Annotated in this window: 52 protein-coding genes and 1 tRNA gene; 15 read left to right on the top strand and 38 right to left on the bottom strand. The window is 62.4% G+C overall.

Going from position 1 to position 56,476, the window contains the following annotated elements; translation table 11 throughout:
* The 4 genes from NEZ08_RS23165 to NEZ08_RS23180 all read right to left on the bottom strand — a co-directional run.
* A partial coding sequence (locus NEZ08_RS23165; RefSeq protein ID WP_298112306.1) for an MFS transporter occupies positions 1 to 522 on the bottom strand: 522 nt, incomplete at its 3' end.
* Entirely contained in the window at positions 519 to 1,736 is a 1,218-nt protein-coding gene (locus tag NEZ08_RS23170; protein ID WP_298112308.1) for a flavin-dependent oxidoreductase, read from the bottom strand. The genes NEZ08_RS23170 and NEZ08_RS23165, both read right to left, overlap by 4 nt.
* A 385-nt stretch (positions 1,737 to 2,121) precedes the next feature.
* On the bottom strand, positions 2,122 to 3,639 hold the full coding sequence (locus NEZ08_RS23175) for a hypothetical protein (protein ID WP_298112479.1): 1,518 nt from the start codon (positions 3,637 to 3,639) through the stop codon (positions 2,122 to 2,124).
* A gap of 165 nt (positions 3,640 to 3,804) precedes the next feature.
* The gene (locus NEZ08_RS23180) at positions 3,805 to 4,833 is read right to left on the bottom strand and encodes a hypothetical protein (RefSeq protein WP_298112309.1); all 1,029 of its coding nucleotides are present in this window, start codon (positions 4,831 to 4,833) and stop codon (positions 3,805 to 3,807) included.
* A 206-nt stretch (positions 4,834 to 5,039) separates the two neighbouring features.
* Here NEZ08_RS23180 and NEZ08_RS23185 point away from each other — a divergent pair, with 206 nt between their 5' ends.
* The 3 genes from NEZ08_RS23185 (at position 5,040) to NEZ08_RS23195 (ending at position 6,969) form a co-directional block, all read left to right on the top strand.
* A complete protein-coding gene (locus tag NEZ08_RS23185) occupies positions 5,040 to 5,411 on the top strand; it encodes a Crp/Fnr family transcriptional regulator (protein ID WP_298112311.1) in 372 nt (123 codons plus the stop codon).
* Positions 5,408 to 6,223, top strand: a complete 816-nt coding sequence (locus NEZ08_RS23190; protein WP_298112312.1) for an MBL fold metallo-hydrolase — start codon at positions 5,408 to 5,410, stop codon at positions 6,221 to 6,223. Before NEZ08_RS23185 ends, NEZ08_RS23190 begins: the two co-directional genes overlap by 4 nt.
* A gap of 95 nt (positions 6,224 to 6,318) precedes the next feature.
* The gene (locus NEZ08_RS23195) at positions 6,319 to 6,969 is read left to right on the top strand and encodes a glutathione S-transferase family protein (RefSeq protein ID WP_298112314.1); all 651 of its coding nucleotides are present in this window, start codon (positions 6,319 to 6,321) and stop codon (positions 6,967 to 6,969) included.
* A 93-nt stretch (positions 6,970 to 7,062) separates the two neighbouring features.
* On the opposite strand, the gene NEZ08_RS23200 is transcribed toward NEZ08_RS23195, so the two are convergent.
* From NEZ08_RS23200 to NEZ08_RS23225, 6 genes are all read right to left on the bottom strand, one after another.
* Positions 7,063 to 7,560 carry a TPM domain-containing protein gene (locus NEZ08_RS23200; RefSeq protein ID WP_298112315.1) on the bottom strand — a complete coding sequence of 166 codons (498 nt, stop codon included), beginning with the start codon at positions 7,558 to 7,560 and terminating at the stop codon, positions 7,063 to 7,065.
* A 2-nt stretch (positions 7,561 to 7,562) separates the two neighbouring features.
* Positions 7,563 to 8,465, bottom strand: a complete 903-nt coding sequence (locus NEZ08_RS23205) for a YgcG family protein (RefSeq protein ID WP_298112316.1) — start codon at positions 8,463 to 8,465, stop codon at positions 7,563 to 7,565.
* A gap of 26 nt (positions 8,466 to 8,491) precedes the next feature.
* Complete coding sequence (locus NEZ08_RS23210; RefSeq protein WP_298112318.1) at positions 8,492 to 9,094, bottom strand: LemA family protein; 603 nt, start codon at positions 9,092 to 9,094, stop codon at positions 8,492 to 8,494.
* Positions 9,095 to 9,287: 193 nt separating this feature from the next.
* Positions 9,288 to 11,618: a xanthine dehydrogenase family protein molybdopterin-binding subunit gene (locus NEZ08_RS23215; RefSeq protein WP_298112320.1), complete on the bottom strand. Its 2,331-nt coding sequence runs from the start codon at positions 11,616 to 11,618 to the stop codon at positions 9,288 to 9,290.
* Between the two features lie 197 nt (positions 11,619 to 11,815).
* Positions 11,816 to 12,691 carry a dihydrodipicolinate synthase family protein gene (locus NEZ08_RS23220; RefSeq protein WP_298112323.1) on the bottom strand — a complete coding sequence of 292 codons (876 nt, stop codon included), beginning with the start codon at positions 12,689 to 12,691 and terminating at the stop codon, positions 11,816 to 11,818.
* 182 nt (positions 12,692 to 12,873) lie between these two features.
* Positions 12,874 to 13,113 carry a hypothetical protein gene (locus tag NEZ08_RS23225; RefSeq protein ID WP_298112325.1) on the bottom strand — a complete coding sequence of 80 codons (240 nt, stop codon included), beginning with the start codon at positions 13,111 to 13,113 and terminating at the stop codon, positions 12,874 to 12,876.
* A 300-nt stretch (positions 13,114 to 13,413) separates the two neighbouring features.
* Here NEZ08_RS23225 and NEZ08_RS23230 point away from each other — a divergent pair, with 300 nt between their 5' ends.
* Both NEZ08_RS23230 and NEZ08_RS23235 read left to right on the top strand, forming a co-directional pair.
* On the top strand, positions 13,414 to 13,878 hold the full coding sequence (locus NEZ08_RS23230) for a cupin domain-containing protein (RefSeq protein WP_298112328.1): 465 nt from the start codon (positions 13,414 to 13,416) through the stop codon (positions 13,876 to 13,878).
* A 21-nt stretch (positions 13,879 to 13,899) separates the two neighbouring features.
* Positions 13,900 to 14,703 (top strand): fumarylacetoacetate hydrolase family protein, encoded by an 804-nt coding sequence (locus tag NEZ08_RS23235; protein ID WP_298112331.1) that lies wholly within the window; start codon positions 13,900 to 13,902, stop codon positions 14,701 to 14,703.
* A 30-nt stretch (positions 14,704 to 14,733) separates the two neighbouring features.
* Here the strand turns inward: NEZ08_RS23235 and mctP are convergent, their stop codons facing one another.
* The 14 genes from mctP to NEZ08_RS23305 all read right to left on the bottom strand — a co-directional run bounded on the left by mctP (position 14,734) and on the right by NEZ08_RS23305 (position 27,978).
* Positions 14,734 to 16,224: a monocarboxylate uptake permease MctP gene (mctP, locus tag NEZ08_RS23240; protein ID WP_298112334.1), complete on the bottom strand. Its 1,491-nt coding sequence runs from the start codon at positions 16,222 to 16,224 to the stop codon at positions 14,734 to 14,736.
* 32 nt (positions 16,225 to 16,256) lie between these two features.
* On the bottom strand, positions 16,257 to 16,436 hold the full coding sequence (locus NEZ08_RS23245; RefSeq protein ID WP_298112337.1) for a DUF3311 domain-containing protein: 180 nt from the start codon (positions 16,434 to 16,436) through the stop codon (positions 16,257 to 16,259).
* 209 nt (positions 16,437 to 16,645) lie between these two features.
* Positions 16,646 to 17,173, bottom strand: coding sequence for a heme-binding protein (locus NEZ08_RS23250; RefSeq protein WP_298112339.1), 528 nt, complete (start codon positions 17,171 to 17,173; stop codon positions 16,646 to 16,648).
* A gap of 61 nt (positions 17,174 to 17,234) precedes the next feature.
* Positions 17,235 to 17,849 carry a hypothetical protein gene (locus tag NEZ08_RS23255; protein WP_298112341.1) on the bottom strand — a complete coding sequence of 205 codons (615 nt, stop codon included), beginning with the start codon at positions 17,847 to 17,849 and terminating at the stop codon, positions 17,235 to 17,237.
* Positions 17,850 to 18,103: 254 nt separating this feature from the next.
* Positions 18,104 to 19,093, bottom strand: coding sequence for a tripartite tricarboxylate transporter substrate binding protein (locus tag NEZ08_RS23260; RefSeq protein ID WP_298112343.1), 990 nt, complete (start codon positions 19,091 to 19,093; stop codon positions 18,104 to 18,106).
* A 111-nt stretch (positions 19,094 to 19,204) separates the two neighbouring features.
* Positions 19,205 to 20,062 carry a D-amino-acid transaminase gene (locus NEZ08_RS23265; RefSeq protein WP_298112345.1) on the bottom strand — a complete coding sequence of 286 codons (858 nt, stop codon included), beginning with the start codon at positions 20,060 to 20,062 and terminating at the stop codon, positions 19,205 to 19,207.
* A 181-nt stretch (positions 20,063 to 20,243) separates the two neighbouring features.
* Positions 20,244 to 20,975 carry an amino acid ABC transporter ATP-binding protein gene (locus NEZ08_RS23270; RefSeq protein WP_298112347.1) on the bottom strand — a complete coding sequence of 244 codons (732 nt, stop codon included), beginning with the start codon at positions 20,973 to 20,975 and terminating at the stop codon, positions 20,244 to 20,246.
* Between the two features lie 64 nt (positions 20,976 to 21,039).
* On the bottom strand, positions 21,040 to 21,732 hold the full coding sequence (locus NEZ08_RS23275; RefSeq protein WP_298112349.1) for an ABC transporter permease subunit: 693 nt from the start codon (positions 21,730 to 21,732) through the stop codon (positions 21,040 to 21,042).
* A 4-nt stretch (positions 21,733 to 21,736) separates the two neighbouring features.
* Complete coding sequence (locus NEZ08_RS23280) at positions 21,737 to 22,468, bottom strand: amino acid ABC transporter permease (protein ID WP_298112353.1); 732 nt, start codon at positions 22,466 to 22,468, stop codon at positions 21,737 to 21,739.
* Positions 22,469 to 22,855: 387 nt separating this feature from the next.
* A complete protein-coding gene (locus tag NEZ08_RS23285) occupies positions 22,856 to 23,713 on the bottom strand; it encodes an amino acid ABC transporter substrate-binding protein (protein ID WP_298112482.1) in 858 nt (285 codons plus the stop codon).
* A 53-nt stretch (positions 23,714 to 23,766) separates the two neighbouring features.
* Complete coding sequence (locus NEZ08_RS23290) at positions 23,767 to 24,645, bottom strand: alpha/beta hydrolase (protein WP_298112356.1); 879 nt, start codon at positions 24,643 to 24,645, stop codon at positions 23,767 to 23,769.
* Positions 24,642 to 25,058: a hypothetical protein gene (locus tag NEZ08_RS23295; protein WP_298112358.1), complete on the bottom strand. Its 417-nt coding sequence runs from the start codon at positions 25,056 to 25,058 to the stop codon at positions 24,642 to 24,644. Before NEZ08_RS23295 ends, NEZ08_RS23290 begins: the two co-directional genes overlap by 4 nt.
* Positions 25,059 to 25,294: 236 nt before the next feature.
* Positions 25,295 to 26,347, bottom strand: coding sequence for an MFS transporter (locus NEZ08_RS23300; RefSeq protein WP_367278455.1), 1,053 nt, complete (start codon positions 26,345 to 26,347; stop codon positions 25,295 to 25,297).
* A gap of 248 nt (positions 26,348 to 26,595) precedes the next feature.
* Positions 26,596 to 27,978, bottom strand: a complete 1,383-nt coding sequence (locus tag NEZ08_RS23305) for a M20 family metallopeptidase (RefSeq protein ID WP_298112363.1) — start codon at positions 27,976 to 27,978, stop codon at positions 26,596 to 26,598.
* Positions 27,979 to 28,136: 158 nt separating this feature from the next.
* On the opposite strand from NEZ08_RS23305, the gene NEZ08_RS23310 reads away from it, so the two are divergent.
* Positions 28,137 to 28,763, top strand: a complete 627-nt coding sequence (locus tag NEZ08_RS23310; RefSeq protein ID WP_298112365.1) for a carboxymuconolactone decarboxylase family protein — start codon at positions 28,137 to 28,139, stop codon at positions 28,761 to 28,763.
* Between the two features lie 66 nt (positions 28,764 to 28,829).
* A complete protein-coding gene (locus NEZ08_RS23315) occupies positions 28,830 to 30,206 on the top strand; it encodes an LLM class flavin-dependent oxidoreductase (protein ID WP_298112366.1) in 1,377 nt (458 codons plus the stop codon).
* A 69-nt stretch (positions 30,207 to 30,275) separates the two neighbouring features.
* Here NEZ08_RS23315 and NEZ08_RS23320 read toward each other — a convergent pair whose 3' ends face one another.
* The 3 genes from NEZ08_RS23320 to NEZ08_RS23330 all read right to left on the bottom strand — a co-directional run bounded on the left by NEZ08_RS23320 (position 30,276) and on the right by NEZ08_RS23330 (position 33,944).
* The gene (locus tag NEZ08_RS23320) at positions 30,276 to 31,937 is read right to left on the bottom strand and encodes a thiamine pyrophosphate-binding protein (protein WP_298112368.1); all 1,662 of its coding nucleotides are present in this window, start codon (positions 31,935 to 31,937) and stop codon (positions 30,276 to 30,278) included.
* Positions 31,938 to 32,042: 105 nt separating this feature from the next.
* Complete coding sequence (locus tag NEZ08_RS23325) at positions 32,043 to 32,525, bottom strand: GFA family protein (protein ID WP_298112372.1); 483 nt, start codon at positions 32,523 to 32,525, stop codon at positions 32,043 to 32,045.
* Between the two features lie 288 nt (positions 32,526 to 32,813).
* Complete coding sequence (locus NEZ08_RS23330) at positions 32,814 to 33,944, bottom strand: alkene reductase (protein WP_298112374.1); 1,131 nt, start codon at positions 33,942 to 33,944, stop codon at positions 32,814 to 32,816.
* 95 nt (positions 33,945 to 34,039) lie between these two features.
* Between NEZ08_RS23330 and NEZ08_RS23335 the strand changes: the two genes are divergently transcribed.
* Positions 34,040 to 34,891: an SDR family NAD(P)-dependent oxidoreductase gene (locus NEZ08_RS23335; protein WP_298112377.1), complete on the top strand. Its 852-nt coding sequence runs from the start codon at positions 34,040 to 34,042 to the stop codon at positions 34,889 to 34,891.
* A gap of 62 nt (positions 34,892 to 34,953) precedes the next feature.
* On the opposite strand, the gene NEZ08_RS23340 is transcribed toward NEZ08_RS23335, so the two are convergent.
* The 6 genes from NEZ08_RS23340 to cpdR form a co-directional block, all read right to left on the bottom strand.
* Positions 34,954 to 35,160: a hypothetical protein gene (locus NEZ08_RS23340; RefSeq protein ID WP_298112379.1), complete on the bottom strand. Its 207-nt coding sequence runs from the start codon at positions 35,158 to 35,160 to the stop codon at positions 34,954 to 34,956.
* A 240-nt stretch (positions 35,161 to 35,400) separates the two neighbouring features.
* Positions 35,401 to 35,814 (bottom strand): Rieske (2Fe-2S) protein, encoded by a 414-nt coding sequence (locus NEZ08_RS23345; protein WP_298112382.1) that lies wholly within the window; start codon positions 35,812 to 35,814, stop codon positions 35,401 to 35,403.
* Positions 35,815 to 35,836: 22 nt separating this feature from the next.
* A complete protein-coding gene (locus tag NEZ08_RS23350) occupies positions 35,837 to 36,949 on the bottom strand; it encodes an amidohydrolase family protein (protein WP_298112384.1) in 1,113 nt (370 codons plus the stop codon).
* Between the two features lie 39 nt (positions 36,950 to 36,988).
* Complete coding sequence (locus tag NEZ08_RS23355) at positions 36,989 to 38,050, bottom strand: amidohydrolase family protein (RefSeq protein WP_298112484.1); 1,062 nt, start codon at positions 38,048 to 38,050, stop codon at positions 36,989 to 36,991.
* A 165-nt stretch (positions 38,051 to 38,215) separates the two neighbouring features.
* Positions 38,216 to 38,290, bottom strand: a tRNA-Val gene (locus NEZ08_RS23360).
* Between the two features lie 92 nt (positions 38,291 to 38,382).
* Entirely contained in the window at positions 38,383 to 38,742 is a 360-nt protein-coding gene (gene cpdR / locus NEZ08_RS23365) for a cell cycle two-component system response regulator CpdR (protein WP_298112387.1), read from the bottom strand.
* Positions 38,743 to 39,203: 461 nt separating this feature from the next.
* On the opposite strand from cpdR, the gene NEZ08_RS23370 reads away from it, so the two are divergent.
* The 3 genes from NEZ08_RS23370 (at position 39,204) to NEZ08_RS23380 (ending at position 42,352) form a co-directional block, all read left to right on the top strand.
* On the top strand, positions 39,204 to 40,091 hold the full coding sequence (locus NEZ08_RS23370; protein WP_298112390.1) for an N-formylglutamate amidohydrolase: 888 nt from the start codon (positions 39,204 to 39,206) through the stop codon (positions 40,089 to 40,091).
* A gap of 502 nt (positions 40,092 to 40,593) precedes the next feature.
* Complete coding sequence (gene hisN / locus NEZ08_RS23375; protein ID WP_298112393.1) at positions 40,594 to 41,373, top strand: histidinol-phosphatase; 780 nt, start codon at positions 40,594 to 40,596, stop codon at positions 41,371 to 41,373.
* A gap of 10 nt (positions 41,374 to 41,383) precedes the next feature.
* Positions 41,384 to 42,352 carry a tripartite tricarboxylate transporter substrate binding protein gene (locus tag NEZ08_RS23380; RefSeq protein ID WP_298112396.1) on the top strand — a complete coding sequence of 323 codons (969 nt, stop codon included), beginning with the start codon at positions 41,384 to 41,386 and terminating at the stop codon, positions 42,350 to 42,352.
* A 6-nt stretch (positions 42,353 to 42,358) separates the two neighbouring features.
* On the opposite strand, the gene NEZ08_RS23385 is transcribed toward NEZ08_RS23380, so the two are convergent.
* The gene (locus NEZ08_RS23385) at positions 42,359 to 43,249 is read right to left on the bottom strand and encodes a LysR substrate-binding domain-containing protein (protein ID WP_298112399.1); all 891 of its coding nucleotides are present in this window, start codon (positions 43,247 to 43,249) and stop codon (positions 42,359 to 42,361) included.
* A 326-nt stretch (positions 43,250 to 43,575) separates the two neighbouring features.
* Here NEZ08_RS23385 and NEZ08_RS23390 point away from each other — a divergent pair, with 326 nt between their 5' ends.
* Positions 43,576 to 44,331, top strand: coding sequence for a sulfite exporter TauE/SafE family protein (locus tag NEZ08_RS23390; protein WP_298112402.1), 756 nt, complete (start codon positions 43,576 to 43,578; stop codon positions 44,329 to 44,331).
* 15 nt (positions 44,332 to 44,346) lie between these two features.
* Here the strand turns inward: NEZ08_RS23390 and NEZ08_RS23395 are convergent, their stop codons facing one another.
* A complete protein-coding gene (locus NEZ08_RS23395) occupies positions 44,347 to 45,027 on the bottom strand; it encodes a LysE family translocator (protein ID WP_298112405.1) in 681 nt (226 codons plus the stop codon).
* 112 nt (positions 45,028 to 45,139) lie between these two features.
* Positions 45,140 to 46,087: an alpha/beta fold hydrolase gene (locus tag NEZ08_RS23400; protein WP_298112408.1), complete on the bottom strand. Its 948-nt coding sequence runs from the start codon at positions 46,085 to 46,087 to the stop codon at positions 45,140 to 45,142.
* Positions 46,088 to 46,316: 229 nt separating this feature from the next.
* Here NEZ08_RS23400 and NEZ08_RS23405 point away from each other — a divergent pair, with 229 nt between their 5' ends.
* The gene (locus NEZ08_RS23405) at positions 46,317 to 46,790 is read left to right on the top strand and encodes an Hsp20 family protein (protein ID WP_298112410.1); all 474 of its coding nucleotides are present in this window, start codon (positions 46,317 to 46,319) and stop codon (positions 46,788 to 46,790) included.
* A 189-nt stretch (positions 46,791 to 46,979) separates the two neighbouring features.
* Here NEZ08_RS23405 and NEZ08_RS23410 read toward each other — a convergent pair whose 3' ends face one another.
* Positions 46,980 to 47,726 carry a hypothetical protein gene (locus NEZ08_RS23410; protein ID WP_298112413.1) on the bottom strand — a complete coding sequence of 249 codons (747 nt, stop codon included), beginning with the start codon at positions 47,724 to 47,726 and terminating at the stop codon, positions 46,980 to 46,982.
* Between the two features lie 465 nt (positions 47,727 to 48,191).
* Between NEZ08_RS23410 and gltB the strand changes: the two genes are divergently transcribed.
* On the top strand, positions 48,192 to 52,928 hold the full coding sequence (gene gltB / locus NEZ08_RS23415) for a glutamate synthase large subunit (RefSeq protein WP_298112414.1): 4,737 nt from the start codon (positions 48,192 to 48,194) through the stop codon (positions 52,926 to 52,928).
* 86 nt (positions 52,929 to 53,014) lie between these two features.
* Positions 53,015 to 54,463, top strand: coding sequence for a glutamate synthase subunit beta (locus tag NEZ08_RS23420; RefSeq protein WP_298112415.1), 1,449 nt, complete (start codon positions 53,015 to 53,017; stop codon positions 54,461 to 54,463).
* Positions 54,464 to 54,603: 140 nt separating this feature from the next.
* On the opposite strand, the gene NEZ08_RS23425 is transcribed toward NEZ08_RS23420, so the two are convergent.
* Positions 54,604 to 56,349 (bottom strand): outer membrane beta-barrel protein, encoded by a 1,746-nt coding sequence (locus NEZ08_RS23425; RefSeq protein ID WP_298112417.1) that lies wholly within the window; start codon positions 56,347 to 56,349, stop codon positions 54,604 to 54,606.
* Positions 56,350 to 56,476: the final 127 nt, after the last annotated feature.

A 56,476-nucleotide genomic window follows, 5' to 3' on the forward strand; every position in this document is an offset into this window, starting at 1 on the left:
CGCAGCAAGAAACCCGCCGAGCGCAGCCCCGATCGAAAAACCGACGAACATCACCATCACCATGGTGGCGCGGCGGCGATGCGGGGCGAATTCGGCAGTGAGCGCAACCGTATTCGGCATCGCGCCGCCGAGGCCGAGGCCCGTCAGAACCCGAATCGCCAGCAGCGTGTTGACGTCATTGACGAGAGAAGTGATCAGCGTGCCGATGCCAAAAGCAAGCGTCGACAGGATGATGATCTTCCTGCGTCCGAAGCGATCCGCCAACGGGCCGAGCAGCAGTGCGCCGATCATCAATCCGAACAGGCCCGCGCTCAGCACCGGGCCAAGCGCCGCCTTGCCGATATGCCACTCTTTCGCCAGCGCGGGCGCGACATAGCCGATCGCCGTGGTGTCGAAGCCGTCGAGAAGCAGGACGGTCGCACAGGTCAAAAGAAGCCTGACCTGAAACGCACCAACCGGCTGCGCATCGATGAAGGCTGCGACATCGACGGCGGACGAATTGTCTGGCGGCGCTCCCGTCACGCGCGCAACGCCTCCCTGGAAAAGCCCGCGATCTGCTTGTAGCTGTCGGACAGCGCGACCAGCTCGTCGTGGCTGATGACGTCGCCGATCGCCTTGAAAGGCTTGTCGTTGGTGCGCTGATAGACCTCGCGCAGGATCGCATCGGGCGGGTTGGTGCGGTTGGTGAGAACGATGCGGGCGGTCTTCTCCAGCCGCTCCTTTTCATAGACCGCAAAGGCTGCGGCGGGATCTTCATTGGCGAGCAGCGCCGAGGTCATGGCCCGCGTGTCGAGGATCGCCTGCCCTGCCCCGTTGGAGCCGCGCGGCACCATCGGATGGGCCGCATCACCCAGCAGCGTGACGCGGCCAAAGCTCCAGCGCGGCAGCGGGTCCTGATCGACCATCGGAAATTCCAGCACGCTGTCGGCGGCGCGGATGAAAGCGGGCACGTCGAGCCAGTCGAAATGCCAATCGGCAAAGGCGCCGATGAAATCGTCGAGCGAGCCGGCGCGGTTCCAGTCACGCCGCCGATATTTCGGAGTTTCGATCTCGGCGACCCAGTTGATGAGTTGCAGGCCGTCGGAGCCGGCTTCGCGGATCGGGTAGATCACCATCTTTCCGTGCGACAGCCAGCCGGCACGGGTCAGGCTCGCGCCGGACAGAATCGGCTTCCAGCGGGTCACGCCGCGCCACATATTGACGCCGGAGTAGCGCGGCTCACCTTCATCAGGAAAAAACTGCTTGCGGATCGCCGAATTGATGCCGTCGCAGGCGATCGCGGCGCGGCCGCGCACGCTCTCACCGGACGCGAAATGCAGGGTGACGCCGGCCGCATCCTGCTCGACGCCGACGCAATGACGATTAGTGAGAACGCGGTTCATTCCCGCACGACGCGTGAAAGCGTTCAGCAGAACCATTTGCAGGTCGCCGCGATGGATGGAGAATTGCGGATGGTCATAGCCGGCCTCGCGGCCGAGCGGCTCCTGGTAGATCAACTGACCGAAGCGGTTGAAGAAGGAAGCGTCCCTGGTTTTGATGGCCACCCGCGCCAGGTCGACCTCAAGGTCGAGGGCGGCAAGTTCTTTCGTGGCGTGGGGCAGAAGATTGATGCCGACGCCGACAGCGCGGATCTCGGCCGCGGATTCGAAGATGCGACAGGGAATGTTGGCTGCATGCAACGAAAGGCCCAGTGTCAAGCCGCCGATGCCGCCACCGACGATCAGGATCTCGTCCATGTTTCCTCCCCGCATCGCTGGTGCGGCTACGGCGATGAAACACGATTAGTAAGCCTACTGTCAATCTACGTGTGTCGGCTGAGTGCGAGGGCAGGAAGGTTCCGGTAAGCGAGGCTGAGTTATCGCGGTCGACCATTGAGCAGCCGATGATTCACAGGCGAACAGACTGAGGCGTTTGGCCGAACACCCTAAAGAGCTGATAGCTCAATGTTCGCAACATGCAACGTCAACTCCGCGATCCAAGTATTCTGGCGATCCTGACCACCCGGAGACAAACTCTCTGAAATGGGTCGACGTGGAAAACCTCTTTCACGGCCTGCAACCAGGCAGCTGGAGTCGGCCAATTCACTTCAAAATCGGACATTACACCGGAAAGCATCCATCATCAGGGCTTCGCCACAAAGCACATGCCGATGCGAGAGGTCTTGCTCATCACCTGACAGACCAGTCCCTGGGCACAGCTCCAGGACACAAAACTGCGATCGTTGTCGGCGGCCTGAAGGCCATAGCAATGCGCGCCCCAGCCGTCGTCATATTCGGTTCCGGCCAGTTCGCGGCTGCCGCGCAATTGCGGTCGTTCGGAAAAGCCGCGGGAATAATCGGCCGGCTTGCCCTCCTGGATCGCGGCCAGAATATCGCGCCGGCGAACCTGGTCTCCGAAGAAATGCGGCGAGGCCGGTACGATGGTCGTGTTGGAGGGGTGTTCAGCCATCCAGTCGACGCCGGGAAAATGAAAGCCGCCGATACCGCGGGTCTGGTGGCATCCGGCGCAGGTAATGTCGTTGAGACGGCGCTCGAAGCCCGCGACCGAACGAATGTTTTGCAGGACAATTCCGCGCGCCGCGGCCCTTTGCAGCGCCGTCACCACGTCGTGTGCCGAGAAGACGGCATGGTCGCCCTCGCCCTGCGCCATCCCAAATGCCGGTTGCAACGCAGAGGCGGAAAAGCCGATGGGCGTCGGCGCAATGGCTCGCTTGGCAAGAAACTCTTTCGGGATCAGCACCGTGCCGCGGTCGAAATCGCTCAAATGCACCGGCTCGAGAAGCCAGGCCCTGAACTCGCGCTTGAGATTTTCATCCGACAACAGGCGTTCGCGGTCGATCTGGTCTTCCAGCGTCGCTTCCTCAAAGCTCCCGGTCTGCGGATTGTAGTCGAACACTTTCAAGAGGTAGTCGGTGCGGAACTCATGGGCCGGCGATCGTGAAACATGAGCGATCTGAATGTTGGTTTCGATGCGCTCGACATTGTTCGGCCCGATCAGCGCCAGCGGCCCGTCTTGCGATGTCAATTCTTTCGCGAGGGCCGATCCCGCGAGCGTCCAGTCGCTCGTGGCCAGCCAGCGGCGGGCGATTGTCGCGCAGGAGAGCGAGGCGGCGTTTCCGCGCCCTCGCGCCTTCAGGACCAGATTGAGCGTCATGGGCAGCCGCGCCGAGGCGCCGTGATCGCCGACCGGCGGCGCATTGATTTGCGCGAGGCGATAGATCAGGCGGATCTCGCCGCAGCTTTCCGGATCGACGTAAGCGCGGTCCATCCGGTTGATGACGCCGGAGAGCACAAATCGCGTCGAATTGGAATAGAGCTGGTCGCGGTCGAACAGCTGGACATCGAACTGCGACCCGACGCCGATGGTCTGGCGCGGCAGCTCAGCCTTGTGCCGCTCAACATAGCGATCGAATTCGGCGTCGAACGATTTCCGGATCGGCGTAATGGCAGGAAGCGCAAACAGCGCGTCGTCCGTGAGCGAACCGCCCGTCTGCACCCCCAGCATGCGCGCCAAGCCAAAGGGGCCACGGTCGAGTTCGCGCAACGCGGCGGGATCGGTGACAGCCGTGCCGCGTTCCAGCAACGGCCCGCCATGCGCCGGGCTTTGCGGCGACAGGCACAAGAATACGAAGGCGATCAGGGGCGAACGCAACGAAGGCATGTCCTGCAAACACCGCGCGGAGCCTCCCATTCCAGGGAAGAATGCGCAAGCCTGGGTCAGGAACTAGCCTAATCGGCGGCGGATCGCCTCTCTTTCGAGCATGATCTTTTCGAAAAGCCGCTACACATTTTTCCGGATCATGCTTTAGCGCGCGACGATCAGGCCGCGGCTGGTCACGACCACCCAGCGTCCGTCCTGGCGGCGGACGGCATCGATCCGACCAAGGCCCGGCACCATGTCGCCGGCATAAACTTCGTAGAGGCCGCGGCGGCGGCCGTCGATCAGGGCGCCGCCATAAGCGACGTCGCGCAGCACCCAATCATCGAGTGTCGGCAAGCGGCCGATTTCGCCCTTCAGGTCATTCTTTGGCGAAGCCGCGGAAGCAGTGGGAATCGAACCGGTTATGTCCTTTCCAGCGGCGGGTCCGGCAGGGATCGCGGTCGCAACCGCGGGTGCTGGAATCGGCAACGCGTGCAGCTTGTCGATGGCCTCACTGAGCTTGGCGAGCTTGGCCGCCGGCTCCACCTGGGCGCGCTCGAGCCTGTCGAGACGCTCGCTGGTCTTGTTGAACTGATTGAGGCCAAGCTTGGACGTGTGATCGAGGCCAAGCTTCAGCGCCTGGATGTCGCTGTCGATTCGCGACAGCGACGCCGTCAGCGCAGGCGTCTGGCTGCTGGCGGCGGCGACATTGCTCGTGCCATGCATCAGGGAGGCGGTCGCGAGCGCGCCGCCGATTGCGCCGGCCATCGCCGCAAGCACCAGCACCGCCGCGATGGCCGCGATCCGCCGCTTGCCGAAGACGTTCTGCTGCGTTTCCAGTTCAGGCTCAGGATGGAGGCCATGGTTGGTCCAGGAGCGGTCGCTCCGCGACATCACAATCACCTTGCCCGGGAGGTGCGAAACTTTGTCCTTCGCGGCCTCTACCTGCGGTGGCTGGGCAATAGCCTCGGCCTTCACGGCCTCCACTTCGGGCGCCTTGGGCTCCAGCGGAACCGACGACGAAGGTTCGGAGATCGAAGGCTCGGACGTGAGGGGCTCCGACACCGGCACATCCCCGCTGGCGCCGGTCTCAGCCGCGGAAGGCGTCAAGCCCGATGTTTCAGCGGAATGGGAGATTCCCCCGTTGAGGGAACCCTGTTCATCGCTTGTTGGCCCGCCTGCCTGTTCGCTCATGGTCAAATCTCCCTAAACGATTGACCATTTGGTAACTTTCATTGCTTTCCAAATCCTTACCTGGCGCGGCGCTTACCGAAAATTTAGGAATTGCCGCAGGCGGGTAAGCCGCGGCGTCCTGCCCCAGACGCTCGACCCCACCAGCGGCCCAGTTTCCACCGCCCGTATTCGCGATTAACATGGCCTTAACCAGGCGGGGGAAGCCGATGGCCATCGAAAACTGCATCAACGAGTTCGATATCGGCGACGTCATTTTCGAGGAAGGCTCGAGCGGACGCGAACTGTTTGTCGTCCTCGACGGCAAGGTCGAGATCGCCAAGCTGAACACCGCCGCCAGGACCGTCATCGTCACCCTCGGCAAAGGCGAGTTCTTCGGCGAGATGGCCGTTATTGACGGCTCGTCGCGTTCAGCCACGGCCATCGCTGCCGAACCAAAAACCCGCGTGATGCGGATCAATCACGCTCGCTTCGTCTATCTGGTCAGCCAGCAGCCGGCATTCGCGCTGATGGTGATGGACGCGTTGAGCAAACGCCTGCGCGCCTCCAATGCCGCCGCCTTCCGGGCCAGCAGCCCATGAGCGAACGAAAGCCGAGCCCATTTCCGGTCCTGCTGGATAACGAGGTCTGCTCGCTGATCCAGGCCGACGAAAACGTCTATCAGGTGCGCTTCAAGAATCGCGCCGCCAACGCCTACGTCGTGCGCGGCAAGTCCCGCACGATCATGATCGACGTCGGACTGACCTCGAACTATTCCGCGCTCGTGGAATGCCTGAACCATGTCGGCTGTCCGCCGGAGAAGATCGACATGGTGGTCTTGAGCCATGAGCACCTCGATCATATCGGCGCGGCATGGCGCTTCAACGAAAGCCGCACCATCATCGCGGCGCATCGGCTTGCCGCCAACAAGATCATGCTGCGCGATGACTTCTCGATGCTGCGCAAGATGTTCAACGAACCGAACATGCCGATCAACATCGACATCTGGCTCGAGGAAGGCAATCTGCTCGACCTCGGCGATTTCCGCCTCAACGTGATGTACACGCCCGGCCATACCTCTGCCTGCATCAGCCTGTTCGACCAGGACAAGGGTCTGTTGTTTGCCGCCGACACGTTGATGCCGGGCGGCGTGATGGGCGGGGTGTTTGGCTCAGGCAGCATCAGCGACTACATCCAGTCGCTGGAACGCCTCAAAGGGCTCAATTCGAGGATTCTGCTGTCCGGCCATGGCAGGCTATCCGACACGCCGCAAAACGACGTGCGGATTGCGCTCGCCCGTTCGCATGCGCTGCTGGCCGACACCGCGCAATTATTCGATGCGCTCGATGCGCGATCTAATTTTGAGCCGATCATGCAGTCGGTGCGCGATCTCAACAAGCTTGACGACGGGTAGGTTTCGGGCTTTTGGGACCGATTGCGCTGCGTTTGACAGACCGCTCACGGGCCTGCTCAATGCATCCCGCAACAAGACACAGGGAGAGAACGCCGGTGAAACTCTATGATTCAATCGGGCCCAACCCGCGCATCGTCCGCATCTTCATGGCGGAAAAAGGCATCGAGATGCCGAAGCAGACCGTCGATCTGCGCGGCGGCGAGAACCGGGGGCCCGAGCATCTCAAGCGCAACCCGCACGGTCAGATGCCGACGCTCGAACTTGACGACGGCAGCTATCTCTCCGAAATTACCGCCATCTGCGAATATCTCGAAGAGATAAAGCCCGCGCCCGCCTTGATCGGCTCGACGCCGAAGGAGCGCGCCGAATGCCGGATGTGGACACGCCGCGTCGATCTCAACATCTGCGAGCCGCTTGCGAATGGCTACCGATTCGGCGAGGCGCTGAAGTTTTTCGAAAAGCGCATTCCGGTTGTTCCCGAAGCTTCGCCGGGCCTGAAGATGGTCGCCGCCAATCGCCTCGCCTGGCTCAACGGCCAGATGGCGGACGGGCGCGAATACCTCTGCGGCAAGCGCTTTACCCTCGCCGACATCCTGCTCCATTGCTGGCTGGATTTTGGCGCTCTCGTTGGCCAGCCGCTTGATCCCGCCAATACCCACATCAAGGCGTGGTTCGACCGCATCGCGCAGCGGCCTTCAATCAAGGCTGACCCCGTCAACCCGCCTGCCGGCGCGGCGCGCAAATAGCGACGAGGCTGGCGCAATCGCGTCCCGTGCGCGGCATACCACATTTCGTGATGCGCCGTATCCTGGGGAACGGCCGCCAACCGGCACTTGCTTTTACATCACGACCGGCCTGTCCGGCAGCTCGTTCGGACCGGCATTTTGCCTCGGAAAATATTTCGCGAGCTGCTGCGAGACGGCCTGAACGCCCGCGATCACGCCGCCGGCAAAATTGCCGCCGCGAAAATCGCTCTCCATGGCCGCACAAATCCGCTGCCAGCCGGCAGCTCCGACTTTTGCGTCGATGCCGCGATCGGCGATGATCTCGACATCGCGGTCCGCAAGCAAGAGATAGATCAGCACGCCATTATTGTGCGCGGTGTCCCAGATCCGCAAATGCGAGAAGATATCGAGCGCGCGCTCGCGCGCGGACTGGCCTGAGAACAACGGCCTGCCGTCGAGCGCGCCTTCGACGACGAAGCGGACCTGGCCCGAATGAGTTGCCTCGCCGGCCTTGATAGCCTGCTCGATCGCCGCAAGCGCCTGCGGCGGGAAGACCCGCCGTGCCCGCCAGCGGTGTTCGATCAGGTGTTTGCCAATGCGCCTGATGCCCATCTCTACCAGCTCCCCGAGGCGCCGCCGCCGCCAAAGCTGCCGCCCCCGCCGGAAAATCCGCCGCCGCTATCGCTCGAACCGCCCGACCACGAGCCGCCGGATGAGCCCGTCGACCAACCGCCACCATAACGGCCGCGTCCACTGCGAGAGGCCTGCTGGCCTGCAGCCAAAATGCCGTCGCCAAACATGGTGAGGAAGAAGGCGATGACGCCGAAGATCACGGAAACGGCGATCGAGCCCAGGATGAACCAGATGACGGCACCGACCACGCCAGCCGTAACCCCCGAGCCAAGCAACCGGCCGAGAAGGCCGCGCATGATCCCGGCGACCACGATATAGCCAATGAAGCCAAAAGGACTGAAAATGACATTGAACAGGAAGTCCGGCGCATCGCGGTGCGATACTTCGGGCCGCGGGGCCGGCAATGGTTCACCGTCTATCACGCGAGTGATACGGTCTACGCCAGCCGAAATCCCTCCAGCGAAATCGCCTGTTCGAAAGTGAGGCACGATAATCTCGTCGATGATCCGCCGCGCCGTCACATCGGTGAGTGCGCCTTCAAGGCCGTAACCGACTTCAATTCGCAGCTTGTGGTCATCCTTCGCGACCACCAGCAGCGCGCCATCGTCGACCTTCCTGCGTCCGATTTTCCAGGCGTCCGCGGCACGGATCGAGAACTGCTCGATCGTCTCCGGCTGCGTGGTCGTGACGATCAATACCGCAACCTGGCTGCCCTTGCGCTTCTCAAGATCCTTGAGCTTTTGCGTCAGCGCATCGATATCACCCGCCGACAGGGTGCCGGTTTGATCGACCACGCGCCCCGACAGCGGCGGCACGGCAACTTCGGCACCGGCCGCGAGCGGCCAGCACAGCAACCACGCAAAGAGGAGAGCCCTCGCGATCATTGGGGATCAATCCGGCCGGCTCACGGCTACTTCGCCGGCGCCGGATTGAAATCGACCCTCGGTGCGGTCGAAATCTCTTTCTCGTTGTCGACCGTGAAATTGGCTTTTTCCTTGTAGCCGAACACCATCGCCGTCAGGTTGTTCGGGAAGGTGCGGATGCCGACGTTATAGTCCTGCACCGCCTTGATGTAGCGGTTTCGTGCCACCGTGATCCGGTTCTCGGTACCCTCGAGTTGTGCCATCAGGTCGCGAAACAGCGCGTCCGATTTGAGTTGCGGGTAATTCTCGCTGACGGCGACCAGCCGCGACAGTGCGCTGGAGAGTTCGCCTTGCGCAGCCTGGAATTTCGCGAATGCGCCCGGATCGTTGACGAGTTCCGGCGTCGCCTGAATGGTGCCAACCTTGGCGCGCGCATTGGTGACGCCGAGCAGCACGTCTTTTTCCTGCTGTGCAAAGCCCTTCACCGAATTGACAAGGTTGGGCACGAGGTCGGCACGGCGCTGATACTGGTTGAGCACCTCCGACCAGGCCGATTTGACCTGCTCGTCATTGCTCTGAATCGCGTTGTAACCGCAATTGGTGAGGCTCAGCGCCGCCAGCGCTGCGAGCACGGTCAAAAATTTGCGCATAAAATTCTCCCCTGTCGTAAGGCAGGCCAAATTAACAGAATGGTATGACAGAGACCAACGTCATTCCGGGGCGATGCCAACGGGTTCGCGCAAGCGCGACCCGTTGACACATCCAAGCACCGTCGCGGTTCGATGGTTTCAGGGCTCGCCCTTTGCGCGCCCCCCAATGGCGATGGACGTTATCGCAGGCAGATCAAGCGACCGCCCGGGCCCTGGCTTCCCGGATCGCTTCCCAGATCTTCATCGGCGAGATCGGGGTCTGGATCGAGGTGATGCCGAGATCGGCGAGCGCATCCATCACGCCGTTGGCGATGCAGGGCGGCCCGCCGATCGCGCCGGACTCGCCGCAGCCCTTGGCGCCGAGCGGATTGGTGCGGCAGGGCGCGGAACCATCCAGCGTGACTTCGATCGGCGGCACGTCGTCGGCGCGCGGGATGCAGTAGTCCTGATAGCTCGCGGTGATCAGCTGACCTTCGTTGCTGTAGCTCACGCCCTCATAGAGCGCCTGACCGATTCCTTGCGCGACGCCGCCATGTACCTGCCCGGTTACCAGCATCGGGTTGATGGCGACGCCGACGTCGTCCACGGTCGTGTAGCGCACCACTCGCGTGACACCGGTCTCCGGATCGATCTCGACTTCGCAGATATGCGTCCCGTTCGGCCAGCTAGGACCATCGGTCTGGCCTTCGCTGTTGACGGAGAGCCGCGCGCCCTGTTCCTTCCTGGCGATGTCGAACAGGCTGACATGCTTGTCGGTGCCGACCACCGTGAGCGTGCCGTCGCGGTATTCGATGTCGTCCACGGACGCCTCCAGCATCTGCGAGGCCTTCTCGCGGGCTTTGGCAATCAGATCGGCCGCCGATACCACGGCGGCGGTGCCTCCGACGAACAGGGAGCGCGAGCCGACGCTGCCGAAGCCGGTGGCAAGATCGGTGTTGCCCTGAATGACATCGATCTTGTCGATGGAGACGCCGAGCGCGTCTGCAATCATCTGTGAGAACGAGGTCTGCAAGCCCTGCCCCATCGCCTGCGTGCCGGCGTGGAGTACGATGCGTCCCTCTGCGGTCGCGTGCAGGCTGACGGCTTCATTGTGCACGGTGCCGCCGGTCCATTCGATATAGCTGGTCAGCCCGCGGCCATAGAGCAGGCCCTTTTTCTTTGCCGCGCGCTTGCGCGCATTGAAGCCGTCCCAGTCGGCGAGCTTGACGGCACGATCCAGCATTTGGGCGAAGGCGCCGGAGTCGTACACCTGGCCGACTGCGTTGGTGTAGGGCAGCTGCGACGGCTTGATGTAATTTGCTTTGCGAATGGCACGCGGGTCCATCTTGAGCTGCCGCGCGGCCGCATCCATCAGCCGTTCGACGACAAAGACCGCCTCGGGACGGCCCGCCCCGCGATAGGCGGCAACCGGTGCCGTGTGAGTCAGCACCGCCTTGACGTCGTAATGCACCAGCGGGAGATCATAGACGCCGCTCTGCACGAAGGGGCCCAGGACAAGCGGGATCAGCGCACCAGGACCCGCAATGTAGGCGCCGGTGCCTCCGATGGAGCGCACGCGAAAGGCTTGCACGCGGCCCTTGGCGTCCAGGGCGAATTCTGCCGTCGAGGTCAGGTCACGGCCATGCGTACCGCCCAGAAAGTCGTCGGACCGCTCGCCGCGCCAGCGTACCTTCTTGTTGAGCTTGGTCGCGGCATAAGCGACCATGCCGTCCTCCGGATAGAGATTGGTTTTGTGGCCGAAACCGCCGCCGATATCACCGACCAGCACCTGGACGCTTTCCTTCGGGCGCTTCAGCACCGCCTCGGCGAGAATGTCGCGCGTCGAGCCCGGCGTCTGCGACTGCACGTGCAGAATGAGCCGCCCTGTTTTCTTGTCGACTTCGGCAATCGTCGAGCGCGGCTCCATCGCGCAAGGCACAAGGCGCTGGCTGACGACATCGAGCGACACGACATGCTCGGCCTTGGCGAAGGCCGCTTCGACGGCAGCCGCATCGCCGTAGCTCATGCGAGCGACGATGTTGTCGGGCACTTCGGACCACACGACCGGCGCGCCCGGCTTGACGGCTGCGAGCGGATCGACCACCGACGGCAATTCCTGATATTCCACCACGATCGCTTCTGCGGCGCTTTGCGCAGCAAGGCGGGAGGTTGCAACGACGGCAGCGACCGTTTCGCCGACATAACGCACGAGACCATGGGCGAGCAGCCGGCGCGGCGGCACCGTCATCGGCGAGCCGTCGGGGCGCGGAAAAATCAAGAGGGTCGGCAGCGTGCCGATATCGTCGGCGACGAGGTCCGCGCCGGTATAGATCGCCTCCACGCCCGGCATCGCGCGGGCCGCCTTGGTATCGATCGAGACAATCTTCGCATGGGCATGCGGCGAGCGCAGCACATAAAGCCACAGCGCGCCTTCCTCCGGATTGTCGTCGATGAACTGGCCCTTGCCGGTCAATAGCCGCTGGTCCTCCAGACGCTTGACCGGTTTGCCCGCGCCGAAACGCATATTGCCGGGAAGAATGTTCATCGGACTTTCCTCAAGGATTTTGTCAGGCGCGCAATGTAGCCGACGGACAAGGAACCGGCCAAGCCCCTCGACGGGACTATTCCGTGCAGCGATGGTCTAAGAGGCCGTCATTCCCAGAAGCAAAGCGACGAGGCAATCCAGCCATTTTCAAAACGACGCCGGATTGCTCCGCTGACGGCGCAAGTGGTTGCGGTAACCTATTGGATTTCCCGCAGCACTGCCTCGACTGCCTTGCGCTCCTCTGTCGAAAGCGGCTTCTGGGGTGCAACGGGATCGCCAACGTCATAGCCCTGGAGGCCCAGGGCGGCCTTGATGCAGGCGGCGAGGTTGTAGCGGGCAAAGGCCTCATTGACCCGCCATAGCTTGCGCTGGAGCGCCAGCGCCTCGTCCCAGCGTCCGGTCTTGCAGAGATCGTAAAGCGTCACGCTCTGCCGCGGAATGATGCAGGCCGGCCCTGCCATCCAGCCTACACCGCCGATCAGCATCACCGCGGCGGGGATATGGGCGGAGGCCGAAAAGACCCGGATCGCATCGCCGCAGCGATTCATGATCGACAACAGCCGCCCGGTATTGGTCGAGGCGTCCTTGATGTAACGGATACGCGGATGGCCTGCGAGCCGCTCGATGCAATCGAGCGAGAGGTCCGAGCGCTGGAACTGCGGATTGGTGTAGATCACGACGGGGATGTCGACCGCCTCTGCAATCGCGCGGAAATAGGATTCGACCTGCGCATCGGCAAGCGGGAAATACGCCTCCAGAATCGCCAGAATGCCGTCGGCCCCGCACGTCTGATACGCTTTCGCCTGCGCCACGGCGTCCAGTGTCGAGGCCGAGGCGACGCCGGCCACCACCGGCACGCGGCCGCGGGCCGCTTCGATGGTGGTCTCGACGATCGCCATCCGCTGCGCGCTGCTCAGATACGCGAACTCGCCGGTCGAGCCGAGCGGCGTCAAGCCGTGCACCCCGGAAACAATGAGATCCTCGCACAGCCGCGCCAGCACGTCGCGGCGGACGGTGCCGTCGGGGTCGATCGGCGAAACGAGATAGGGGAAGACGCCATGGAAATCCGACATGGCGTCATGTTGCAAAAATCGCAGCTCCGGTAAAGGTGCGCGAGCCCGCTGACCGGCCGCTCGGCGCAAGGATCAATTGCGGTGATCGCGTTGCCGGGTGCGGAGGCATCGTGTCCCCCCGCGCTAACGACTAAAGAGTTCTTAACTGGCGAATTGCTGTCTGACTGCCTCGAAGAGCCGCGTTACGCCGCGTTAAGCATCGGCCGGCCGGCTGTCGGGACCATCCAGGCCGGCAAGGAGTTCGCCTTGGATTCGCTCGCCCCGAAATGGGCTTCGAGTTCGGCCAGCGCGCGCTCTTCCCAGTCACGGGCCTGTTCCAGGAGAGACATCCGCTGATGCGGGCGAAACGCGGCCGTTTGGCGATATAGCGATGCAATTGCGCGATAGCGGCGGACGTTTTCCAGAATTGCTTTGCCGTTCATGGCCCCTCTCCCGTTCGGACTGATCGGGAGCGACTTTGGACGAGCGCGGGTTTTCAATTGCTTATCGGCTTAAGTAAACGAGATGCATGGTTTTTGAAATATTGATGGGCCGACAAGCGGACGGGTGCGCCGTGTCAGCTCGATCCACTCGTCCGAGCCGGCAAATCGCGAGCGACTTGTTTAGCCTCGCCCACGCAAAATCTGCACAACTCCCGCATGCGCGGCCGCCTCTTTTCGGCAAGCGTAGGAGCGGCTAGTGTCCGCTCAACAAAGCGTCAAGCTTTTCACGGGAGGAAAATCATGAAAATCGCGTTCTGGCTCACGTTGCTGATGCCGCTGGCGTTCACCGGCACGTCGAGCGTGAGTTCGGCCGCCGAGCCCAATCCCGCCGCGCTGATTTACAAATTGCCCGACCAGATTCCGTGGAGCAAGGTCGATGCGCGCGGCGGGCAACAGGCCGTCGTCGTCGGCGATCCCTCCAAGCCGGGCTTCTACATGGTCTACACCAAATGGACCAAGGGCAACCATTTCAGCCACCCGCACTTTCATCCGAACGACCGTTACATCGTCGTGCTGCAAGGCACCTGGTGGGTCGGGACAGGCGCGAAGTTCGATCCCGCCAACGCGAAGCCTCTGCCCGCCGGCAGCTTCGTCACCCATTTCGGCAAACAAGTCCATTGGGACGGCGCCAAGGACGAAGACGCCGTTCTCCTGATCATGGGCGAAGGCCCGGCGACCTCGACGCTGGTGAAGGAAGAAGACTGAAAACTCCGGATCGGCACAACCATGCGCTGGCTTCAATTCACCGCAGACAAGACGTCATCCTGGGGAATCGTCGAAGGCGACCGCGTGATCGCAATCGAGGGCGATCCCTTCGGGCAATGGCGGCGCACGACGCGAAGCCACGCGCTCTCCGACGTCAAGGTCGAGCTGCCGGTGATGCCACGTACCTTCTATTGCGTGGGGCTGAACTATCTCAAGCATCTCAAGGAAGCCGCCAACAAGCGCGGCGAAGTGCCGAACGTGCCCGACCGGCCCGAGGTGGGCTATCGCGCCCAGAACGCGCTGATCGCGCATGACGAGAACGTCGTCATTCCGGCCAATGCCACCGAGCAGATTCACTACGAGGGCGAACTCGTCATCGTAATCGGCAAGAAGGCCAGGCACCTGAGCGAAAACGACGCGATGGACTGCGTGTTCGGCTATACGATCGGAAACGACGTCAGCGAACGAAGCTGGCAGAAAGCCGATCGCGGCCTGTGGCGCTCCAAGAACGCCGACACCTTCAAGCCGATGGGACCATGGATCGAAACATCAGCCGATCTCGACAAGATGGAAACCATCGTGCGCGTGAACGGCAAGGAGACCAACCGCTTCCGTACCAACGACATGATTTTCGGCGTCAAGGACTTCATCGTCGAGATGACGAAATACTTCACGCTGTGGCCCGGCGACGTGATCTGGATGGGCACCGACGGCGCCTCGCCGAACATCAGGGCCGGTGACGTGGTGGAGATCGAGATCACCGGCATCGGCACGCTGCGCAACATGTTCGTTGCCGAGACACCACCGGAAGCCACGGTGACGTGAACCGGCGCTTGCCATGAAGCGCCGGCGATATCAGGATCGCGCAGCCATTCTCCGCGGCGAAACCAGGCCGGCGAGAATGGTGCCGATGGAGGCAACGATCGTATTGAGGATCAGCGCGCCGAGGCCGACGTAAAATACGTATTTCGCGCCACCGATATCGAGCGTCGCCAACGGTTTCAGGCCGTTGTTCGCGGCCGTCCACGTTCCCCATACAATGCCCGCGGCCCAGCCGAGAAGCAGCCCTTCGGCGCGGAACCAGCGCGTAAACAATCCGAACACCAGTGCCGGGAACGTCTGCAGGATCCACAAGCCGCCGAGCAACTGCAGGTCGAGCGCATATTGCGTCGGCAGGAAGATCGTAAAGGCCAGCGCGCCCACCTTGACGAGAAGCGAAACGATCTTGGCGACCGAGGCCTCGCCGGCCGGGCTGATGGTCGGATGAATGTAGGACTTCCAGACATTCCGGGTAAACAGGTTGGCCGCGCCGATGCTCATCACCGCCGCCGGCACCAGCGCGCCGATCGCGATCGCGGCAAACGCAAAGCCGGAGAACCAGGACGGGAACAGCACCTTGAACAGCATCGGCACGACATCGTTGGGCGATGACACCTTGATGTGAGCGGCATACGCCATGTAGCCGAGCAGAGCAATCAACCCGAGCAGCAGCGTATAGGCCGGCAGCAGGATGGCGTTCTTGCGGATCGTGTCGGCGGATTTCGACGCGAAAACACCGGTCAAGGTGTGCGGATACATGAACGCGGCGAGCGCCGATCCCAGTGCCAGCGTGGCATAGGCCAGCATCTGCGACGATTTCAGCGTGAGACCTGTCGCGCCGCCCTTGACTGCAAAGGCATCATTGGCGGCAGTAAAGACGGTGGCGTAGCCGCCGAGCTTGTGCGGCACCACGACGACCGCGACCAGCACCACGATATAGATCATGATGTCCTTGACAAAAGCGATCAGGGCTGGCGCGCGCAGGCCGGAGTTATAGGTGTAAAGTGCGAGAATGACGAAAGCGATGACGATCGGCACTTCGCCGCTGAGACCGATCGCCTTGATCACCACGCCCATGCCGATCAATTGCAGCGCGATGTAAGGCATGGTCGCCACCATGCCGGTGATCGCCACCGCAAGCTCCAGACCTCGGGACTCGTAGGTGTCGTGGACGACGTCGGCTGCGGTAACATGCCCTTGGGCATGCGCGACCTTCCAGAGCAGCGGCATCACCGCGAATACGAAGGGATAGACGATGATCGTATAAGGCAGCGCAAAGAAGCCATAGGCACCCACGGCATAGACCAGCGCCGGCACCGCGATCACGGTATAGGCGGTGTAGAAATCGCCGCCGACCAGGAACCAGGTGATCCAGGTACCGAACTGGCGTCCACCGAGTCCCCATTCGTCGAGATGCGCGTTCACCGGGCCCGATTTCCAGCGCGCGGCGAAGAACCCCATCACCGTAACCAGAGCAAAGAAGAAAACGAAAACGACGAGTGCGGTCCAGTCGATCTCTGCGGACATGAGAAGCCTTACCTAGGAAGCAGGGCGATATTTCACGGCGTTTCGTCGGGTCTGCGCGAGCGGTACACGAGCCATATCAGAATCGAGCAGATCGGCACCCAGGCAAACTGGTACCAATAGAAAAACGGAAAGCCGAACAGCTCCGGCACCTCGAAATTATAGAACGGCACCCACAACAGGCCGACAAACGGCACCAATAAAAGCAGCCGCATCATGGGTCTCCTGATTTGAGCAGCGGCGTCACGCCTGCCGATTCGGCCGCTATCTAACGAACGCCCGTCACCCCGTCCAGCAATTTGCTTTGCCGCACTGCGAATTCGGATGAAGCATGCCAAAAATGCAGCGACGCCGCGGAGGTTTGCCACCCCGCGGCGTCGAAGATGCATTCAAGCAGGCAGCGCCAGGACAGGCGCCGAAATAATCACTTCACCAGATCGGCGCCGGCCTTGCAGGTGGCGGCGTCCTGATCGCCGGTTCCGCCGCTACAGCCGATCGCACCGATCAGCTTGCCGCCTTCGACCAGCGGGAATCCACCGGGGCTGGCGATCAGAGTCGGGTCGAGGCTCGTGACGTAATGGTGGCCCGTCTCCATTGCGTTGTAGAACAGGCGGGTTTCGCGACGGAAGCGCGCGGCGGTGCGGGCCTTACCGATCGAGATCGCGCCGGAGGCGATCTGCGCGCCTTCCATCCGCTCGAACAGCACCGGCTCGCCATTGGTATCGACGACGGCGATGTTCATCTTCCAATTGTGCTTCTTGGCTTCGGCCTCCGCCGCTGCCAACAGTTGCTTGGCGTGATCGAGTCCGATCGACGTGCCATAGGGAATATCGAACGGTATCTTATCGGGTGTACCGCCCGCCGGTGGGGTCGCCGGGGATTGCGCCAGCGCCGGCGAAGAGATCGCCGCAGCGGCGCACGCCACCAACACCAATGAAGTCATCGAACGCATGTCATTCTCCCTGTTATAGTTGGCCGCTTGGTTGGTTCTTGGTCGTCTTGCGGACGCAGCTTCACATCGGCGGCGTCAATCCATCCTTGCCATAGGTCACGCGCGGCGTCGTCCAGATTCCGTCGGCTCCCTTCTTTGCCGCGCCGACGAAGATCTTGATGCCCGGCTTGAGATCGGCCTTGTTGCCGATCACATAGGTAACGACCTGGGTCTCCGGCGTCACCACGATCTTCTTCTCGCCGTCCTTGTATTTCACCGTCAGCACCGGTCCATCGACGCCGGCTACAGTCTGCTCGACATTGGCGTTGGTCATCTTGGTGTTGGGCTTGAGGTCCCAGTCGTAATGTCCCTCACCGGTCCCGCGCATCGATTCCGGGAAGATATGGACCTCGATCGCCTTCTGGCTGCCGTCGGGCTGGGTCACGCCGGTTGCGCCGACGAACTGGCCTGGCTTGATGTCGGCCATGGTCGATTTCACGATCGCCACGTAGAGTTGGGGATCGACGACGGTGAGCTTGACCTCGGCGCCGTCGCGATTTTTCACAATGTAAAACTGGCCGTCGACGCTCTCGATCGTGCCGCGGATGCGCAGCTTTTCCTGCGCAGATGCCGGCAATGCGAAGCAGGTCATGACAAACATCGCAGCCGCGAGCGTGCGCTGGAGCGTACGGGACATGGGATCCTCCGTGGGTCTGAGTGAGGGCAGAACGTGAGAAGGCTGCTCTCGCCAAGTGCCCGATACGGGCGTCCTCTGCAACCCCTCCGCGGTTGGAATATTCCTTGACCGGCTAACAACGATCACCGCACTGCAACAGGATTTCACCTTATTCAATTGTGATTCCGGCCCTGCGAAGGGCGATGCCCGGCACTCCCTCTCACCGCCGTTCGGTCCGATCGTCAAATCCGGCATGCGGTCATTGGAATTGCGAGCTACTCCACCTTGATCCCGGCTTCGCGGATCACGCGCCGCCAGCGCTCCTCCTCCGCCTGGACATACCGGTCGAGTGCCTGAGGCGGGAGCGCAACCGTCACCAGCCCTTCATTGATGCCGAGTTTCCTGAACGCCTCGGACTGAACGGCTGCTGCCGCCGACTTGTTGAGCCGCGCGATCACCTCGTCGGGCGCGCCGGCGGGTGCGAACAGCCCATACCAGCTCTCGGCCGCATAGCCCGTCACTCCGGCCTCGGCAACCGTGGGGAGTTGCGGGAAGGCGGGCGAACGCTCCGCCGATGTCACCGCGATCGCGCGCAACTGGCCACTTTCGACCAGCGAAGCGGCGCTCGCCACCGTCGTGAACATCACGTCGATCTGCCCGCTCATCAGATCAGTGATGGCCGGCGCAGCGCCCTTATAGGGTACGGCGATCAGCTTGACCTTGGCGAGGTCGTTGAACAACTCGCCGGCAAGGTGCGCTGATGTACCAACGCCGTAGGTCCCGAAGGTCATCTTGCCGGGACTGGCCTTCGCCGCTGCGATCAGATCTGCGACCGACCGAAGCGACGATTTCGGATTGACGACAACGAGATTGAAGGAGCGCGCGATCAGCGCGACGGCTGCGAAATCCTTGTGAGGATCGTAAGGGAGTTTCGCGTTCAGCGTCGCGTTGACCGCGTGCGAGAACGTTCCCATCAACAGCGTATAGCCGTCCGGCTGGCTGACCGCGACGGCCTGCGTTCCGATGATGGTCCCTGCGCCCGGCCGATTCTCGACGAAGACGGAGGCGCCGAGGTCTTTTGCCATCTCCTGCGCCAGGATGCGCGCGACCGCATCGGTGCCGCCGCCGGGCGCAAACGGCACGACGATCCGGATCGGCTTATCGGGGTATGTTGCGGCAGCCGCAAGTCCGGTTGCGAGGGCAGTGAAACAAAGCGCGGCAAGTGGAAGTGCAAACGGCGTCGTCTTGCGGCGTGCAACGAACATGGCGCCCTCCCGGCCCCCGGTTTTTGCGCCTTATAACAGATTTCAACTCACGCACGATGCCTGGCGCGGATCGACATGCCGCTGCCAGACGTTCGCCATGACGATGGCTGTCTATGTTCCCGTGGCGCGGGCGAACTCGATGTAGATTTCGCGCAGACGCTGGGCCAACGGTCCGGGCTTGCCGTCGGCAACCGGCTTGCCGTCGATCTTCACCACCGGCTGCACGAAGGATGACGCGCTGGTGATGAAGGCTTCCTTCGCCTTTAGTGCCTCTTCGATCGTGAACGCCCGCTCCTCGATACGGAGCTGACGCTCTTCGGCAAGCTTCACCACCGCCTTGCGGGTGCAGCCCGGCAAAATCGCCGATGAATTCTCTCGCGTTACCAGCACGTCGTCCCTGGTGAGAATAAAGGCCGAGGACGATCCGCCTTCCGTGACCTTGCCGTCCTCGATCATCCAGGCTTCGCCTGCGCCGGCTTCGGCCGCCGCCTGCTTGGCCAACACCTGCGCGAGCAGAGCCACGCTCTTGATGTCGCGCCGTGTCCAGCGGATATCGGGCACGGTGATGACGCCGATCCCGGACTTGGCGGACGCCGCATTCACGATGTCCTTCACCGAGGTGAACATCATCAGTGTCGGCTTGACGCCCTTCGGAAACGCGAAATCGCGTCCCACGTCGGCGCCGCGGGTGACCTGGATATAAACCAGGCCGTCCTTGAGCTGGTTGCGCGAGATCAGCTCATGCTGAATCTCCTTGATTCGCGCGATGGTCTCCGGCAGCGGCAGCCTGATCTCACCGACCGAACGCTCGAGCCGCGCGAGGTGCGATTCATTGTCGACCAGCTTGCCGTCGAGCACCGCGGAGACTTCGTAAATGCCGTCGGCGAACAGAAAGCCGCGGTCCAAAATCGAGATTTTGGCTTCGCGGAGCGGCACGAAAGCGCCGTTGACGTAAGCGATCGGGTCCAAACCAGTTCTCCTGAGGTGCGGAAATCAAATTGATGAAAGCATATACGCAAAATGAAGGAGCGGATAAACCCCATGTCCGACATTCCGAAATGGTTCGATAGAACCAAATCGGGAATCCCGAGATTCTCCGACGTGCAACTGAGCATGGGAGTTCACGCCAGGCACGCCCGGAATGACGCGCTCAATGCGACAGGATCTTCGACAGGAATTTTTGCGCGCGTTCGCTGCGCGGCTTGTTGAAGAACTCTTCCTTCTGGGCATCTTCGACGATCTCGCCCTGGTCCATGAAGATGACGCGGTTGGCGACCTTGCGGGCAAATCCCATTTCATGGGTTACGACCATCATCGTCATGCCGTCGCGCGCGAGATCGATCATGACATCGAGCACCTCGCTGATCATTTCGGGATCGAGCGCCGAGGTCGGCTCGTCGAACAGCATGGCGATCGGATCCATCGCCAAAGCCCGGGCGATCGCGACCCGCTGCTGCTGGCCGCCGGACAATTGCGCCGGATATTTCTGTGCGTGATCCTTCAGGCCCACGCGATCGAGCAGCTTCGACCCCTTCGCCATCGCTTCCGCATGCGACCGCCCGAGCACCTTTTCCTGCGCAAGGCAAAGGTTGTCGATGATACGCAAATGCGGAAACAGTTCGAAATGCTGGAACACCATGCCGACACGGGAGCGCAGCTTTGGCAGATTTGTACGAGGGTCGCCGACCGAAATGCCGTCGACCGTGATCGTCCCCTTCTGGAACGGCTCGAGGGCGTTGACGCATTTGATCAGGGTCGATTTGCCGGACCCCGACGGGCCGCAGACCACGACCACCTCACCCTTGGCGACGCTGGTGGTGCAATCCTTCAGTGCCTGAAACGCCGTGCCATACCATTTGTCGACGTGGCTGATCTCGATCATGATAACCTCAACTGCCTGGGCATGATCTTTCGGAAGGCCGCTTTCCAATTTTTCGGATCATGCGCTAACGAACGATGGCGATGCGCGCCTGAAGGCGCCGCACGCCGAAAGACGCGATGCTGGAAATGACGAAGTAGACCAGCGCCGCGAACAGGTACATCTCCACGAGCCGGCCGTCGCGTTGGGCCACCTTGCTGGCGGCGCCGAGAAAATCGGTGATCGACAGCACGTAAACCAGCGAGGTGTCCTGGAACAGCACGATGGTCTGCGTCAACAGCACCGGCAGCATGTTGCGGAAGGCCTGCGGCAGCACGACGTAACGCATCGTTTGCCAATAGGTGAGGCCGAGAGCGGAAGCGGCCGCCGGCTGGCCCCTGGATATGGATTGGATGCCGGCGCGCATGATCTCGGCGTAATACGCCGCCTCAAACAGCGTGAAAGTGAGGAGCGAGGACTCAAAGGCGCCCACGCGTACCGGCCGCGACGCACCGGTCAGCCACTGCCCAATATAGGGGACGAGGAAGTAGAACCAGAAGATCACGAGCACCAGCGGCAGCGAGCGCATCAGGTCGACATAGAGCTGGGCAATGCGCGGCAGACCCCAGACGCCGGAAAGGCGCATCATCGCGATCAGCGTGCCCCAGATAATGCCGCCGACAGTCGCCAGGCCGGTCAGCATCAGCGTGAACGTCATGCCGTCGAAAAAAAGATAGCCGAGCGAGCGGCGGATAACGTCGAAATCGAAATTGGCGAGCATCGGGCTATTTCCCGCTGATGTAGCCGGGGATCGCCACGCTGCGCTCGACGAAATGCATGACGATGACGACGACGATGTTGATCAGAAGGTAGAGCACGGTCGCGGCTGTAAAGGCCTCGAACACCTGAAACGAGAATTCCTGCATTGCGCGCGCTGCGGCGGTCAGTTCGATCAGGCCGATGGTGAGCGCGACGGAGGTGTTCTTGATGGTGGACAGAAATTCCGAGGTCAGCGGCGGCAGGACGATACGGACGGCGATCGGCAGCAGTACGTAGCGATAGACCTGTGCCGTCCGCAAACCCAGTGCGGTCGCTGCCATTCGCTGGCCGCGCGGCAGCGAATTTATTCCGGCCCGCGTCTGCTCGGCCACGCGTGCCGACATGAACAAGCCGGTGCCGATCGCGGCCGTGTAGAATGGCGCATTCGGCAACTGTTTCAGCCAAAGTCCCCAGGCGTGCGGGAGTAGTTCCGGCAGGACAAAGAACCACAGGAAGAGCTGCACCAGCAGCGGCATATTGCGGAAGAACTCGACATAGCAGAACCCGAATAAATTGGCGGGCTTTGACGGAAGCGTCCGCATCACGCCGACGATGGCGCCGGTTGCGAGCGCAATCACCCAGGCGGCGAGCGAAGTGACGATCGTCACCATCAGCCCGGACAACAGCATGTCGAGATAAGTGCCGGTCCCGTTCGGAGACGGCTCAAAGAAGATGTGCCAGTTCCAGTGATAGTTCACGGCCGCCTCGTTCCTAAGCCAAGTGTGGCCACCAGGGCCGATCCAACAGAAGGCAGTGGTTTTCCTGTCATCTTCCCCGCCTCGGCCATGTCTGACACGACCATCCCTTTTTCTTCGAATTCGCTGCAAGGATCGGGCCGCCGACCGGCCCGATCCGACATCACGCGATCGGAGTCCGGATGGAAGGAGTCCGATCGGCTCGCGTCACACCAAGCGCCGCCTGCGCGACGAACCAAGGCACAACAACAGCAAGGCCCATCGCGCGTACGCGTGGCATCGGCATTCCCTGCTCCCGCGCACGGATCCGGAAAGGCGGGAACCGGTTCTCTGCAAAAAGCGTGGTCTCCAGGGCTCGACCCGAGGGATCATGCGCAAACAATCGTCGCCTCACATCGCCTTGTAGGAAGCCGGGTCGGGCGAATCGGAAGGATGGGCGAACTCATACTTCAGCTCGGGTCCGAGCGGCACCTTGAGATTGAGGCCCTTCGGCGGAATCTTTGCCATGAACCATTTGTTGTAGATCTTTTCGCCCTCGCCGCTCTTGTAGAGCGCTGCGGTCGCCGCATCGACCACCTTCTTGAACGGCACATCGTCCTTGCGCAACATGATGCCGTAGGGCTCCGGCTTGGAGAACGCATCGGTGGAGATGACGTAGGCGTCCGGATCCTTGGAACTCGCGACAAAGCTGGCGAGAAGAATGTCGTCCATCACGAAGGCGACGGCGCGGTCGCTTTCCACCATCAGGAAGGCTTCGGCGTGGTCTTTCGCCGGGATGATGTTGATGCCGAGATTGCGCGCGGCATTGGCCTCGTTAAGCTGCTTGATGTTGGTGGTGCCGGAGGTCGAGACTACCGACTTGCCCTTCAGGTCATTGATCGAGTTGATGTGGCTCGCCTTCTTCGAGACGAAGCGGCTCGCCGTAAGGAAGTGGGTGTTGGTGAACCAGACCTGCTTCTCGCGCTCGGCGTTATTGGTGGTCGAGCCGCATTCGAGGTCGATGGTGCCGTTGGCCATCAGCGGAATACGGGTGGCCGACGTCACAGGGTTGAGCTTGACCTCCAGCTTGTCGAGCTTGAGCTCCTTCTTCACGGCATCGACGATCTTGTAGCAGATGTCCATGGCGTAGCCGACTGGCTTCTGATTGTCGTCGAGATAGGAGAAGGGAATGGAGGAATCGCGATAGCCGAGCGTGATCGTGCCGGTCTCCTTGATGTTCTTCAGCGTTCCCGTCAGTTCCTGCCCCATCGCCGGCCATGAGAGCGCAACGGCGAAGGCTGCGCCTGCAACAAGCGTTCGTTTCATGAATGGACTCCCTGTTTGTCCGACTTGGAATGATTTCGAATCTGGTCGAGGACGGGCGCGATGTAGCGGCGAAACTGTGCCGGGTTTTCGCTCATCGGAAAATGGCCGAGTTGCTCCATGATAGTGACGTGAGCGCCCTGGATAGCTGCTGCCGTACGGACCGTGTCTTCCGGCGTGCAGGAAAAATCGTATTCCCCGGTAAGCAGATAAAGCGGACAGGCGGCGGTGTCGATCCCCTCGAGACGCCCTCGCAGGTCGCCGTCGACCCGATAGAAGTAAAGGTCGCCCTTGAACACGCCGGGACCGCCCTGCTTGTAGCACCAGAGCGTCTCGGCTCGGGCGGCTTTCGGGCTTTGCGGCGCGATGAGGCCGGACACCAGGGCGGCGCAGACTTCGCCGCCGTGGACATCCGGCCGGTTGAGCCAGCTCGTATCATACCAAGGCGCCTGAAAATCGGCCGCTTCGAGCCCGATCAAGGCGCGAAATTCGCTTGCGTGTTCGATCGCAAGGTTGAGCACGATGCGGCCACCGATGGAGCAGCCCATCACCACGGGCTTGTCGAGTCTCAGTGCCCGGCAGAACGCCAGAATCGTTTCGGTGTAACGCGCGGTAGTGAGACGGTATTCCGAACCATCCCAGCTTTCCGGCGGGTTCGATTTGCCATGCCATGGCATGTCGAATGCAATGATGCGGAAATGCCTTGCCAATTCCTCGTCGGCGAGCAGATGGCGCCATTGCCGCCCGTCCGAGCCGGCGGTGTGCAGGCAGACCAGAGGAATGCCTGCACCATTCTCCTCGAAATAAATCCGACAGTTTTCCCCGCCGACGTCGACATGGACGTAGCGGCCGGCGATCGGCTCGATCGCGCCACTCATGCCGCCCTCCCCGGCGCGAAACGCGGCAGCGCCAGCAGATCCTTGAAATACTGCAAATGCGTCATGAAGGGATGCAGGTCGCCTTCGAGACTGGCCTCTTTCCGCTTGGTCAGCGCCAGAAGATCGTGCCAACCGGGCCGCGGCATCGGCTGCCAATATTCCGCCCAGGCGGCAGATGACGCCCGGAAGGCAAAGCGCCAGGAACGCATCAACACGGGTGCCGCCGTCATATCGACGATGGCACCTTCGCGGATCGACACGTGAAAGGGATGATCGGCCGGCCCCAAAAGGCAGTCGCAGGTGAGCATGCGGCCGCGAACGACAAGGTCAGGCGTTCGGCCGAGCATTGCGGGAATTCCGGCAAAAAGCTCGGCTATCGCAGCATCGCTGGCGCTTGACGACGTCATAGGCATTTATGGTCCGAACCTCTGGCCGTCGCAAGCCGACCTTGGGGCCGGAAGGCGCGGCTGCGCCACAACCGGTGTCCCGGTTCTGGCATTCGTACCATATCGCGGCAGGCAGCTTTACGAATGTCAGAACCACAGCGACACTTGCAAGCATCTGATTCTGGTGTGGCTTTGATACTGACGTTCCTACGAAGAACTCGCAATGACACTGGGACACGTCAGTGTCGCCACACAAGTCACGGTTAATACTTGCGCGCCGTCACCCGCGCCGTATGGATGGTCAAGAGCGTCGCCAGGCTCAGGGTCGCAACCGCTGTCAGGTAATAGCCGGGCGCGAGGGCGCCGATCAGGGCGAAACCGCCGAGCCATGTCATGGTCGCCGGCCCCATGCCGCCGAACAATGTGACACCAATATTATAGCCAAGGCCGAGCCCCGTCGCTCGCGTCGCCGCCGGCAGCAGTTCCGCCATCAAGGCCGCGAGCGGCCCGTAATAAAGCGCCTTCAGCGTCGACAGCCAGAACACCGCAAAGATGATCACCGCCGGCACCGGATCTTTCGTGATCAGCAAGAACATCGGAAAGATCGAGAACAGAAGCAGGATATTGGCGGCGATCATATGCCGGGTCCGGCCGACCCGGTCGGAAATCATCCCGGCAAAGGGCGTAAGGCCCGTCACCATGATGCCGCCGACGAAGGTCGCAGTGAAACCTGCGACGGGCGGCAAGTGGAAATTTTTGACCACATAGGTCGGCATGTAGATGATCAGATAGTTGACTGCGGTCGAGAGCGCGAGTGCGCCGATGCCGAGCAGGACGCGCGACTTCTGATTCAGGAATATCTCCTTCACCGGCGAGCCCTGCGCGGCGGGCGGCGCGGTGGCATCTTCCAGGTGATTGCGGATATAGATGCCGATCGGGCCGATCAGGACGCCGAACAGAAACGGAATGCGCCAGCCCCAGGACGAGAGGTCTTCCGGTGCCATCCAGGCGGTGAGCACGACGCCGAAGCTCGAAGCCAGCAAATTGCTGAAGCCCTGGCTGGCAAATTGCCAGCTCGCGATGAAGCCGCGCCGGTCGGGCCGGTGCTCGACCAGAAAGGCCGTGGAACTGCCGAACTCGCCGCCTGCCGAAAATCCCTGCACCAACCGCGCCGCGATCACCGCAATCGGTGCCGAAATGCCGATGGTGCCAAAGGTCGGCATCACGGCGACCGCAAACGTGCCGAGCGTCATCAGCGCGACGGAGAACAACAGCGAGGCTTTTCGCCCCCTGCGGTCGGCATAGGCGCCGAGCACAACCGATGGGACGTGCGAGGTAAGCGAGGCCGAACGTTCCGAAGGTCAGCAGCAGCGAGGTCCTCGGGTTGTCGTTCGGGAAGAACGCCCGCGAGATATAGACCGCGAAATAGCCGTAGACCGTGACGTCGTACCACTCGAGCGCATTGCCGATCGAGGTCGCGACCACGAGCCGCGTGATGTTTTTCTCGACGCCGGCCTTCGATGCCTCGGCTGATGCCGTCACGGTCATGCAATTTCTCTTCAGTTCAGAGGGGCGCTTTCAATTCGCCAAGATCCCAGAACAGGCCGGCCATGATACCGAGCGCTTCTTCGGTCACCGACAACAGGATGTGCTCGTCAGGCGCGTGCTGCGAGCAGCCGGGATAGGAATGCGGCACCCACATCGTCGGTATCTTGAGAATGTCGGTGAACACATCGTTGGGCAGCGAGCCGCCGAAATTCGGCAGCACAGCGGGCGCCTTTCCGGTCGTCTTGCGGATCGATTCCGCCGTCCAGTTGATCCAGGGGCTGTCCAGATCTGTGCGCGAGGCTGCGAACCGCTGCGTCGCGGAAACCTCGACCATCGGAAATCCACGGGCCTGCAAATGCGCGCGGATCGCATCCGCGATGTTGTCGACCCTGGTGCCGACCACAAATCGCAGCTGCAACACAGCCGACGCGCGGCCGGGAATCGCGTTGGCCGGCTTTTCGATGTTGCCGGACGACATCGCCAGCACTTCAAGCGTGTTCCAGGCATAAAGCCGCTCGGCGGCCGACAGCCCCTCCTCGCCCCAGTTCTCCGAGAGCGCCGGCTCATCCGCCATCGGCTTGACTTCGACGTCGGCGAGCGCGGCGCGAATCCGGTTCGACAAGGGCGGCGGCTTTAATGCATCAAGCTGCATACGCCCGCGGCTATCCACCAGAGAGGCGATGGCGCTGGCGAGGATCGTCGCAGGATTGGCGAGCACGCCGCCCCAATTGCCAGAATGATGGCCGCCTTCGCGCAGGTTCACGTCGAGATGAATCCTTATGCCCCCGCGGCAGCCAAGAAACAGCGTCGGCCGTTCCGCCGACAGCCGCGGCCCGTCGGAAGCGAGCAACAGGTCGGCCTTCAAGTCGTCGCGCAGCCTTTCGCAGACCTGCGGCAGGTCCGGCGAGCCAATTTCCTCGCCCATCTCGATGATAAATTTCACATTGAAGCCAAGCCTGCCGCCGCGCGCCTCCCGGACGGCGCGGAGTGCCGCCATGTTGATGCTGTGCTGGCCCTTGTTGTCGGCGGTGCCGCGGCCGTAGAGGCGGTTGCCGATTTGCGTCGTGCGCCATGGATCGAGATTGCCCCGCCAATCGCCGGCCATGCCGTCGACCACATCGCCATGGCCGTAGACCAGGACGGTCGGCGCCGAATCGCTCTCGCGATATTCGGCGAGCAGATAGGGACCTTTTCCGGCCGGGGACTCGATCAGCCGGGTCGAAAAGTCCATTGCCTTGAAGGCCGGCTGAAGTTCGTCGGTCAGATAGGCGCGCAGCGCCGCATGCTTCTCAGGGTTCTGGCTTTCGGTCTGATAGGCAACCCGGCGACTGAGTTCATCGAGAAATTCTCCCGAGCGCAGCATGGTCTGGGCACGGGCGATGGTATCGGTTCTGGTCATGGGATCTTTTTGGCTGGTGGGAGTTGGCATTTTCGATGCAGTCACGTTAACGGGACAAGCTGCGGGCTGGAAGTGTTCTGCTCTTTGCTAATTGCATTGGGGATGCGACAATTCGAGCAAACGGACCGCTCGAAGCGGCCAACCCAGGGGAGAACGCCATGAACACCATTCTGCGCCTTGCCGCGGCCGGGCTGTTGCTCACGGGTTCCGCATTCGCCTTGACCAGCGAACGCATGCCGGAAATGACGCTTGACCAGATGACGCCGGCCCAGCGCAGCATTGCTGAAGCGATCATCCACGGGCCGAGAGGCCGGATGAGCGGGCCGTTCAATACCTGGCTGCGCAGCCCCGTACTGGCGGATCGGCTGCAAAAGGTCGGCGAATATGTCCGCTTCAACACCTCGCTCGACAAACGCATCAACGAGATGGCAATCCTGATGACGGCGCAGGCGTGGGGCGCGCAATATGAGTGGTACGCCCACGCTCCGCTCGCGCTCAAGGCCGGGCTTGATCCTTCGGTGGTGGCCGCGATTGGCGCCGGCCGCAAGCCAGATAACATGAAGGCAGACGAGGCGACGGTCTGGGAATTCATCACGCAGCTTCGCCGTGACCACAATGTCGACGACGCGATCTACGCCAAGGCGCTCGGAGACTTTGGCGAGCAGGGTATCGTCGACCTGATCGCCGTGAACGGCTATTACGACGTGGTCTCGATGACGCTCAACGTCGCGCATGTCAGGCCACCGGCGGGAGCCGAGATGCCGTTCAAGCAGGCCGGCGAGTAACATTCCTCTGCTGATCATCGCGGAGGCCGCGGTGCCTTCCCGATGCCCCACCGAAAGTCACCTCGCATGAAAAAAGAAATCCGGCTGAACGCTTTTGCGATGAATTGCGTCGCCCATCAATCGCCGGGACTGTGGACGCATCCGCGCGACCGCACCGCCGACTACAACCGACTGCCCTATTGGCTTGATCTCGCCAGGACGCTCGAGCACGGACGGTTCGACGGCCTGTTTCTGGCCGACGTGCTCGGCGTCTACGACGTGTTCGGCAATAGCCACGACGCGGCCGTGCGCAACGCCGCGCAAACCCCGGTCAACGATCCGATGCTGGTGATCCCGGCCATGGCCGCGGTGACCGAAAATCTCGGCTTCGGCGTGACGTCCAACCTGTCCTACGAACCGCCCTATACGTTCGCACGAAGAATGTCGACGCTCGATCATCTCACCGACGGGCGGGTCGGCTGGAACGTCGTCACCGGCTATCTCGACAGCGCCGCAAAGGGCGCCGGCAAGGACAAGCAGACCGGACACGACGATCGTTACGACATCGCCGACGAATATATGCAGGTGGTCTACAAGCTCTGGGAAGGCAGCTGGGAACACGACGCGGCGCTACGCGATCGCGCGCGTGGCATCTTTGCTGACCCTGCGAAGGTGCATCGCGTCCAGCACGAGGGAAAGAACTTTCGCCTCGACGCCATCCACCTCTGCGAGCCATCGCCGCAGCGCACGCCGGTGCTGTATCAGGCCGGGACGTCGCCGCGCGGTCGACAGTTCGCAGCTCAACATGCCGAATGTGTCTTCATGTCGGGGCCTTCGGCAAAAGTCATTGCGCCGCGCGTCTCCGGCATTCGCGAACTCGCGGCGAGCGCGGGGCGCAACTCCGCCGAGATCCTGATGTTCTCGATGTTCACCGTGATCCTCGGCGAGACCGAGGCCAAGGCCAAGGCGAAATACGAGGAGTATCGCAGCCACGTCAGTCCGGAAGGCGCGCTGGTGCTGATGTCCGGCTGGACCGGCGTCGATTTCTCGGGCTACGACCTCGACCAGCAGGTGCGGCATGTCGAGAACGACGCCGGTCGCTCGGCGATGGACAACATCACCCGCGCCGACCCTGACCGGGTCTGGACCGTGCGCGAAGTCGCCCAGCATGTCGGCATCGGCGGCATCGGGCCTGTGGTGGTGGGCACGCCGGAACAAGCCGCCGATGCCATCGAAGCCTGGTTCGATCAGACCGATGTCGATGGGCTCAACATGCCGTTTGCGGTCTCGCCCGGCGATTTCGAGGACATCACCGACATGCTGGTACCGGAACTGACGCGGCGCGGCCGCTACAAGACGGCATACAGGCAAGGCACGTTGCGCGAAAAACTGTTCGGCGCAGGCCGCGCGCGGCTCGATGCGCCGCATCCGGCGGTGCAGTATCGGCCAGGTTATGGCCCGTAGGCCACACGAATGCCGGGAGGGATGGATTCCCGGTCTGCACCTTCGGCGTATCCCGGAATGACAGGGCCCTCACACCGTCCCGTCCACCATCACCTCGATCAGCTTGGCGCCCGGACGGCTGAAGGCGGAGGTCAGCGTCGACTTCAGTTCCTTGGGGTCGCTGATCCGTATCGCTTCACAGCCGAGCGACCTGGCGACACCGGCGAAGTCCACCGGCGGATCGGCGAAGTCCATGCCCACGTAATGATCGTCGCCATGAAAGGCGAGCAGTCGCTGCTTGATGATCCGATAGCCACCGTTGTTGGCGATCACGACGTTCAGCGGCAATTTGTGATGCGCAGCCGTCCACAGCGACTGGATCGAATACATCGCGCTGCCATCGCCTGAGAAACAAACCACGGGACGATGCGGATTGGCGAGGCTGACGCCGACCGATGCCGGCAATCCCCAGCCGATGCCGCCGGAAGCCAACGCATGATAGCCATAGCGGTCGCGGTGCGGCCGCAGCGCCAGCATCTGCCGCGACGAGGTCAGTCCTTCATCGACGACAATGGCGTTCCCCGGCAGCGCCTCGACCACCTGCAGGGTCAGATAATCCGGATCGATCGGCGTCGAATTGCCGCGTTGGGCGAGCTGCCCGACCAGTGACGCGCGGCGCGCCGTCCAGTTGGTCGACGACAAAGCGGCAATACCCTTGTTGGCCTTGGTCTCCAGGGCCGCGCCGCCCTTGGCCTTCAGCGCTGGCAGCAGCGCCCGCAACGTTTCCTTCACGTCCGCCTTGAGCGCGATCTCCGCGCCGTAATTCTTGGCGAGGTCCCATTCGACGAGACCGATCTGCACGATCGGCAGGCCCTCCGGCAGGGGATCGGTCTCACTATGCACCGACATCCGCAGCGGATCGGCGCCGAGCGCGATCAACAGATCAAAAGGCGCGAGAACGTCGCGCACCTGCGGCTGCGAGCGCGACAGCGCGCCGATGAAACATGGGCTCTCTGACAAGAAGTGCGCACCATAGGGGACCGACTGCTGAAACGCCGGACAGCCGAGCGCTTCGGCCAGTTGTGCCGCTTCCTGCAAGGCATCGCTTTTGACGATCTCATCGCCGGCGATGATCACCGGCCGCTCGGCCTTGAGGATTCGGAGGGTAAGCGCCTGCAACGCCTCGTCGGACGGCTTCACGCGAGCGTCGACGCGGGTCGAACGGCCGAGCTCGATGCCGGCCTCGGAATTGAGAATGTCGCCGGGCAGCGAGATGAAGACCGGGCCGGTCGGCGGCGTGGTCGCGATCTTGGCGGCGCGGCGCACGATCCGCGGCAGATCTTCCAGCCGAGTCACCTCGACGGCCCATTTCACCAAGGGCTCCGCCATGCGCACCAGCGGGCCATATAACAGCGGCTCCATCAGCCCATGGCCCTGCTCCTGCTGGCCGGCGGTCAAAATCATCGGCGTGCCGGTGAAATGCGCGTTGTAGAGCGAGCCCATCGCGTTCCCCAGGCCCGGCGCGACGTGAACATTGCATGCGACAAGGCGCCCCGAGGCGCGGCTGTAGCCGTCGGCGATGGCAACGACGAGGCTCTCCTGCATCGCCATCACATAGGTGAGGTCGGGATTATCCCTCAGCGCGTGCATGATCGGCAATTCGGTCGTGCCGGGATTGCCGAACAGGTGTGTAATGCCTTCGTCCTTGAGCAAGGCCAGGAACGCCGAGCGGCCGGTGATGCGATTTTTCATGTTTCCTCTGGCTTCTGTTCTTGCGTTCTCAAGCAGCGCGCCGATGCATCATGAGCAAACTCCCACCGATCAGGCAAGAAACCGCCTACATGGCAGCTCTGCGCGTCAAAACATGCCTTCGCGATCGTTGCGAGGCCGCCTCTTTGTGCGATGCCACACCACGCCGGGAAACCCCTTCAACGGCACCAGCGGCTCGCCGGCATAAGCCCATTCCTGCAACTCCTCGATGGCGATGTGATAGAGCGGCTGCCGACCGGTGCGGCCGGTGAACAGCGCGCGCGGAATGTTGACCATGTGCGGAGAGTGCGGGCGTTCAAAGATCAAGGGCGAGCCGCACGATTTGCAGAAAGAACGCCGGGTTTTCGTCGCAGCGTCTTCGAAGTGCGAGATGTTCTCTTCACCCGTAGTGATGCGAAAACGCCTGCGCCAGCTTCCGATATAGGTCGCGTAGGCCGCGCCGTGGGCGCGGCGGCTCGCCGCGGAATGATCGTGCCAGGCCCAGCGCGCCGGTACGTCGATCTCGAAAGCGACGCTGCCGCAGAGGCATTGCCCTTTCGCGACGCCGGCGGCTTTGGTTGGTTTCGCCATTGGCTCTCCCTCGGTCATTGCGAGCAACGGGTCGCGCGGATGCGCACCCGATGACAGGCTCCGCGAAGCGAGCCAGCCGCACAAGATAGACTGGATTGGTTCGGAGCTCAGGCTCCTCGCAACGAGGACTAGCGCCCACTTTCCGAAGTTCGTGTTACGTCGCAGCAACCGCCTTCACGAACTTCGGAAAGTCATGGGCGCTAGTAAGCTTATTGATTACCGCTTTATCGATCTGAAGTCCCTGATCGAATTCACCGCTTTCGGTGCAGGGACTTCAGATCGGCGGTACTAGGCCGGCGCCATCTCGTCGTAAACCGGGTAATCCGTGTAACCGGCTTCCCCGCCGCCATAAAAGGTCGCGCGGTTATAGGGCGTGAGCGGGAAGCCGTGCCGCAGCCGGCGCGGCAGATCTGGATTGGAAATGAAGATGCGGCCGAATGCGATCGCGTCGGCATGACCTTGCGCGATGGCGGCTTCCGCAGTTTCGCCGGTAAAGCCGCCGGCCGAAATCAAGACACCGTTCCAGAGAGGGCGGAACAGCACCATCGCCGACGGCACGTTCTGCCAGTTGACCTCCGCGCGCCCCGCCCCGCTCGATCGCGGCTCGATGAAATGCAGATAAGCGAGCCCCAGCGCATCGAGCGCCTTGATCACATGGGTATAGAGCGGCATCGGATCCGCCTCGCCGCTGCCGTTGGCGATGCCGTAAGGCGATAGCCGCACGCCGACGCGCTCCGCACCCCAAACGCCACTGACTGCCTGGGTAATCTCCAGGAGTAGCCGCGCGCGGTTTTCGATCGAACCGCCATATCGGTCGGTCCGCAAATTGGTGTGAGATTGCAGGAACTGCTCGAGCAGATAGCCGTTGGCGCCGTGCACTTCGACGCCATCGAAGCCGGCCTCCTTGGCGTTGACCGCCGCCTGCCGGAACGCCTCGACGACCTGTTCGATCTCTTCAGTCTCAAGCGCACGCGGAGTCTCGTAAGGCACCATCTTGCCATCGGCGGTCATCGCCAGCATGCCGTTGCCGGTGATCGGAACTGCCGAGGGCGCCACGGGCATCGCGCCGCCGGGCTGAAACGATGAATGCGAGACGCGGCCGACATGCCAGAGCTGAAGGAAAATCAGACCGCCCCGCGCATGGACGGCGTCGACCACGGCGCGCCATCCCGTAATCTGCGCTTGCGAATAGATGCCGGGCGTGCCCGGATTGCCGCGTCCGGTCGCCTGGACCGGCGAGGCTTCGGCGATCAGCATGCCGCCTGGCGTAGCGCGTTGCGCGTAATATTCCGCGTTCAGCTGACGCGGCGCGAAACTCGTTCGATCCGCTCGCATTCTTGTCAACGGCGCCATCACGACGCGATGGGCAAGCCGGTAGGGACCGACCTGAAGCGGTGAAAACAGGTGAGGAAAATTCATAGGTTGCGCCCCGGAAATGTCTTTGCCGCAATTTGCGATCAAGCTTGTAACCGTAAAACCATGCCTGTTGCGATAGCCTGAAGGGAAGACCTCCCATGCCTCATCCCGTTATGTCCCCCGACAACGTCGCCGTCATCACCGGAGGCGCCGGTGGCATTGGATTTGCCGCCGCCAAGCGGTTCGCCCGGCTCGGCATGAAGGTGTGCGTCGCCGATTCCGGCAAGGACCGGCTGGCTACCGCCGAGGCCGAACTGGTCTCGATTTCGCCGGGCGGGGCGACCAGGGTAATGGCGATGGCGGTAGATGTCAGCCGTGCTGACGAGGTGTCAAAGCTGGAAGACGCCGTGCATGAGCGCTTCGGCGGCACGGATCTCCTGATGAACAACGCCGGCATTCAACCCGGCAGCAGCCTGTTCGGCAAGCCGGACAATTGGGAGCGAATTCTGACCGTGAACCTGTGGGGGGTAATCAACGGCTCAAGGATTTTTGGACCACGCATGATCGAGCGCGGCAGGCCGGGCCTGATCATCAACACGGGCTCAAAGCAGGGCATCACCACCCCGCCCGGCGATCCTGCCTACAATGTCGCGAAGGCCGGCGTGAAGGCCTTCACCGAGGCGCTGGAACACGAGTTGCGCAACACCAAGGGCAGCCGTATCAGCGCGCACCTCTTCATTCCCGGCTTCGTGTTTACGGGGCTGACCGCCAAGGGACGGACCGAAAAGCCGGCCGCGGCCTGGACGCCGGAGCAAACCGTCGACTTCATGATCGAGCGGGTGGGAAGTGGAGACTTCTACATTCTCTGCCCGGATAATGACGTGCCGCGCCGGCTCGACGAGCGGCGCATCCTCTGGGCTGCGGAAGACATCGTCGAAAACCGTCCCGCGCTATCCCGCTGGCATCCGGACTATGCGGAAGCATTCGCGAAGTTCGTGAAGGAAGGTTGAGCGGCGAGCCTTCGGTTCGCCTTCCTTCACCCGAACCGGTGCCCGCTTCGCTTGAAAACGCGTCAAAGCGTCTCCTGCTTGTGTCCGCATTGCTTGCAGGTGAATTTCGCCCGCGTCACCCCGCGTTCGGCGGAGACGCGGTTCGGCGCGCCGCATTTGCCGCAGACGGTCTCGATGCGAGTATTGCCCTCCTTGATAACCAGCGGCTTGCGCGCCATCGCCTCGCGGATCAGGCGCTCCGCCTCTTCGCGCATTGCCTGCTTCGACATCCGTACGCACCCATCATGATCCCAAGACGGGCGGCTTATAGCACGACAACTGTGTCTTGCTAGTGGTCCCATTCCAACATTCGCATCACTTCTCAGCTGACACTGTTGCGATTGTTAGATTCGAAGGTCACCAGCAAATGCTAGATTTCCAGTGAAGTTTGGCATTTGACGTTCGCTTTACGAGTTTGCGGCCGCGTGGGGAACGAATGTCAAATACACCTCACTGGCGTCGCGTCGGTTTCATGTCTCAACAATCACATAATTGTCTTCGACGTGAACCGGAAAGGTTTCGGCCACATAGGGTCCCTTGGCCAACGTCTCACCGTCCTCGATGACCACTGGATAGGTTCTGACCTTGACGCGCTGCGGATCGAACCAGGATTGGCCGTTGCGCATGTCGAATTCCCAGCCATGCCAGGCGCAGCGCAACAGTTCGCCAACCCGCGAGCGCTGATAGACCCCGGGTTCCGGCGAGGTCAGCCGCGCCACGCAGGCCGCCTGATCCAGCGGCGCACCGGCGTGAGGGCAGCGGTTGAGCAAAGCGAAGAACTCGCCATTGGCATGGAACACGACCACGTCGCGGCCATCGAGCGTGACCACCTTGTTGCCTCCGGGCGGAATGTCTGACGTGCGGGCGACGATGTGGCGGGTCATGGCAGGCAATCAGAATTTGCGATCACAACTTATAGACGGCGCGGGCATTGGTGTTGAAGATCTTGATCCGTTCAGCCTCGCTGAGCGGCGTCTTGAAGGCAAAGCGCGGATCGTCGAAATCCCAATGCGGATAATCCGACGAAAACAGCAGACGGTCGACGCCGACCCATTCGATCAGCGAACGCAGATGTTTGGCTTCGTCGGGTTCGTCGATCGGCTGCGTCGTGAACCAGAAATGCTCCCGCACATATTCGGATGGACGGCGCTTGAGATGGGGCACCTCGTCGCGGAACCGGTCAAAATGCTGATCCATCCGCCACATCGTCGACGAGATCCAGCCGAAGCCGCCCTCGATGAACACGATCTTCAGCCGTGGGAAGCGCTCCGGCACCCCTTCGAGCACGAGGCTCGTGAGCGACGCCGCCATGGTATGTGCATTCGACTGGTGTTCTTCTGCATAATAAGAGGGCCAGCCGCCAGCGGTGGGCGCGTGACCGCCATAACCGCCGACATGGATACCGAGCGGGAGCCCCAGTTCCTCCGCACGGGCATAGATCGGCCAATAGCGGCGCCGGCCGATCGGCTCGTTGGCCCGCGGCGAGATGTTGATCTGCACATACTGCCCGACCTTGGCGCAACGCTCGATTTCGGCAACGGCCAGGTCCACACCGTCCTGCCCAACCAGGATGGCGGCCTTCAACCGCGGATCGCGGCTGGTCCAGTGCGCCAACTGCCACTCGTTCACGGCGCGCTGGATCGCTGCGCCGAATTCGAGGTTCTGCTGCGAGAAGATGAACATGTCGAGCACCTGCAGCAAGCCGAACTCGACGTCGAGCGGATCGAGATACTGCTTGCGCATGAAATCCAGATCCGAGCCCGGCGGTCCGCCGGTGGGCGGCCACGCGTCGCGGCGCGCGATCAGAGGCGAAGAACGCGGATAAGGCGTGGTTCCCATGTAGGGCGTGCGCAGATGGTCGCCGTAGGTCTTCATATGTTCCTGCCAGCGCCTGGCGAGGTATGGATTGAGATCGGTCCTGGCATGCAGGCTTGGATGGATGTCGCAATCGATGATGCGCAGCCTCGTCCTGGCCGGCTTTTCCTGATCGAGCAGCGGGCGGTCGATGACTTCACTCATGCGATCCTCCTGATCTCTGTTTCCGGATCATGATCTCAATCAAGCCGCGAGCGAAAGCCGCGGGAAGGTTTCAAGCGGATTGTCCGCGCACATGCGCGTCACGATAGAGGCCGGCAGATGCGGCGGAACGGCGTCGTCGCCATCGAACTGCCAGTGCGGATAGTCGGAGGCAAACAGGAACATCTTGTCCGAGCCGATCATCTCGATGATGTCGGCAACACCGGCCGCATCCGGCGGCGCGTCGAACGGCTGCATGGTGACGCGAACATGGTCGCGCACGATCGACGCCGGCTCGCGATCGACCCACGGCACCTCGACCCGGACGCCGCGCCAAGTCTTGTTGGCGCGCCACATGAAGGCCGGCAGCCAGGTGACGCCGGATTCCATCAGCACGACCTTCAGGTTCGGAAATTTCAGGAACACGCCCTCATAGATCAGGCTGAGCACCTGGGCCTGAAACGCCTGCGCCTCGGCGAGATAATATTCGTAGCGATAGGAGGGCCAGCCGACCGAGCTCGGGGCCTGCCGATAGGCGCTGCCGGCGTGGATAGCGAGCGGCAGCTGATGCTTCTCCGCCGCCTGCCACACCGGCCAATAATGCCGGCGGCCAAGCAGGGTCTCGCCCTGTGCCAGCACCAAGACAGAGACGAATCTTTTGTCGGCGGCACGGCGTTCGATTTCCTCGATCGCGAGATCCGGCGCCTGCCATGGAATCACGATCGAGGCACGCAGACGCGAATCGCGATCCAGCCACTCGGCTGCGATCCAGTCGTTGATCGCCTTGCAGAAGGCGGACGCCATGTAGGGATCGTACACGGCTTGCGCGCCATAGAGCACGTTGCAAATGGCATGGCTGGCGCCGAGCTGGTCAAAGGCGCCACGCTGGACCATTGCAAGATCGCTGCCGGGCTTGCCGCGCTTCGGCCGCCAGTCGGCCCGGCCGGAGAGGGCCATGTGCGGCGGATAGCTGTTGAGATCGAGGCCATCGATCGCCCGGCTCACCACCTGCTCTTTCCAGTGATCGTCGAGATAGGGCAACAGCGTGGTGCGCGTGCCGCCTATTGCCGGGTGGATATCGCAGTCGATCCGCGTCGCCGCCATGTTCCGTCCCTTGATCTCATTGTTGCGGACCGCCTGGCAGTTCCGCGCTTTTGCGATCAAGTGTGACGCCGTGTCCGGACGAGCGCAAGGGATGCATGAACGTCGGAGCCGCGGAATGCGCGGCGCAACTTCATGGCTGGGATGAGCGTGGCCGATGGCTTTGGATGGTGGGCACGACAGGGATCGAACCTGTGACCCCTACCATGTCAAGGTAGTGCTCTCCCGCTGAGCTACGTGCCCTTAGGTCTTAATCGGGTCGGGGGTCCGTATATCGGCTCCCACGCGGCCAGGCAAGCTTGCAGAGCCGCGTTTTCGAGACGATGGAGGCCCGTTCAGGCCGCCAGCATCTTGTTAACTTCGGTGACGAGTTCGCGCAGGTGAACCGGCTTGGACAGCACCTTGGCGTTCTTCGGCGCCTCGGAGTCAGCATTGAGCGCCACGGCGGCAAAGCCGGTGATGAACATGATCTTGATGTCGGGATCGAGTTCCGAGGCGCGGCGCGCCAGTTCGATCCCGTCCATTTCCGGCATCACGATATCGGTGAGCAACATCTCAAACGGCTCCTCGCGCAACCGCTGATAGGCCGACATGCCGTTGTCGTGCGGCGAGACCTGAAAACCGGCGTTTTCCAGCGCCTTGACCAGAAAGCGGCGCATATCGTTGTCGTCTTCGGCGAGGAGGATCTTGTGCATGGCAGGGAACGTCGAATCCCGATTGGAGGATTAGTCAGACCACTAAGCCTGACAGAGAGTAAATTTCGGGTGAAAGAACGGCAACGGTGTCCCGGTTCTGACATTCGTGCCTGTCGTGGCGGGTTCGTTTATGAATGTCAGAACCGCTGGGACACCGTCAAATATTGATTTCTAGTGGAGTAGTGGATTTGGCATTCGCTGGGCGAATTCGCGGCAAACTGGGCAGCGAATGCCAAATCCACTCCACTTGTGCCGTCTCACGCCAATATTTGTCGCCCGGATCGGGGCGAGAATCAATCGAACCCGTCAATCGCCGTCGCAAGGCGTGGTTTCGATCGATTCACGGTTTTTTCGCTTGGCACGACGTCCGCGATTACCGACAATAGCACCTCAAAAGCCGCATCGTCCGGGCACAAATGAAAGTGGTTCGAAGGGCGGATTTCAAGGGACGGCGCCGCACGATGACCCAGCCTGAAGAAGAACTGCCGCCGCCGTTCGAGATCGTCGAACCAGCCGCCTGGCGGGCGCCCATCATCTTCAATTCGCCGCATTCCGGCTCGGTCTACCCCGACGAATTCCTGAAAATCTCGCGGATCGATCTGATCGCGTTGCGCCGCTCGGAAGACTCGTTCATGGACGAGTTGATCGCAGGCCTCAGCGGCCTTGGTTTTCCGACCGTGAGCGTGAACTTTCCGCGCTCTTATGTCGACGTCAACCGCGAGCCTTATGAACTCGATCCGCGGATGTTTTCCGGACGGCTGCCAAGCTTCGCCAATACTCGCTCCATGCGGGTGGCCGGAGGGTTGGGCACCATTCCGCGCGTGGTCGGCGACGGGCAGGAAATCTACGGCGAACGCATTGCGGTCGACGATGCACTGGCGAGAATCGAGACGCTCTACAAGCCCTATCACCGCGCCCTTCGCCGCCTGATCAACAAGGCCCATCGGAGCTTCGGTACGGTGATTGTGGTCGACTGCCACTCGATGCCCTCGGTCGGCGTCTCGCGCGAGGAACCGCGGCGGCCGGACGTCGTGATCGGCGATCGCTACGGCACCAGTTGCGCGCCGATCCTCGCCGACAAGGTCGAGGAGACCATGACGCGGCTCGGCTACTCGGTCGGGCGCAACAAACCCTATGCGGGCGGCTTCATTACCGAGCACTACGGCAATCCGGCCTCCGGGCTGCATACCATCCAGCTTGAGCTCAATCGCGCCGTCTATATGGATGAGCGGCGGCGGACGCGCGGCGACCGGTTTGCGCAGGTGGCGACCGATTTCACCGTGCTGGCCGAGGTGCTGGCCTCCATTCCACTGGATGACCTTGAGCCATTCCAGACCGCGGCGGAATGACCGCTCTCGTCTGCGCGATCCCGTGAGCGACGGCGCCATCGCCGTCCGTCGGCACATGACAGTTGCAAGAAAAAAGGGCCGCTTGAATGAACAAGCGGCCCAAGTCTAGGGAGGAAACGCCCAAGGAGGGCAGCGGCAACGCGAAGCGCTACCGCACCGCAACAATATGCGGCCGCGCTGCACAAAGTGCAAGAGTTTTTAATTTATTTCCGGTGCATATCAGGCCACTGCAGCGGGAATGCCACAGAAGGCAGATTTCAAAATTTCTAAAACAGAATCATATGTTTAGATGAAAATCGTTTTCACCCTCCATTGATTCGTCCAACGCCTTTTATTTTTTCGATTTCGTGACCGCTTGCCCTCATTGGAAATTTACCCCTCACCGCAAACCGATTCGCCAGGCCCAAAGCGCCCTTGCCCACTGGCTAGTCTTGCAACGACGGTGCGGAAGGCCCCGGATTGCGCTAGGCAGGGGCCCAGCATCTTATCGTAAGGAAGTATCGTGACGGTCATCGATTTCACCGCCTTCATTGGCCGCCTTGCGACCGCCTCCGGCGAAACCATCCTGCCGTTCTTCCGCACCTCGCTTGGTGTCGACAATAAGGCCGCCCACGATTTCGATCCCGTGACGGAAGCCGACCGGGCAGCTGAAGCGGTGATGCGCCGGCTGATCCAGGCCAACTTCCCCCAGCACGGCATTGTCGGCGAGGAGTTCGGCAATGAGCGCGAGGACGCCGAATATGTCTGGGTGCTGGATCCGATCGACGGCACCAAATCCTTTATCTCGGGCTTTCCGACCTGGGGAACGCTAATCGCTCTGATGCACGAGAAAGCGCCGGTGTTCGGCATGATGCATCAGCCCTTTATCAGCGAGCGCTTCTATGGCGACAACGGCTCGGCGAGCTATTCGGGCTCGGCCGGCGAGCGACGCCTGGCGGTGCGGCGCTGCGCCTCGCTGACGGATGCGACGCTGTTTACGACGAGTCCGCTGCTGATGAATGAGGCCGATCGCGCCACTTTCGGCCGCGTTGCGCAGACTGCGCGGCTGACCCGCTATGGCGGCGACTGTTACTCCTACTGCATGCTCGCGGCCGGCCATCTCGATCTGGTCATTGAAACCGAACTCAAGCCTTACGACATTGCCGCCCTGATTCCGATCATTACCGGCGCCGGAGGCGTCGTGACGACCTGGGAAGGCAAGCCTGCGCAAAACGGCGGCCGCATCATCGCCGCCGGCGATCCGAGAAGCCACGAAGCGGCGCTCAAGCTGCTCAACGACTAGGGAAACCTTCATGAAAGTCTTGCAGGCGTTCGTCGCCGGATTGGCCCTAATGCTTCCAATGGCCTCCGTGATGGCGGAGGACTTTCCAGCGCACCAGATCCGGCTCATCGTTCCGTTCCCGCCCGGCGGCCCCAACGACATTATCGCCCGGGTGATCGGCCAGCGCATGTCAGAGATCATCAAGCAGCCGGTCATCATCGACAATCGCGGCGGCCAGGGCGGAGTGCTCGGCACCGAAGTGCTGGCGAAATCCGCGCCCGACGGTTACACGATCGCGATCTCTAGCGCCGGCGCACTCGCCATCAGCCCGACGATGGAAAAGGTCGCCTACGATCCCCTAAAGGACCTGCAAGCCGTCACCTTGGTGGCGAAGGTGCCGGAGATGCTGGTGGTGGCGACCGACGTTCCGGCCAAGAACATGGCTGAGCTGGTCGCCCTCGCCAAGGCAAAACCAGGAAAGCTCAATTTCGCCTCCTCCGGCCCGGGCAGCCTGCCGCATCTTGCCGGCGAGATGCTCAAGCTCACCGCCAAGATCGATATCGTGCATGTGCCCTACCGTGGCGCGGCACCAGCCGTGAACGACCTGCTCGGCCAGCAAGTGCAGATGGTGTTTCTCGATCTGCCGGTGCTTCTGCCGCTGATCAGGGCCGGAAGCCTGCGCGCCATCGCACTAGCCGCGCCGCAGCGTGCACCTACCGCCAAGGATGTGCCAACCACGACCGAGGTGGGGATGCCCGACGTGCAGGCCGAGAACTGGTACGGCATGGTCGCGCCGGCCGGGACGCCTCCCGCCATCATCGCAAAGCTGAACGAGATCGCGACGGAAGCGATGCGCGACCCGGCGGTGAAGGAGAAACTCGCCGTGCAGGGGGCGGAACTGATCGGCGACAGCCCGGATCATTTCCACGCCTTCATGGAAAGCGAGATCAAGCGCTGGGCAATGGTGATCCAGGACGCCGGCGTCCCGACGGAGAAATAATAGCCCCTACCGCGCCGCCTTGCGCAGATGCTCGACGAGAAGCCTGGCGGGCTTCGGCAGACTCCTGAAGCTGCGGGCACAGATGACAAGCTGCCGGTTGGCCCAGGAATCGCGGATCGCCAGCAAGGTCAGCGGCATGGATTGCGCGCACCGTCGGGCCGCGGCTTCCGGCACAACCGCAACCCCGACACCAGCGGCCACCATGCGGCAGATCGCATCGAAATCGCGTAAGCGCGCCCGGATGCGCAGGCGCATGCCGAGCCGTGCGGCATGTTTGCCGATATGAATGGCGAGCGCGGTGGCGTTGGTCAGCCCGACGAAGTCGCCCTCGCCGACCTCGATAAAGTCGATCTGGCGGCGGCCTGAAAACTCGCTGCGTTTCGGTGCCACCAGCATCAGGCGATCTTCGCCGAAGGCAAACCGCTCGAGATGCTCCGGCAAAGCGTGTTCGGCGGCAAAGCCGAGATCGGCCGCTCCGCTAATGATCGCGCCAACGATATCGCCGCTCTCGCGCTCCTCGACATCGAGACTGATATCAGGATATTCGCGCAGGAACGCCGCCAGCGCCTTCGGCAGATGCTCCGACAGGCCAGCCGTATTGGCCAGCAGATGGACGCTCGCCTTAACGCCGGAGGAAAAGCCGGCGATGTCGCCCTGCATTATCGCGACATTGTGCATGATGATGCGGGCATGGTCGCGCAGGCTTTCGCCGGCGGCCGTAAGCTCGATGCCGCGCCGTCGGCGCCTGACCAGCGCCACGCCGAGGTCGGTCTCGAGGCCTTTGATCCGGGCGCTCGCCGATGCGAGGGCAAGATGGGCGCGCTCAGCGCCGCGGGTGATGCTGCCGCTATCGGCGACTGCCACGAAAAGCTGGAGATCGACCAGATCGACGCGCATGGCCAGGCCTCCCAATCTCCTGCCTTCGTCGTATCCGAAGGCTCATTCAATAAGCTCCAGATTGTGCCGCCGGTGCCGATCGGTCAATGTGCTGGTACCGCCGATCTGAAGTCCCTGCACCACAGGCGGCGAATTCGATCAGGGACTCCAGATCAATAAAGCGGTGCTGAATCAGTAAAGCTCCCCCACCAAGCCGCGGGTCAGGAAAGCGAATGTCAAATCCTAAACTCCCCTAGACCTCTTATTTGCCAGTGGTCCTTTGATTCTAACATTCGCAAGAGTGGCCGCTGAGGAGGGATGCGAATGTTAGAATCGGACCACTGGGTATGGCTCACCTGCTCCTGGTTTTCATTGCCGCGGTTTTCGTTCTGGCGGGCTTCGTCAAGGGCGTGATCGGGCTTGGCCTGCCCACGGTATCGATGGGACTGCTCGCTGTCGCGATGGCGCCGGCGCATGCGCTCGCCATCGTCATCGTGCCGGCCATTCTCACCAACATCTGGCAGACCTTTGCCGGGCCGTATTTCCTTGCCATCGTTAAACGGCTGTGGCCGCTGCTTCTCGGGCTGCCGGCGGGCATCTGGCTTAACGCCGACATGATGACCGGTCCCTACGCACGCTACGGCACGGTGCTGATCGGCATCCTGCTCGTGATCTACGCGATCATCAGCCTCCGGCGGGTCGCCATCACCGTCCCCCCGCGCGACGAGAAATGGATCGGCGGCATCATTGGTCTGGCAACCGGGGTGATCTCGGCGGCGACCGGCGTGCAGGTCGTTCCGTCGATGCCGTTCATGCAGGCGCTCGGCATGAAGAGAGACGAACTCATCCAGGCGCTCGGTGTGTTCTTCACCACGGCAACGCTGGCGCAGGCGTTGAATCTCTCGGCCGCCGGCATTCTCGATCAATCGGTGGCCGTGCCGGGCGTCGTCGCGTTGGCGGCCTCATTCACCGGTATGGCGACCGGTCAGGCGGTGCGCACGCGGCTGGAGCCGGAGACGTTCCGCCGCTGGTTTCTGATTGCTATGATCCTGCTCGGGATCTATCTGGCAATCGTTGCAAGCTACGAAATCTGTTTCGCATAAACGTGGGATCCGGCCCTAGCGCTCCGCTAACGCAAGGCGCCCGCCGAGATAGATGAACAACGCGCCGAGGCCGCGATTGAACCAGGCGATGGTACGGCTCGATCTTTGCACCCGGCCGGCCGCTTTGGCGACCGCGACCGCAAGGCACCAGAGCGTGCCATTGAAAACGAAGATCAGCCCAAGCGTCAGAAACGCCAATCCCTTGTGAGGCGCATCGGCCTCGACGAATTGCGGCAGGAAGGCGAGAAAGAACATCGCCACCTTCGGATTGAGCACATTCGTCAGCGCCCCCTGGCAGAACACCCGCGAGAAGGATACGCCTTGGCCGTCTCGCTCACCGGCCACGCCCGGATTCGGCGGGCGCGACAGCAGCAGCATCAAGCCAATATAGCAGAGATAGGCCGCTCCGAGCCATTTCACCGCGGCAAAGGCTCTCGCCGAGGCGACCAGCAGCGCCGACAATCCGAGCGCTGCGGCAAAGACATGGCAGAGACAGCCCGCGCCGATGCCGAGCGCGGCCGCGGCCCCGCCGCGCCACCCCTGCATGCTGCGTCCAACGATATATGCCGTATCGGGTCCGGGCGCGATGTTGAGCAGCAGCCCGGAGGCGATGAAGAGCCAGAAGTCGTGAATGCCAAGTGGAGTGGATTTGACATTCGCTACCCACCCAGCCGCAAGCTCGAAAGCGAATGTCAAATCCGAAACTCCACTTGAAACTTACGTTGGCTGGTGGTCTCACGATTCTAACATTCGCGATCTGCCCGCTGAGAAGGGATGCGAATGTTAGAATCAGACCACTAGCATGGCCTCACCCGAACAGCGGCGATCCCGGCACGAATGCATCGAACGCCGCCCAGAATTGCGCGCGATAGCGGTCCTGCTCCTGCAGGATTTCGTGCTTGGAGCCGGCAATGACGAGGTGCGAACCGGCTCGCAAATGATAAGCGAACTCCTCGATGGCGGCCGTCGAGACGACGGCATCGTTGCTCGCGGCCAGCATCAGGATCGGCTGGCGAATCTCCGAAGGGTAGTTCATGGCGCGAAAGCCGTGCATGGCGCGGAACGCGGTATCGGCCCAGGCAACCGTCGGAGAGCCGAGGCCAAGCGTCGGATCCTCGGCGATGACGGCGGCGTTGCGGGCATAGCGGACGGGATCGCTGGTCAGCGGATTGTTGATGAACGATCCGGTTCCGGTGATAGCGTCATTGCCGCCGGGAACGTAGCGGCTGCCAAGCCCGGCAACGCGCATCGTGCGCAACAGTGCGCGTGCCGGAAGGGAGGTCAGGCGTCCCGGCAGGTCGATCATCGGCGCGGTCAGCACCATGCGATCGAACCAGCGCTTTCCCGCATGCGCGAGGCGCAGCATCACCGCACCTCCCATCGAATGGGCGAGCGCGAAGAACGGCGGCGGGCAGTCGGGCAGCACCACCTGCCGCACGAAAGCCTCGACATCCATTTCGTAATCGGCGAAATCGCGAACATAGCCGCGGCGCGCATCGCGCAGCCGCCGCGACGAATGACCCTGGCCGCGCCAGTCGATCATGGCGACCGCAAAGCCGCGGTCGCGCAAGTCCCGCACCGTCTCGAAATACTTTTCGATGTATTCGCTTCGGCCGGTGAAGACACAGACCGTTCCCTTGCGGCCAGCCGGCGGCTCCCAGCGCGCGAAGCGCAGTTCGGCGCCGTCCGGTGTCTTGATCGTGCCGGAAACGACGTTCTCGGGCACGGGATTGGCGGGAATCGAGACAAGCGTCATGGAAGGAACCGATAGGCGAAAGGCGCCGAAAATCAAGACTTGCGCACGTCAACACGAGCACGGCCAGCGGACTTGAACGTATTCGATCCGCCTCCCATATCTGCCTGGTGCAGGCCACGTCAGGCATTTTCCCTATAGACCCCGGGAAAATTGCCGAAGGCTGCACGAAACAAGCCCGGCCCCATGGCGGGCGGGTTCACATCAACAGTCGCTCAATGGAGGACTACACATGCGTACGTTTGATCTCACCCCCTTCTATCGTTCCACTGTCGGCTTCGACCGTCTCTTTTCCCTGCTTGACCAGGCGTCCGACGGAAGCCCCGGCTATCCTCCCTACAACATCGAGCGCACCGGCGAGAACGCCTACCGGATCAGCGTCGCGGTTTCCGGCTTCGCCCAGAACGAGCTTTCGATCGTCGCCAAGGAGAACACCCTGACGATCAAGGGCGAGAAAGTCGCCAACGAGAACAGCAAGGAGAAGTCCGAAGTATTGTACCGCGGGATTGCGGCGCGCACCTTCGAGCGGGTCTTCCAGCTTGCCGATTTCGTGGTCGTGAAGAACGCCTCGCTTGAGAACGGCCTGCTGCACGTCGATCTCGTTCGCGAGATTCCCGAGGCCAAGAAGCCCCGCAGCATCCCGATCGCTTCGGGCGCGCAAGGCGCACCGGTGATCGAAGGTTCGGCTGAAAAGGCCGCCGCTTAAGCTTGGCGGATTGAACACGAGACGCCCCGGGAAACCGGGGCGTTTTTTTGCCGTCAAGCTGTCGTCCTCGCGAGCGCGAGGGCCCAAAACTAGCGGTGATCGTTATTTCACCGGATTGATCCCGAGGGGCTCCAACGACATCTGTCGGTGCTCAGTCGTCCGCGCTCAGGATCGGGGCGCTGAGCAGGATTACTCCAGATCCTGCACCTTCGGCATCGGCTGGGTCGGCTGAATGACCGGCGCGGCCGGCCTGGCTTCCGCAGGCGTCGCTGCGGCCGGCGGAGTTTCCACGGCCTTGACCTGGACGGCGGCCGAGCGCTGCACAGGCTCCGGCGTGGGTTTTGCGGCCACAGGCTGGTCGGACACCGGCTTCAGCGGCGCGGCCTTCGGCCCTGCTACCGAGGGGGGCGTCCGACTCGCCATCTTCGGCATCGCCTGCGGTCGCGCGTCGAGGCGGGTCATCGGTTCTGGCGGTCCATACGATGGCCGGGGCGGCGGAGCTCCATAGCCGTCACGATAGCCGCCATAACGATCGGCCGGGACGAACCGCACGATCCGTCCGTCGCGTGCGTCGATGACGAGATGGCCATCGTCACCCGCCCGGTCGATGGCAGAAATCGAATAGAAGACGCCACGCAGGCGCGGCGCGCCGATCGGAGAGAACCCGTTCTCGCGCAGCACCACGTAAACCTCGCGCGGCGGCAGCAGTACGGGGCCATATCCATATCCGCGACCGTAACCGTTTCCGTAGTCCGGCGCGCCGTAAATGACGCGGGGCGGCGGTGGTGGCGGCGCTTCGGCATAGGGCCCGCTGAGATCGGTCGCAGGGACATAGCCGGCGCGGCCGGTGTCCTGCGGCGGTGTCCCTTGTGCGTTCGCGGCCGTGGCAGCCAGCAACAGCCCGACCGAAATGGACCACCCTCTCGACGCCTTCATTTTCTGCTCCTGTGATGCTCCCGCCTGGAGAGCCCAGTCAGCCCTCAATCCCGGGGAGGAATTTCGTCGCCGATTTCGGCGGACCTTGGGCGACATCGCGGCGTGATGTGCCAAATAGGATCGGCTTGCACCTTCGCGGCCTGCGCAGGGCAGCTTGACGGCGACTTTCACGCGCTTGTGTGATAGATAAAAATTTGGCATGGTCGGTGTTAGGACAGGATTACTGTCTTAATTTCGGCCGCAAGCCCGGCATCCGGGATTGCGAGTGGGGCGTCGAGACGCCCAAAAGATTAAAGATTAAGGGCAAGGTGGTTCGTCGGGGACGCTGAACGCCGAGGCCTGAATCGAGACATTGCGGCTCGCGGAGGACGAGCGGTGGCCCGCTCGGCGGGTTCCGCAAACGCCCAAGGTGCGCCGCCGATGGTGAGGCGCGGGCCTCGCTGATTGGTAGAGAGGACGCAGAGAATGAGCCGGTCCGAATTCGAGCGCGAAAACATCGTGGCCCCTGGGCTGCCGGTGGCAGCCTCGAAACCCGCCGATTCTCGCGCCGTCGAAAAACACACGTTCCGTCCCGCGGCCGAAGGCCTGTACGATCCCGCGCTGGAGAAGGATTCCTGCGGCGTCGGCTTCATCGCCAACATCAAGGGCAAGAAGTCGCATCAGATCGTCTCTGATGCGCTTCAGATCCTCTGCAACCTCGAACATCGCGGCGCGGTCGGCGCCGACCCACGCGCCGGCGACGGCGCGGGCATCCTGGTGCAAATTCCCCACGCCTTCTTCGCCCGCAAGGCAAAGGAGCTCGGCTTCACGCTGCCGGAGCCGGGCGCTTACGCCGTTGGCGCATTGTTCATGCCGAAGGAGAAGGCCTGGCGGAAGGTGATCCAGAGCATCATCGCCGACCAGATCAAGGCCGAGCAACTGACGCTGCTCGGCTGGCGCGAGGTGCCAACCGACAATTCCTCGCTTGGCGAGACCGTCAAGCCGACCGAGCCTGCCAACATGCAGGTGTTCATCGGACGTGGCGCGCATATCAAGGATGAGGTCGAGTTCGAGCGGCGGCTCTACATTCTGCGCAAGTCGATTTCGCAGGCGATCTACCAGCGCCGCGATCGCGGCATGGCGGGCTACTATCCCTGCTCGATGTCGTGCCGCACCGTGATCTACAAGGGCATGTTCCTCGCCGACCAGCTCGGCAAGTACTATCCGGATCTGCACGAAGGCGACTTCGAGAGCGCACTGGCGCTGGTGCACCAGCGCTTCTCGACCAACACCTTCCCGACCTGGTCGCTGGCACACCCGTACCGGATGATCGCGCACAATGGCGAGATCAACACGCTGCGCGGCAACACCAACTGGATGGCGGCGCGGCAAGCCTCGGTGCAATCGGAGCTCTACGGCAAGGACATCACGCGGCTGTGGCCGATCTCCTATGAGGGCCAAAGCGACACCGCCTGTTTCGACAACGCGCTCGAATTCCTGGTGCAGGGCGGCTACTCGCTGCCGCACGCCGTGATGATGATGATTCCGGAAGCCTGGGCCGGCAATCCGCTGATGGATGCAAAGCGCCGCGCTTTCTACGAATACCACGCCGCGATGATGGAGCCGTGGGACGGCCCCGCCGCGATCGCGTTCACCGATGGCCGCCAGATCGGTGCCACGCTCGACCGCAACGGCCTGCGGCCGGCACGTTATCTTGTGACCAAGGACGACCGCATCGTCATGGCTTCCGAGATGGGCGTGCTCAAGATTCCGGAAGACCAGATCATCACCAAGTGGCGGCTGCAGCCGGGCAAGATGCTACTGGTCGACCTCGCGCAGGGACGGCTGATCCCGGACGACGAGATCAAGGCGGAGTTGGCCCGCAGCCATCCATATCAGGAGTGGCTCGACGGCTCGCAGATCGTGCTGGAGGAATTGCCGGAAGCGCCCACCAAGGGCATGCGCTCGAACCTGCCGCTGCTCGATCGGCAGCAGGCGTTCGGCTACAGCCAGGAAGACATCAATATCCTGATGGCGCCGATGGCCTCGACCGGCGAAGAGGCGAACGGCTCGATGGGCAATGACACGCCGATTTCGGCGCTGTCGGACAAGCCCAAGCCGCTGTTCACCTACTTCAAGCAGAACTTCGCACAGGTCACCAACCCGCCGATCGACCCGATCCGCGAAGAGCTGGTGATGAGTCTCGTCTCCATCATCGGGCCGCGGCCGAACCTGTTCGACCTGGAAGGGGCTGCTGCCAGCAAGCGCCTCGAAGTGCGCCAGCCGATCCTGACCGACGCAGATCTGGAGAAGATCCGCTCGATCTCCGAGATTGCGGACACGCATTTCAAGTCGCGCACGCTCGACACCACTTTCCACGCCGGACTTGGTGCGGCTGGCCTCGAGCAGGTGCTCGACGAACTCTGCGCGCGCGCCGAGGCCGCGGTTCGCGAGGGCATCAACATCGTCATCCTGTCCGACCGCATGGCGGGCACGGACCGCATTCCAATTCCCTCGCTGCTCGCCTGCGCCGCCGTGCACCACCATCTGATCCGCACGGGTTTAAGGACCTCGGTCGGTCTCGTCGTCGAGTCCGGCGAGCCGCGCGAGGTGCATCACTTTGCGTGTCTGGCCGGCTACGGCGCCGAAGCGATCAACCCCTATCTGGCTTTCGAAACCATCATCGCCATGAAGGATCGTCTGCCCGGCTCGCTCGACGACTACGAGATCGTCAAGCGCTACATCAAGTCGATCGGCAAGGGGCTATTGAAGGTGATGTCCAAAATGGGCATCTCGACCTATCAGTCCTATTGCGGCGCGCAGATTTTCGACGCCGTCGGGCTGAAGGCCGATTTCGTCGCGAAATATTTCGCCGGCACGCACACCCGCATCGAGGGCGTGGGCCTGGGCGAAATCGCCGAAGAAACCGCACGCCGTCATGCCGACGCGTTCGGCAATTCGCCGATCTACCAGAACGCGCTCGATGTCGGCGGCGAATATGCCTACCGCACCCGCGGCGAGGATCACGCCTGGACGGCGGAATCCGTCTCCAACCTGCAGCACGCCGTGCGCGGCAACTCGCTGGAACGCTACCGCGCCTTTGCGAAAATCCTCAACGAGCAGTCCGAACGGCTGCTCACGCTGCGCGGCCTGTTCAAGATCAAGTCCGCCGAGGATGAAAAGCGCAAGCCGGTCGCCCTCAATGAGGTCGAGCCGGCCAGTGAAATCGTCAAGCGCTTCTCCACCGGCGCCATGTCGTTCGGCTCGATCTCGCGCGAGGCCCACACGACGCTGGCGATCGCCATGAACCGGATCGGCGGCAAATCCAACACCGGCGAAGGCGGCGAGGAAGCCGACCGCTTCAAGCCGATGCCCAACGGCGATTCCATGCGCTCGGCGATCAAGCAGGTCGCATCCGGCCGCTTCGGCGTCACGACGGAATATCTCGTCAATTCCGACATGATGCAGATCAAGATGGCTCAGGGAGCCAAGCCCGGCGAAGGCGGACAATTGCCCGGCCACAAGGTCGACGCGACGATTGCCAAGGTGCGACATTCGACGCCCGGCGTCGGCCTGATCTCGCCGCCGCCGCATCACGACATCTATTCGATCGAGGATCTGGCGCAGCTGATTTACGACCTGAAGAACGTCAATCCCGACGGGCAGGTCTCGGTGAAGCTCGTCTCCGAGGTGGGTGTCGGCACGGTGGCTGCCGGCGTCGCGAAAGCGCGTGCCGACCATGTCACCATCGCCGGCTTCGAAGGCGGCACCGGTGCTTCTCCCCTCACCTCGATCAAGCACGCCGGCAGTCCTTGGGAAATCGGCCTTGCCGAAACCCACCAGACCCTGGTGCGCGAACGGCTGCGCAGCCGCATTTCGGTTCAGGTCGATGGCGGCTTCCGCACCGGACGCGACGTCGTGATCGGCGCGCTCTTGGGGGCGGATGAATTCGGCTTTGCCACCGCGCCGCTGATTGCCGCCGGGTGCATCATGATGCGCAAGTGCCATCTCAACACCTGCCCGGTCGGCGTCGCGACGCAGGACCCGGTGCTGCGCAAGCGCTTCACCGGCCAGCCCGAGCACGTGATCAACTATTTCTTCTTCGTCGCCGAAGAAGTCCGCGAGATCATGGCAAGCCTCGGCTATCGCACCTTCAACGAGATGGTTGGCCAGACCCAGATGCTCGACCAGTCCCGGCTGGTGGCGCACTGGAAGGCCAAGGGACTCGACTTCTCGAAGCTGTTCGTGCGGCAGAAGGAAGACAAGGGCCAGAAGATCTATCACGCGGAGGCGCAGAACCATCATCTGGAGGCCGTGCTCGACCGCCAGTTGATCGAAAGGGCGCAAGCGGCGCTCGATCGCGGCGCGCCGGTGAAGATCGAGAGCGAGATCAACAACACGGACCGCTCGGCCGGCGCGATGCTGTCAGGCAGCGTCGCCAAGATCTATGGCCACGCCGGCCTGCCGCTCGACACCATAACCGTGAACTTCAAGGGCACAGCCGGTCAGGCGTTCGGCGCATGGCTGGCTAACGGCGTCACCTTCGATCTCGAGGGCGTGGCCAACGACTATGTCGGCAAGGGGCTCTCCGGTGGGCGGATCATCGTCAAGCCGCCCCGCAACGCAGGCATCGTGCCGGAGGAATCGATCATCGTCGGCAACACCGTGATGTACGGCGCCATCGAAGGCGAATGCTATTTCCGCGGCATCGCCGGCGAACGTTTCGCGGTCCGCAACTCCGGCGCCATCGCCGTGGTCGAAGGCGCGGGCGATCACTGCTGCGAATACATGACCGGCGGCATCGTCGTCGTGCTCGGCAGGACCGGCCGCAACTTCGCAGCCGGCATGTCCGGCGGCGTCGCCTATGTGCTGGACGAGGAAGGCTCCTTCGACAAGCTCTGCAACATGGCAATGGTCGACCTCGAGCCGGTGCTCTCGGAAGAGATGATCAACGAGAACACCTATCATCAGTCGGGAGATCTCGAGGCACATGGCCGCGTCGACGTGTTCCGCAACCTGCTCGACTCCGACGTCGAAAGGCTGCATGTGCTGATCACCCGTCACGCAAAGTTGACGGGCTCCAGGCGCGCAACCGAGATTCTCGCAAATTGGAAGAAGTGGCTGCCGAAATTCCGCAAAGTGATGCCGGTGGAGTACCGCCGCGCGCTGAAGGAACTGAAGGCGAACGCCGACGCCGAACCGAAAATCGCGATCGGGGCGTAGCTAACGGACCTCATCCTTCGAGATGCGAAGACGCCGCTCGTCGGGATGAGGACTAGAATGAATACGACGCAGGGACTTCGGGTTTAATGGGCAAGGTAACCGGCTTTCTCGAAATCGATCGGCACGACCGCAAGTATGCGCCGGTGGCCGAACGGCTGAAGAACTTTAATGAATTCGTCATTCCCCTGACGGAGAAGGAAACGCGCGACCAGGCCGCGCGCTGCATGAATTGTGGCATTCCTTATTGCCACGGCACCGGCTCGGTCGCGCCGGGCACGCCGGGATGCCCGGTCAACAACCAGATTCCCGATTTCAACGACCTCGTTTATCAGGGCAACTGGCAGGAAGCTTCGCGCAACCTGCATTCGACCAACAATTTTCCGGAATTCACCGGCCGAATCTGCCCTGCGCCGTGCGAGGCCTCCTGCACGCTCAACATCGACGACAATCCGGTCACGATAAAAACCATTGAATGTGCGATCGTCGACCGCGCCTGGGAGAACGGCTGGCTCAAGCCGGAAGTAGCAGCTGAGAGGACCGGCAAGAAAATCGCGGTCGTAGGCTCCGGACCGGCGGGCCTCGCCTGCGCGCAGCAACTCGCGCGCGCCGGGCACGAGGTGCACGTGTTCGAGAAGTTCGCCAAGGCCGGCGGCCTTCTGCGCTACGGCATTCCCGACTTCAAGATGGAAAAGGGCATCATCGACCGCCGCATCGGCCAGATGGAGGCCGAAGGCGTCACATTCCATTACGGCGTCCACGTCGGCAGCGGCGGCGCCGACCCGCGCAAGCTGGTCGAAGAATACGATGCGGTAGCCTTGACCGGCGGCGCGGAAGCCCCGCGCGATCTGCTCATCCCGGGCCGCGAGCTCGACGGCATCCACTTTGCGATGGATTTCCTGCCGCAGCAGAATCGCCGCGTCAGCAGCGAGCCGCTCGGTGGCGCACGCGAGATTCTTGCCGGCGGCAAGCATGTCGTCGTCATCGGCGGCGGCGACACCGGCAGCGACTGCATTGGCACGTCGTTCCGGCAAGGCGCAAAGTCGGTGACGCAGCTCGAGATCATGCCGGCGCCGCCCGAGCGTGAAAACAAGGGCCTCACCTGGCCGAACTGGCCTCTGAAGATGCGAACCTCGTCGAGCCAGGCCGAGGGTGCCAGGCGTGAATACGCGGTGCTGACGCAGAAGTTTTCCGGCACTGAGGGCAAGGTCGCAAAACTGCACGGCGTACAGGTCGACGACAAGTTCAAGCCGGTTGCCGGCACCGAGTTCGAACTCGACGCGCAGCTCGTGCTGCTCGCCATGGGTTTCGTGCATCCGGTTCACGAGGGCCTGTTGAAGACGCTTGGCGTCGAGCTCGATCCGCGCGGCAATGTGCGGGCCACGACCGACGACTTCCAGACCTCGCTCTCGAAGGTATTTTCCGCCGGCGACATGCGCCGCGGCCAGTCGCTCGTCGTCTGGGCGATCCGCGAGGGACGGCTATGCGCTCGGGCCATCGACAACTTCCTGATGGGATCGACGAATCTGCCCCGGTAAAATGGGAGATCGTTCCCCGGACGCGGTGCGGCGCCTAGCCCCCGCTCCGCAGAGCCGGAAGCCAATCCTGCAGGTGATGGGCCCGGATCAGCGGCGTAGCGCGAAGTCACCGCCGCGTCCGGGGAACAGCCTTGGTAAAATCAATTCTGGACCCGCACGCCCAGCATCACGACCGTCGCTGCCGAGCTCGTCAGCGGCACGTTGGAATCGAGAATATCCCGCCGCAGCGTGCCGGTGACCCAGAAGTTGCGGGTCATCTTGTAGATCAGATCGCCTTCGAGCGTATAGGTCTTGTCGAGACGGCTGCCCTGGTCGCTCGTGAGTCCGAAATTTCCCTGATAGTCGTAAGTGCCGTAGGTAAACTTGCCGATCGCGCTCAGCCAGCGGCGGAAATCGTGATCGACCTCGAACGTATAGGTGCGGGTCAGCACGCCGGAGACGCCGGGCACGATCACCTCGTCGATTGAGGTGTTCGAATAGAACTTCACCGTGGTCAAAGGCGTTGCGGTCCAGGTCAGCGAAGACGACGTCAACAGGCCTGCGAGCCGATCGAGCCGCGGGTCGGCGTAGTTGCGCTCGGCCCAGCCGACCGCGATGTCGCCCGTGAGAAGCCGCGAGAATTCAAACGATGTGCCGGCCTTGGCATAGCCGCCGTTGGAATTGCGCGCGTAGCCGAAACTGTCGACGAACAGGTCGTGAAACCGGCTGTCGGCTTCGGCCTCGACGAACGGCTTCAGCCCGGGCAGCAGATCGTAACTGACGCGCGCGACGCCGCCATACTGGTTGAAGGCGCGATCTGCGTTGCTTCCGATGGTGCCGTCGGTGAACACCGAGTTTTGGTAGACCGTGCGGTCGAAAGTGGTGCCGAGGGCAACGTCGAGCCGGTTGAAGCTCTGGTCGATGCCGAACGTGCTGCCAACCGTCGTGTAGATGGGATAGCTGGCAAGTCCGGCCTGAACGTTCGGACTGAAGGGAAGATCGGTACCGACCCTGAGGCGCACCTCGGACGTGATGTGGGTATAGTCCGTGACGTCGACGCGGCCGTCGATGTGACCGGTGAAGTCCGGGCGGCTGACGTTGGTCGGTGCCGGCGAAATCGTGCCGTCCACAATGGGCGACAGGCTGTTGCCGTAGCCGGTGTAGGAGCCGCGCAGGTCGGCGACCAGCGCATGCCGGTCCCAGTCGGAGACCACAAGCAGTTCGGGCGCAACCACCCAGAATGGCGAGCCCTGCGGCGTGGGGGTCCGGCCGGGATTGGTGTCGTAGCCGCCGCGCAACTCGACCGCCGACTTGACGAGGAAGCTGCCGACATAGTCGCCCACCGGGCCGAACGGATCGGTGTCGGGCGGCAGCGGCTTGCGCGGTGGTTGGCCGTCCGCAATGCCGGCAACTGACGGCGGTATCGGGGGCCGGTTTGCCGTCTGGGACGGCGGCGGCGAAATTTTCACGCGGGCGTTCGGATTGGTCTGCCCCTTGACCGCCGATGGCGCAGGCGTTCCCGGCCCGGGCGAAGGCTTTGGCTTGGCCTCGCCGGGATAGGACTTCCGCTGCTTGCGTTTACGGTTGAGGGAATCGAAGCCGTCATCCGCCGCGCCGCTCGCGGCAGGCAGGCCGTATGTCGGAATATTGCCGATGCGCGAAGGCGCCGGCCGCTTTCGGTTCGAATCGGGGCCCAAATCAGACGCGTCATCATCGCCCGTATTTCCCGCGGTCTTCCGCAGAAACGAGTCCTGCGGGACCAGCAGCCCCTCAGGAACCGGGCGCAGCAGGTCAGGCGTGAGCGCCTGGGCGTAGAGGGGGGATGTAACCATGATCAGCGCAAGGCACGGCAAAGCCGCACGCAACAACGTCACGCGCTTGCTGTGGCCGGTGGCGGGCCTCGGCATCACGATGTAAATACCCCAACAAATTCATACGCTTACCTATTCGGCCCGAGCGGCCGGTTCGGAAAACGTCGTTAACGGAGTAAAAACAATTATGGTTAATGAGGCGTTGAGAACGGGGGTGCTGCGA

It is taken from the genome of Bradyrhizobium sp. (assembly GCF_027451485.1).
Lineage (GTDB): Bacteria > Pseudomonadota > Alphaproteobacteria > Rhizobiales > Xanthobacteraceae > Bradyrhizobium.

What these genes read in the sequence shown, in the direction of transcription:
- NEZ08_RS23290 (WP_298112356.1), bottom strand. Translation starts at nt 24,645, where the DNA reads ATGAGTGGCGCGATCGAGCCGATCGCCGGCCGCTACGTCCATGTCGAC.
- NEZ08_RS23335 (WP_298112377.1), top strand. Translation starts at nt 34,040, where the DNA reads ATGCCTCATCCCGTTATGTCCCCCGACAACGTCGCCGTCATCACCGGA.
- NEZ08_RS23320 (WP_298112368.1), bottom strand. Translation starts at nt 31,937, where the DNA reads ATGAAAAATCGCATCACCGGCCGCTCGGCGTTCCTGGCCTTGCTCAAG.
- NEZ08_RS23350 (WP_298112384.1), bottom strand. Translation starts at nt 36,949, where the DNA reads ATGAGTGAAGTCATCGACCGCCCGCTGCTCGATCAGGAAAAGCCGGCC.
- NEZ08_RS23210 (WP_298112318.1), bottom strand. Translation starts at nt 9,094, where the DNA reads ATGCGCAAATTTTTGACCGTGCTCGCAGCGCTGGCGGCGCTGAGCCTC.
- NEZ08_RS23325 (WP_298112372.1), bottom strand. Translation starts at nt 32,525, where the DNA reads ATGGCGAAACCAACCAAAGCCGCCGGCGTCGCGAAAGGGCAATGCCTC.
- NEZ08_RS23330 (WP_298112374.1), bottom strand. Translation starts at nt 33,944, where the DNA reads ATGAATTTTCCTCACCTGTTTTCACCGCTTCAGGTCGGTCCCTACCGG.
- NEZ08_RS23235 (WP_298112331.1), top strand. Translation starts at nt 13,900, where the DNA reads ATGCGCTGGCTTCAATTCACCGCAGACAAGACGTCATCCTGGGGAATC.
- NEZ08_RS23255 (WP_298112341.1), bottom strand. Translation starts at nt 17,849, where the DNA reads ATGTCCCGTACGCTCCAGCGCACGCTCGCGGCTGCGATGTTTGTCATG.
- NEZ08_RS23385 (WP_298112399.1), bottom strand. Translation starts at nt 43,249, where the DNA reads ATGCGCGTCGATCTGGTCGATCTCCAGCTTTTCGTGGCAGTCGCCGAT.
- NEZ08_RS23315 (WP_298112366.1), top strand. Translation starts at nt 28,830, where the DNA reads ATGAAAAAAGAAATCCGGCTGAACGCTTTTGCGATGAATTGCGTCGCC.
- NEZ08_RS23220 (WP_298112323.1), bottom strand. Translation starts at nt 12,691, where the DNA reads ATGTCGGATTTCCATGGCGTCTTCCCCTATCTCGTTTCGCCGATCGAC.
- NEZ08_RS23180 (WP_298112309.1), bottom strand. Translation starts at nt 4,833, where the DNA reads ATGAGCGAACAGGCAGGCGGGCCAACAAGCGATGAACAGGGTTCCCTC.
- NEZ08_RS23285 (WP_298112482.1), bottom strand. Translation starts at nt 23,713, where the DNA reads ATGGGGCAGGAACTGACGGGAACGCTGAAGAACATCAAGGAGACCGGC.
- NEZ08_RS23250 (WP_298112339.1), bottom strand. Translation starts at nt 17,173, where the DNA reads ATGCGTTCGATGACTTCATTGGTGTTGGTGGCGTGCGCCGCTGCGGCG.
- NEZ08_RS23405 (WP_298112410.1), top strand. Translation starts at nt 46,317, where the DNA reads ATGCGTACGTTTGATCTCACCCCCTTCTATCGTTCCACTGTCGGCTTC.
- NEZ08_RS23370 (WP_298112390.1), top strand. Translation starts at nt 39,204, where the DNA reads ATGACCCAGCCTGAAGAAGAACTGCCGCCGCCGTTCGAGATCGTCGAA.
- NEZ08_RS23345 (WP_298112382.1), bottom strand. Translation starts at nt 35,814, where the DNA reads ATGACCCGCCACATCGTCGCCCGCACGTCAGACATTCCGCCCGGAGGC.
- NEZ08_RS23260 (WP_298112343.1), bottom strand. Translation starts at nt 19,093, where the DNA reads ATGTTCGTTGCACGCCGCAAGACGACGCCGTTTGCACTTCCACTTGCC.
- NEZ08_RS23225 (WP_298112325.1), bottom strand. Translation starts at nt 13,113, where the DNA reads ATGAACGGCAAAGCAATTCTGGAAAACGTCCGCCGCTATCGCGCAATT.
- NEZ08_RS23425 (WP_298112417.1), bottom strand. Translation starts at nt 56,349, where the DNA reads ATGCCGAGGCCCGCCACCGGCCACAGCAAGCGCGTGACGTTGTTGCGT.
- NEZ08_RS23185 (WP_298112311.1), top strand. Translation starts at nt 5,040, where the DNA reads ATGGCCATCGAAAACTGCATCAACGAGTTCGATATCGGCGACGTCATT.
- NEZ08_RS23310 (WP_298112365.1), top strand. Translation starts at nt 28,137, where the DNA reads ATGAACACCATTCTGCGCCTTGCCGCGGCCGGGCTGTTGCTCACGGGT.
- NEZ08_RS23245 (WP_298112337.1), bottom strand. Translation starts at nt 16,436, where the DNA reads ATGCGGCTGCTTTTATTGGTGCCGTTTGTCGGCCTGTTGTGGGTGCCG.
- NEZ08_RS23305 (WP_298112363.1), bottom strand. Translation starts at nt 27,978, where the DNA reads ATGACCAGAACCGATACCATCGCCCGTGCCCAGACCATGCTGCGCTCG.
- NEZ08_RS23275 (WP_298112349.1), bottom strand. Translation starts at nt 21,732, where the DNA reads ATGCTCGCCAATTTCGATTTCGACGTTATCCGCCGCTCGCTCGGCTAT.
- NEZ08_RS23205 (WP_298112316.1), bottom strand. Translation starts at nt 8,465, where the DNA reads ATGATCGCGAGGGCTCTCCTCTTTGCGTGGTTGCTGTGCTGGCCGCTC.
- mctP (WP_298112334.1), bottom strand. Translation starts at nt 16,224, where the DNA reads ATGTCCGCAGAGATCGACTGGACCGCACTCGTCGTTTTCGTTTTCTTC.
- NEZ08_RS23190 (WP_298112312.1), top strand. Translation starts at nt 5,408, where the DNA reads ATGAGCGAACGAAAGCCGAGCCCATTTCCGGTCCTGCTGGATAACGAG.
- NEZ08_RS23270 (WP_298112347.1), bottom strand. Translation starts at nt 20,975, where the DNA reads ATGATCGAGATCAGCCACGTCGACAAATGGTATGGCACGGCGTTTCAG.
- cpdR (WP_298112387.1), bottom strand. Translation starts at nt 38,742, where the DNA reads ATGCACAAGATCCTCCTCGCCGAAGACGACAACGATATGCGCCGCTTT.
- NEZ08_RS23295 (WP_298112358.1), bottom strand. Translation starts at nt 25,058, where the DNA reads ATGCCTATGACGTCGTCAAGCGCCAGCGATGCTGCGATAGCCGAGCTT.
- NEZ08_RS23420 (WP_298112415.1), top strand. Translation starts at nt 53,015, where the DNA reads ATGGGCAAGGTAACCGGCTTTCTCGAAATCGATCGGCACGACCGCAAG.
- NEZ08_RS23390 (WP_298112402.1), top strand. Translation starts at nt 43,576, where the DNA reads ATGGCTCACCTGCTCCTGGTTTTCATTGCCGCGGTTTTCGTTCTGGCG.
- NEZ08_RS23170 (WP_298112308.1), bottom strand. Translation starts at nt 1,736, where the DNA reads ATGGACGAGATCCTGATCGTCGGTGGCGGCATCGGCGGCTTGACACTG.
- NEZ08_RS23340 (WP_298112379.1), bottom strand. Translation starts at nt 35,160, where the DNA reads ATGTCGAAGCAGGCAATGCGCGAAGAGGCGGAGCGCCTGATCCGCGAG.
- NEZ08_RS23215 (WP_298112320.1), bottom strand. Translation starts at nt 11,618, where the DNA reads ATGAACATTCTTCCCGGCAATATGCGTTTCGGCGCGGGCAAACCGGTC.
- gltB (WP_298112414.1), top strand. Translation starts at nt 48,192, where the DNA reads ATGAGCCGGTCCGAATTCGAGCGCGAAAACATCGTGGCCCCTGGGCTG.
- NEZ08_RS23380 (WP_298112396.1), top strand. Translation starts at nt 41,384, where the DNA reads ATGAAAGTCTTGCAGGCGTTCGTCGCCGGATTGGCCCTAATGCTTCCA.
- NEZ08_RS23400 (WP_298112408.1), bottom strand. Translation starts at nt 46,087, where the DNA reads ATGACGCTTGTCTCGATTCCCGCCAATCCCGTGCCCGAGAACGTCGTT.
- NEZ08_RS23410 (WP_298112413.1), bottom strand. Translation starts at nt 47,726, where the DNA reads ATGAAGGCGTCGAGAGGGTGGTCCATTTCGGTCGGGCTGTTGCTGGCT.
- NEZ08_RS23230 (WP_298112328.1), top strand. Translation starts at nt 13,414, where the DNA reads ATGAAAATCGCGTTCTGGCTCACGTTGCTGATGCCGCTGGCGTTCACC.
- NEZ08_RS23355 (WP_298112484.1), bottom strand. Translation starts at nt 38,050, where the DNA reads ATGGCGGCGACGCGGATCGACTGCGATATCCACCCGGCAATAGGCGGC.
- NEZ08_RS23200 (WP_298112315.1), bottom strand. Translation starts at nt 7,560, where the DNA reads ATGGGCATCAGGCGCATTGGCAAACACCTGATCGAACACCGCTGGCGG.